The 40,480-nt window shown below is 72.1% G+C and carries 29 protein-coding genes and 2 pseudogenes (1 of these 31 running past the window's edge); 18 read left to right on the top strand and 13 right to left on the bottom strand.

Going from position 1 to position 40,480, the window contains the following annotated elements:
* Window positions 1–691 carry the 3' portion of a cation:proton antiporter gene (locus ACZ6S6_RS34380; protein WP_362963994.1) on the top strand. It extends 473 nt beyond the left edge of the window, so the window shows 691 of its 1,164 coding nt (coding positions 474–1,164); the start codon falls outside the window, past its left edge; the stop codon is at window positions 689–691.
* 50 nt (window positions 692–741) lie between these two features.
* On the opposite strand, the gene ACZ6S6_RS34385 is transcribed toward ACZ6S6_RS34380, so the two are convergent.
* Window positions 742–1,887, bottom strand: coding sequence for a PP2C family protein-serine/threonine phosphatase (locus tag ACZ6S6_RS34385; protein ID WP_362963996.1), 1,146 nt, complete (start codon window positions 1,885–1,887; stop codon window positions 742–744).
* A gap of 105 nt (window positions 1,888–1,992) precedes the next feature.
* Between ACZ6S6_RS34385 and ACZ6S6_RS34390 the strand changes: the two genes are divergently transcribed.
* Window positions 1,993–3,225, top strand: a complete 1,233-nt coding sequence (locus ACZ6S6_RS34390; RefSeq protein WP_469708898.1) for a GNAT family N-acetyltransferase — start codon at window positions 1,993–1,995, stop codon at window positions 3,223–3,225.
* Window positions 3,226–3,347: 122 nt separating this feature from the next.
* On the opposite strand, the gene ACZ6S6_RS34395 is transcribed toward ACZ6S6_RS34390, so the two are convergent.
* The gene (locus tag ACZ6S6_RS34395; protein ID WP_362964000.1) at window positions 3,348–4,157 is read right to left on the bottom strand and encodes an Fpg/Nei family DNA glycosylase; all 810 of its coding nucleotides are present in this window, start codon (window positions 4,155–4,157) and stop codon (window positions 3,348–3,350) included.
* 89 nt (window positions 4,158–4,246) lie between these two features.
* On the bottom strand, window positions 4,247–4,735 hold the full coding sequence (locus tag ACZ6S6_RS34400; protein ID WP_469708900.1) for a ribose-5-phosphate isomerase: 489 nt from the start codon (window positions 4,733–4,735) through the stop codon (window positions 4,247–4,249).
* A 228-nt stretch (window positions 4,736–4,963) separates the two neighbouring features.
* On the opposite strand from ACZ6S6_RS34400, the gene ACZ6S6_RS34405 reads away from it, so the two are divergent.
* Both ACZ6S6_RS34405 and ACZ6S6_RS34410 read left to right on the top strand, forming a co-directional pair.
* Window positions 4,964–6,424, top strand: coding sequence for an amino acid permease (locus tag ACZ6S6_RS34405; protein WP_469708902.1), 1,461 nt, complete (start codon window positions 4,964–4,966; stop codon window positions 6,422–6,424).
* A gap of 87 nt (window positions 6,425–6,511) precedes the next feature.
* Window positions 6,512–7,846: an FAD-binding oxidoreductase gene (locus tag ACZ6S6_RS34410; protein ID WP_469708903.1), complete on the top strand. Its 1,335-nt coding sequence runs from the start codon at window positions 6,512–6,514 to the stop codon at window positions 7,844–7,846.
* Here the strand turns inward: ACZ6S6_RS34410 and ACZ6S6_RS34415 are convergent.
* A complete protein-coding gene (locus ACZ6S6_RS34415; protein WP_469708905.1) occupies window positions 7,827–8,423 on the bottom strand; it encodes a biotin transporter BioY in 597 nt (198 codons plus the stop codon). The two genes, ACZ6S6_RS34410 and ACZ6S6_RS34415, sit on opposite strands and share 20 nt — an antisense overlap.
* A 412-nt stretch (window positions 8,424–8,835) precedes the next feature.
* Between ACZ6S6_RS34415 and ACZ6S6_RS34420 the strand changes: the two genes are divergently transcribed.
* Entirely contained in the window at window positions 8,836–10,269 is a 1,434-nt protein-coding gene (locus ACZ6S6_RS34420) for an amino acid permease (protein ID WP_362964008.1), read from the top strand.
* 216 nt (window positions 10,270–10,485) lie between these two features.
* Window positions 10,486–11,127: a superoxide dismutase gene (locus ACZ6S6_RS34425; protein WP_362964012.1), complete on the top strand. Its 642-nt coding sequence runs from the start codon at window positions 10,486–10,488 to the stop codon at window positions 11,125–11,127.
* 135 nt (window positions 11,128–11,262) lie between these two features.
* Here the strand turns inward: ACZ6S6_RS34425 and ACZ6S6_RS34430 are convergent, their stop codons facing one another.
* Window positions 11,263–11,931, bottom strand: a complete 669-nt coding sequence (locus ACZ6S6_RS34430; protein ID WP_362964014.1) for an O-methyltransferase — start codon at window positions 11,929–11,931, stop codon at window positions 11,263–11,265.
* A gap of 105 nt (window positions 11,932–12,036) precedes the next feature.
* On the opposite strand from ACZ6S6_RS34430, the gene ACZ6S6_RS34435 reads away from it, so the two are divergent.
* Together ACZ6S6_RS34435 and ACZ6S6_RS34440 are read left to right on the top strand one after the other, a co-directional pair.
* Window positions 12,037–12,876 carry an MOSC domain-containing protein gene (locus ACZ6S6_RS34435; protein ID WP_469708908.1) on the top strand — a complete coding sequence of 280 codons (840 nt, stop codon included), beginning with the start codon at window positions 12,037–12,039 and terminating at the stop codon, window positions 12,874–12,876.
* A gap of 129 nt (window positions 12,877–13,005) precedes the next feature.
* Window positions 13,006–13,971 carry an aldo/keto reductase gene (locus tag ACZ6S6_RS34440; RefSeq protein WP_362964030.1) on the top strand — a complete coding sequence of 322 codons (966 nt, stop codon included), beginning with the start codon at window positions 13,006–13,008 and terminating at the stop codon, window positions 13,969–13,971.
* Window positions 13,972–14,007: 36 nt separating this feature from the next.
* Here the strand turns inward: ACZ6S6_RS34440 and ACZ6S6_RS34445 are convergent.
* Window positions 14,008–15,444, bottom strand: a pseudogene (locus tag ACZ6S6_RS34445) (pyridoxal phosphate-dependent decarboxylase family protein); the annotation flags it as partial.
* 210 nt (window positions 15,445–15,654) lie between these two features.
* Window positions 15,655–16,101: pseudogene (locus tag ACZ6S6_RS34450) on the bottom strand (GNAT family N-acetyltransferase); the annotation flags it as partial.
* A 59-nt stretch (window positions 16,102–16,160) separates the two neighbouring features.
* Here ACZ6S6_RS34450 and ACZ6S6_RS34455 point away from each other — a divergent pair.
* On the top strand, window positions 16,161–16,694 hold the full coding sequence (locus tag ACZ6S6_RS34455) for a DUF4240 domain-containing protein (RefSeq protein WP_362964018.1): 534 nt from the start codon (window positions 16,161–16,163) through the stop codon (window positions 16,692–16,694).
* 67 nt (window positions 16,695–16,761) lie between these two features.
* Here the strand turns inward: ACZ6S6_RS34455 and ACZ6S6_RS34460 are convergent, their stop codons facing one another.
* On the bottom strand, window positions 16,762–17,412 hold the full coding sequence (locus tag ACZ6S6_RS34460; protein WP_362964020.1) for a mycothiol-dependent nitroreductase Rv2466c family protein: 651 nt from the start codon (window positions 17,410–17,412) through the stop codon (window positions 16,762–16,764).
* Between the two features lie 134 nt (window positions 17,413–17,546).
* Between ACZ6S6_RS34460 and pepN (ACZ6S6_RS34465) the strand changes: the two genes are divergently transcribed.
* The 5 genes from pepN (ACZ6S6_RS34465) to pepN (ACZ6S6_RS34485) all read left to right on the top strand — a co-directional run bounded on the left by pepN (ACZ6S6_RS34465) (window position 17,547) and on the right by pepN (ACZ6S6_RS34485) (window position 29,128).
* A complete protein-coding gene (gene pepN, locus ACZ6S6_RS34465) occupies window positions 17,547–20,144 on the top strand; it encodes an aminopeptidase N (RefSeq protein WP_469708910.1) in 2,598 nt (865 codons plus the stop codon).
* A 253-nt stretch (window positions 20,145–20,397) separates the two neighbouring features.
* Window positions 20,398–21,465, top strand: a complete 1,068-nt coding sequence (locus tag ACZ6S6_RS34470) for a hypothetical protein (protein ID WP_469708912.1) — start codon at window positions 20,398–20,400, stop codon at window positions 21,463–21,465.
* A 196-nt stretch (window positions 21,466–21,661) separates the two neighbouring features.
* On the top strand, window positions 21,662–24,973 hold the full coding sequence (locus ACZ6S6_RS34475) for a S8 family serine peptidase (RefSeq protein ID WP_469708913.1): 3,312 nt from the start codon (window positions 21,662–21,664) through the stop codon (window positions 24,971–24,973).
* Window positions 24,974–25,136: 163 nt separating this feature from the next.
* Window positions 25,137–26,165, top strand: coding sequence for an aspartate-semialdehyde dehydrogenase (locus ACZ6S6_RS34480; RefSeq protein ID WP_362962422.1), 1,029 nt, complete (start codon window positions 25,137–25,139; stop codon window positions 26,163–26,165).
* A gap of 386 nt (window positions 26,166–26,551) precedes the next feature.
* On the top strand, window positions 26,552–29,128 hold the full coding sequence (gene pepN, locus ACZ6S6_RS34485; RefSeq protein ID WP_362962424.1) for an aminopeptidase N: 2,577 nt from the start codon (window positions 26,552–26,554) through the stop codon (window positions 29,126–29,128).
* Window positions 29,129–29,215: 87 nt separating this feature from the next.
* Here the strand turns inward: pepN (ACZ6S6_RS34485) and alc are convergent, their stop codons facing one another.
* The 5 genes from alc to ACZ6S6_RS34510 all read right to left on the bottom strand — a co-directional run bounded on the left by alc (window position 29,216) and on the right by ACZ6S6_RS34510 (window position 34,293).
* Window positions 29,216–30,376 (bottom strand): allantoicase, encoded by a 1,161-nt coding sequence (alc, locus tag ACZ6S6_RS34490; RefSeq protein ID WP_469708916.1) that lies wholly within the window; start codon window positions 30,374–30,376, stop codon window positions 29,216–29,218.
* 65 nt (window positions 30,377–30,441) lie between these two features.
* Complete coding sequence (locus ACZ6S6_RS34495) at window positions 30,442–31,362, bottom strand: LysR substrate-binding domain-containing protein (protein WP_469708918.1); 921 nt, start codon at window positions 31,360–31,362, stop codon at window positions 30,442–30,444.
* Window positions 31,363–31,513: 151 nt separating this feature from the next.
* Window positions 31,514–31,744: a hypothetical protein gene (locus ACZ6S6_RS34500; RefSeq protein ID WP_362962430.1), complete on the bottom strand. Its 231-nt coding sequence runs from the start codon at window positions 31,742–31,744 to the stop codon at window positions 31,514–31,516.
* A gap of 20 nt (window positions 31,745–31,764) precedes the next feature.
* Entirely contained in the window at window positions 31,765–34,026 is a 2,262-nt protein-coding gene (gene malQ / locus ACZ6S6_RS34505; RefSeq protein ID WP_469708920.1) for a 4-alpha-glucanotransferase, read from the bottom strand.
* Window positions 34,027–34,293: a hypothetical protein gene (locus ACZ6S6_RS34510; protein WP_362962434.1), complete on the bottom strand. Its 267-nt coding sequence runs from the start codon at window positions 34,291–34,293 to the stop codon at window positions 34,027–34,029. It lies immediately after the preceding gene.
* A 310-nt stretch (window positions 34,294–34,603) separates the two neighbouring features.
* On the opposite strand from ACZ6S6_RS34510, the gene ACZ6S6_RS34515 reads away from it, so the two are divergent.
* The 4 genes from ACZ6S6_RS34515 (at window position 34,604) to ACZ6S6_RS34530 (ending at window position 40,350) form a co-directional block, all read left to right on the top strand.
* Entirely contained in the window at window positions 34,604–37,603 is a 3,000-nt protein-coding gene (locus ACZ6S6_RS34515; RefSeq protein WP_469708922.1) for a beta-N-acetylglucosaminidase domain-containing protein, read from the top strand.
* Between the two features lie 128 nt (window positions 37,604–37,731).
* On the top strand, window positions 37,732–38,289 hold the full coding sequence (locus ACZ6S6_RS34520) for a PadR family transcriptional regulator (protein ID WP_362962438.1): 558 nt from the start codon (window positions 37,732–37,734) through the stop codon (window positions 38,287–38,289).
* Window positions 38,286–39,023, top strand: coding sequence for an ABC transporter ATP-binding protein (locus tag ACZ6S6_RS34525; RefSeq protein WP_362962440.1), 738 nt, complete (start codon window positions 38,286–38,288; stop codon window positions 39,021–39,023). Before ACZ6S6_RS34520 ends, ACZ6S6_RS34525 begins: the two co-directional genes overlap by 4 nt.
* Window positions 39,013–40,350 (top strand): FtsX-like permease family protein, encoded by a 1,338-nt coding sequence (locus tag ACZ6S6_RS34530; RefSeq protein WP_469708925.1) that lies wholly within the window; start codon window positions 39,013–39,015, stop codon window positions 40,348–40,350. The genes ACZ6S6_RS34525 and ACZ6S6_RS34530 overlap by 11 nt, the downstream gene beginning before the upstream one ends.
* Window positions 40,351–40,480 lie beyond the last annotated feature (130 nt).

Consider the following 40,480-nt stretch of genomic DNA (forward strand, 5'->3'; position numbering starts at 1 on the left):
GGCCCTCCAGCCCATCCTCTCGGGCGCCGACAGCCTCGCGGCGGCGGCGGTCGACGGCGGCAAGGCCTTCGGCTTCCTGCTGGTGCTGGCCCTGGCCGCCCGGTTCGGCACCAAGTTCATCAGCAAGCTGATCAACACCCGGGACGACGAACTCCTCGTCATCTCCTTCCTCGGTGCCGCGGTCCTGGTGGCCGGCATCTCGGAGTGGTTCGGGGTCGCGGACGCCATCGGCGCCTTCATGGTGGGTCTGATGCTCGGCAGCACCACCTCGGGGGAACGCATCCTCAAGCTGGTCCACCCGCTGCGCGACGCCTTCGGCGCGATCTTCTTCTTCGCCTTCGGCCTCTCCATCAACCCCGGCGATCTGCCGGTCGTGCTGTGGGCGGTGCTGGCCGCCGTCGCGCTGACGTTCGCCATGAACGTCCTCTCCGGGATCATCACCGCCAAGCTGTACGGGTTCGGTCCGCAGGAGGCGGCGAACATCTCCACCACCCTGGTGGCGCGCGGCGAGTTCGCGCTCATCCTCGCCACGATGGCGGCGGGCGCGGGGCTCGACGAGCGGCTGGCGCCGTTCATCGCCGGATACGTACTCGTCCTCGCGGTTCTGGCGCCACTGATGGCCGGACGCTCGCACTGGCTGGCCCGGTTCCTTCCGGGCGGACGCGGCGCCACACCCGCCCCGATCCAGTGACGGGCCGAAAGGCGTTGACGTACGCCCGGTTCGGGCCGGTTACGTACGGTTCAGGATTTACGTGACAGAAGCAGCAGCGCCCGGTCGTCGTTGACGTCCTTGGCGCATGCCTCGATGAGGTGCCAGGCCGCACCCTCGAAGCCCGTCGAGACATAGCGGTCGGCCTCGCCGGTCAGCCGGTCGATGCCCTCCGCCATGTCCCGTTCGGACGTCTCCACCAGTCCGTCGGTGAACAGCATCAGCACGTCCCCTGGGGCCAGTGAGCCCTTCACGGCGTCGAACTCCGCCCCGTCGTACACCCCGAGCAGGGGGCCCTCCGCGGCCTTCTCCTCCCACCGGCCGCTGCCGGCGTGGAGTTGGAGGGCGGGCGGATGCCCCGCCGAGAGGAGTTCGTAGTCGCCCGATTCGAGGTCCAGGACCAGATGGATCGACGTGGCGAAGCCCTCGTCCCAGTCCTGGCGCAGCAGATAGCCGTTGGCGGCGGGCAGGAAGCCGTGCGGCGGCAGCGATCCGAGGAGCCCGCCGAAGGCGCCCGACAGCAGCAGGGCGCGGGAGCCCGCGTCCATGCCCTTGCCGGAGACATCGGTGAGCACGGCCTCCAGGGTGCGGCCGCCGTTGGTGCGGGCCGCGACGACGAAGTCGCCGGAGAAGGACTGCCCGCCCGCCGGGCGCAGCGACATCTCCCGGTGCCAGCCCTGCGGGAGCCGGGGCAGCGCGCTCTGGACCCGGATGCGTTCGCGCAGGTCGAAGAGCATGGTGCCGCCGCGCCGCCACGGCACGCCGACCCTGGCCCGGAACTGGGCGAGCACCAGCCCGAAGAAGCCGCAGGCCGCGACCGTCAGCACGGTTCCGGGGGTGACCCCAACCGTGCCGTCCTTGAACGGCCCGAGCCAGATGGACTCGACGATCAGGGCGGCGGCGGCCGCCGCGTACAGGCCGAGCAGGCTGGCCGGCCGCAGCAGCAGGCCGCCCGCGACGATCGGCAGGACGAGGGCGGTCGGTGAACACCACACGGGGTTCAGGAGGGTGCCGCAGGTGATGGCCGGGATGACCAGCAGCAGGGCGGCCAGGGCGATCCAGTCGGAGCCGTCACCGCGGAAGTAGTCGACCCCGGATCTGCGCAGCGTGCTGCGTACCCGGTGTGCCGATTTCCTCAATCGGGCCGGGTATGTCTCTGCTCCTGCGCGTCGGGCCATTGCGGGGACCTTATCGACCCGACGGCCTCCGGTGCAGGGGGACCCCTGTGACAATGCGTTCGAAATCGGGTCGCCTGTCCGCCGCGCCCCTGGTAGGCATGGCATATGACTACAGAGCTCCGCGTGTTGCGACCGTCGGAATGGAACGAATGGTTCGAATGCCTGGAGCTCGCCTTCGGAGGAGTCTCCGATCCGCCCGAGGAGCGTGAGCTGGTGGAGTCGCTGACCGAGCACGAGCGCTCGGTCGGGATCTGGGACGGCACCGATGTGGTCGCCACGGCAGGGGCGTTCAGCTTCCGGCTGGCCGTTCCGGGCGGGGCGCTGGTGCCGGCCGCGGGTGTGACGATGGTGAGTGTCGCGGCCACCCACCGCAGGCGTGGGCTGCTGACCTCGATGATGCGCCGCCAACTCGACGACGTGCGGGCACTGGGCGAGCCGATCGCCGTGCTCACGGCGTCGGAGCCGGTGATCTACGGCCGGTACGGGTACGGGGCGGCGACCCGCCAGATGTCCCTGGCGATCGACACGGACCGGGTGCGGCTGAACGTCCCCGAGGGCACGGACGCGATCCGGCTGCGGTACGCGAAGGAGGACGAGGCGGTCGCGGCCTGCGAGAGCGTGTACGCGCGCCTGGTGGCCGGCCGGCCCGGCACTCCGGCCCACGGTCCCGGCTGGGAGCGCAAGTCGCTCACCGATCCGGTGACTTCGCGGCAGGGCGGCTCGGCGTTGCAGTGTCTGCTGGCCGAGCGGGACGGCGAGGTGGTGGGTTACACGACATACCACATCAAACCGGACTGGGACGGGTCGGGGCCCAAGGGCCGGGTCACGGTGAGCGATCTGGGGGCGCTGGACCCGGCGGCGTACGCGGCGCTGTGGCGGTTCCTCTTCGGGATCGACCTGACGTCGACGGTCGAGGCGCGGAACCGGCCGGTGGACGACGCCGTGCTGCATCTGGTGTCGGACGTGCGGCGGTGCGATGTCCGGCTCCGGGATTCGCTGCATGTGCGGCTGGTGGACGTGGGCGCGGCGCTTGAGGCGCGGAGCTACCGGGCGCCGGTGGACGTGGTGTTCGAGGTCGAGGACGCGTTCTGCCCCTGGAACGCGGGGCGTTGGCGGCTGACGGCGGACGCGAAGGGCGGCGCGTCGTGCAAGCGCACGGATGACGCGGCGGATCTGGCGCTGTCGGTAAGGGAGTTGGGGACGGCGTACCTGGGCGGCGAGTCGCTGGGGTCGCTGGCCCTGGCCGGGCGGGTACGGGAGTTGCGGGCGGGGGCGGTGGCGGAGGTGTCGTCGGCGTTCCTGTCCGACGTCGCGCCGTGGTTGCCCCGGGGGTTCTAGGGCCTGGGTTCGTCCGGCGACAGGCCTTGTCCTCAATCGCCGGACGGGCTGGATTTTCAAGCCTGTCCGGCGATTGAGGACAATCAAGCCCGTCCGGCGATTGAGGACACGGGCTTGGTTTGTCAGCCGGGCTGGCATCCCGGGCACCAGAAGAGGTTGCGGGCGGACAACTCCGCCGTGCGGATCTCCGTGCCGCAGATGTGGCACGCCTGCCGGGCGCGCCGGTAGACGTACACCTCGCCCCCGTGGTCGTCCACCCGCGGCGGGCGCCCCATGGCCTCGGGCAGGTGCGCCGGGCGGACCGTGTCGATGCGGTTGTTGCGTACGCCCTCGCGCATCAGCTCGCCCAGGTCCGCCCAGATCGCGTCCCACTCGCTGCGGGTGAGGTCCCTGCCGGGCCGGTACGGGTCGATGCCGTGCCGGAACAGCACCTCCGCGCGGTACACGTTGCCCACGCCCGCGATGACCTTCTGGTCCAGCAGCAGGGCGGCCACGGTGATCCGGCTCCGGGAGATCCGCAGCCACGCGCGCTCGCCGTCCTCGTCGGAGCGCAGCGGGTCGGGGCCGAGGCGGTCGTGTATCGCCCGCTTCTCCGCGTCGGTGATCAGTGCGCAGGTGGTGGGGCCGCGCAGGTCCGCGTGGTGCTCGTCGGTCAGCAGGCGGAGCCGGACGGTGTCGGTGGGCGGCGGGGCCGGGGCCGTACCGAATCCGAGCTTGCCGAAGAGGCCGAGGTGGATATGGACCCAGCCGGTTCCCTCGAAGCCGAGGAAGAGGTGCTTGCCGTGCGCGTCCACCCCGCCGAGCACCCGGCCGTCGAGCAGGGCGGCGCTGTCGGAGAACTTGCCCTGCGGGCTGCTCACCCGCACCGGCCGTCCCGCGAACCTGTCCCGGTGGTCCGCCGCGAGGCGGTGGATCGTGTGTCCCTCGGGCACGGCGGCGGCTCTCCTGGTCGAGGCGGTGGGGTGCGGACATGGCTGTGCCGCCGGGGGCGCCGGCGGCACAGCGGGAGGTCGTGCGGCCGTCAGCCCTGCTGCGGGTGGTGGGCCGGGACCGGGGGGAGCTCGCCGGTGTTCTCGTACGCCGTGAGCATCGCGATGCGGCGGCTGTGCCGCTCCTCGCCGGAGTACGGGGTGGCGAGGAAGATCTCGACGAACTTCGTGCACTCCTCCTCGGTGTGCATCCGGCCGCCGATGGAGATCACGTTGGCGTCGTTGTGCTCGCGGCCCAGCGCGGCGGTCTGCTCGCTCCAGGCGAGTGCGGCGCGGACGCCCTTGACCTTGTTCGCGGCCATCTGCTCGCCGTTGCCGGAACCGCCGATGACGATCCCGAGGCTGTCCGGGTCCGCGGCCGTCTTCTCGGCGGCACGCAGGCAGAACGGCGGATAGTCGTCCTGGGCGTCGTAGATGTGGGGACCACAGTCGACGGCCTCGTGGCCTTGGGCCTTGAGCCACTCGATGAGGTGGTTCTTGAGTTCGTAACCGGCATGGTCGGAGCCGAGGTACACGCGCATGGGAGGAGTGTGACACGAGCTCCGCCGGGTAACCGACGACGGGGTGCGGTGTGGCCCTGATGTGCGGACCCTGTGTGCGCGAAGCCACTGAAGCGATGATCGTGTCAACGATGCGGATGCGGGGGTTCCGTTTTCAGGCTTCACCGGGCTTCAATGCAACGCTCGCCGTTCACCACCGTGCCGCGGCGGGCACGCACCGAGTGATCCGAAAACGTAAGGATTCGATCCATGACGTCGCAGACGACTCTGGCCGGACCGGGCCGGCAGCCCGAGGGGCCGGACGGTTCGGACCGCAAGGGGCCCGAGGACGGGCTCCAGGCCGGTCTCAAGAACCGTCACCTCTCGATGATCGCGATCGGCGGGGTGATCGGCGCCGGCCTCTTCGTGGGTTCGAGCGCGGGCATCGCCGCCGCCGGACCGGCCATCCTGCTGTCGTACGCGCTGGTCGGCCTGATGGTCGTCTTCGTGATGCGGATGCTCGGCGAGATGGCCGCCGCCCGTCCGGCGTCGGGCTCCTTCTCCGCCTACGCCGACCAGGCGCTGGGCCGCTGGGCCGGTTTCTCGATCGGCTGGCTCTACTGGTTCTTCTGGGTCGTGGTGCTCGCCGTCGAGGCCACGGCGGGTGCCAAGATCCTGGAGAACTGGGTGCCGGGCGTCCCGCAGTGGGCCTGGGCGCTGATCGTGATGCTGGTGCTGACCGCGACGAACCTGGTCTCGGTCGGCTCGTACGGAGAGTTCGAGTTCTGGTTCGCCGGGATCAAGGTCGTCGCGATCGGCGCCTTCGTGATCGTCGGACTGCTCGCCGTCTTCGGTGTGCTGCCGGGGTCGGACAACGCCGGCTCGGGGCTGGCCCATCTCACCGACACCGGAGGCTTCTTCCCCAAGGGTCCTGGCGCCGTCCTCACCGGGGTGCTGATGGTGGTCTTCTCCTTCATGGGCAGTGAGATCGTGACGCTGGCGGCCGGCGAGTCGGAGAACCCGCAGCGCGCCGTCCAGAAGGCCACCAACAGCGTGATCTGGCGGATCGCCGTCTTCTACCTGGGCTCGGTCTTCGTCGTGCTGACCCTGCTGCCGTGGAACGACGCCTCGATCATGGAGAAGGGCAGCTACGTCGCCGCGCTCGACTCGATCGGCATCCCGCACGCCGGCCAGGTGATGGACGTCATCGTGCTGACGGCCGTGCTGTCCTGTCTCAACTCCGGCCTCTACACGGCCTCCCGGATGGCCTTCTCGCTCGGCGGCCGCGGTGACGCCCCGAAGGCGTTCGCCCGGACCAACAAGCGGGGCGTGCCGCAGGCGGCCATCCTGTGCTCGGTCGTCTTCGGGTTCGTCGCCGTCTTCTTCAACTACCAGTGGCCGGACACCGTCTTCGCGTTCCTGCTGAACTCCTCCGGCGCGGTCGCCCTGTTCGTCTGGCTCGTCATCTGCTTCACCCAGCTGCGGATGCGCGGCATCATCCTGCGCGAGTCGCCCGAGAAGCTGGTCGTACGGATGTGGCTCTTTCCGTATCTGACCTGGGCGACCATCGCGATGATCTCGTTCGTGCTGGTCTACATGCTCACCGACGACGCGGCACGCGAGCAGGTGCTGCTCTCGCTGCTGGTCGCGGTCCTGGTGGTGGCCGTCTCGCTGGTGCGTGAGGCGCGCCGGCGCCGCGACGGCGCCCCGGCGGAGACCGTCGACAACTGATCACCCATACCTGACGGCCCCTGTCAGGTATACCGGGGAGGCTCTCCTTCGTCAGCCCATCGAGCGAGCGACTGGAGAGCCTCCCCCATGACTGCCGCCCCCGCCGGTTCCCCGTCCGGACCCCGCAGCGACTTCCGGCCCGGCTTCCAGACCGGCTTCACGATCCGCCCGGACCTCGTCGTCGAGGCCGCCGGGGCCGATGACGTACGTGACGCCGTGGCACGCGCCGCCGCCGGCGGGCTCCGGGTCGCCGTACACGCCACCGGGCACGGGCTGCCGGGCGCCGTCGAGGGCGGGGTCCTGATCAGTACCGCCCGGATGGACTCCGTACGGATCGACCCGGTGCGCCGCACCGCCACCGTCGGGGCGGGCACCACCTGGGGACAGGTGGTCGAGGCGGCGGCGCCGCACGGGCTCGCCCCGCTGAACGGCTCCGCCCCCGGGGTGGGCGCCGTCTCCTACACGCTGGGCGGCGGGCTGGGCATCCTGGCCCGGGAGTTCGGGTACGCCGCCGACCATGTGCGCTCACTCGACGTGGTGACGGGCGACGGGGTGCGGCGCCATGTCACCCCCGAGGACGAGCCCGAGCTGTTCTGGGGGCTGCGCGGCGGCGGGCACCGGCTGGGTGTGGTGACGGGGCTGGAGACCGGCCTCGTTCCGGTGGCCCGGCTGTACGGCGGCTCGCTCGCCTTCGACGGGGACGGCGAGGCCGGTGCGCGGGTGCTCCGGAGCTTCCTGGAGTGGACCCGGACCGTGCCCGACACGCTGACGTCGTCGGTCGCCGCGCTCGTGTACCCGGACGCGCCGCAGCTGCCGGAGGCGCTGCGGGGCCGGTACGTCGTCTCCGTACGCGTCGCGTACACCGGCAGCGCGGCCGAGGGCGAACGCCTCGTCGCGCCGCTGCGGGCGATCGGGCCCGCACTGGCGGACTCGCTGCGGGAGATGCCGTACACCGACAGCCACACCATTCACAGCGATCCGCCGTTCCCGCACGCGTACTACGGGGACGGGCTGATGCTGAGCGGGCTGGACCACGGACGCGCGGTGCGGGTGCTGGAGCTGACCGGCCGGAAGGCCCCGATGATGACCGTGGTCCAGCTCAACCACCTGGGCGGCGCACTGGCCACCGGCCCGGCGGCGAAGAACGCGGTGCCGTTCCGCGAGGCCGGATTCCTGCTGCGGCTGCTGTCACCGCTCGACGGTACGGACGTGGCCTCCGTCCGGGCCCTGTACGAGGAGGTGGGCGCCACCGTCGCGCCGCTCGCCGTGGGCCGTTCGCTGAACTTCTCCTTCGGCGGCGGGGACCGCACCGAGGGCTTCCACGACGCGCGGACACAGAAGAGGCTCGCCGCTCTGGTGTCGGAGTACGACCCGGCGAGCCTCTTCGGAGGGAGTTACGGCGTCAGCCGCGACGGCCGATGAGCTTCCAGGACGCGGGCAGCGCGCCCATCGCGAGCGCCGCCTTGAGCGCGTCGCCGAGCAGGAACGGCGTCAGGCCGGCCGCGATCGCGGCGCTCGCCGACATGCCGGTGGACAGCGCCAGATAGGGCACGCCGACCGCGTAGATGACCGCCGAACCGAGCACCATGGTGCCCGCCGTGCGCAGCACCGAGCGGTCGCCGCCGCGGCGGGCGAGGCCGCCGACCACGGTCGCGGCGAGCAGCATCCCGAGCACGTACCCGAACGAGGCGCCGCCCGCACCGGAGCTGCCGGCCGAGAACCACGGCATGCCCGCCATGCCGATGAGCGCGTACACGGCGAGGGCGAGGAAGCCGCGCCGGGCGCCGAGCGCGGTGCCGACCAGGAGCGCGGCGAAGGTCTGGCCGGTGACCGGGACCGGGGAGCCGGGGACCGGCACGGCGATCTGGGCGGCTATGCCGGTGAGCGCGGCGCCGCCGAGCACCAGGGCGGTGTCCACGGCGTAACGGTGCCGGGCGGCGGGCAGCAGGTCGGCGAGGACCGCTCCGGTGCGGACGGGGGCGGCGGCAGCAAGGCTCATCGGGACTCCGCGAGGTGAGGGCAGGTGGGGACAAGGGCTGAGCCCGACGCTATCCGAGGAGCAGCGCCCGATCACCATCAGCGGCCCACAAAGCGGCGGTTGAGGGATTGGTGGGATTCGCACAAAGAGCTGCACACAATCACCCCTGGACGTGATGCTCATCACGGAGGTGGGAGCGGACCGACTCCCTGTGGACCGGGAAGGGCAGCGGGAGCTGACTGTTGACTCCCTCCAAACGGCCGGACTGCCGTCGACTCCTGGCCGGCCGGCTCCGGAGCCCCGCTCCACGCGGCGTGGTGTGCGCCTTGTGTGAGCATGGTGCCCGTATAGCGGACGTCCGTTCCGCCTGAACGGTGCGCGCGTCCAGACTGGGATACGTCCCCCCGTCTCACCGAACGAACAGAGTTCGTCCATGCCTCGGACCTCCGTGCCTCCCCCCACCGGCACCCCGGCCACCACCTCCGACCAAGGGACCGACTCGGCCCTCACTCACGGACTCAAGCAGCGCCATCTCTCGATGATCGCCCTCGGCGGCGTCATCGGCGCCGGGCTGTTCGTCGGCTCCGGCGCGGGAATCGCCGCGGCCGGCCCCTCGATCGTCATCGCGTACGCCTGCTCCGGGCTGCTGGTCATGCTCGTGATGCGGATGCTCGGCGAGATGTCGGCGGCCAATCCGGCGTCCGGCTCCTTCTCCGTGCACGCCGAGCGGGCGATCGGGCCGTGGGCGGGGTTCACGGCGGGCTGGGCGTTCTGGGTGCTGCTCTGCGTCGCCGTCGGCCTCGAAGGGATCGGTGCGGCGAAGATCGTCACCGGCTGGCTGCCCGGAACTCCGGAGTGGGCCTGGGTAGCGCTGTTCATGGTGGTGTTCCTGGGGACGAACCTGGCCTCGGTGACGAAGTTCGGCGAGTTCGAGTTCTGGTTCGCCGCGCTCAAGGTCGTCGCGATCACGCTGTTCCTGGTGCTGGGCGTGCTGGCGATCCTCGGCGTGCTCCCGGACACGGACGCCCCCGGCACCGCCAACCTCGGCGGCGAGGGCGGCTTCATGCCGAACGGCTCCGAGGGGCTGGTCATCGGGCTGCTCGCCTCCGTCTTCGCGTACGGCGGTCTGGAGACCGTGACCATCGCCGCCGCCGAGTCCGAGAACCCGGTGCGGGGTGTCGCGAAGGCCGTGCGGACGGCGATGTGGCGGATCGCGCTCTTCTACGTCGGCTCGATGGCGGTCATCGTCACGCTGGTCCCGTGGGACGACCCGAAGGTGGTGGCGGTCGGCCCGTTCTACGCGGCCCTGGACCACCTCGGCATCAGCGGCGCCGCCGAGATCATGAACGTGGTCATCCTGGTAGCGCTGCTCTCCGCGATGAACGCCAACATCTACGGCGCCTCGCGGATGGCGTGCTCCCTGGTCGCCCGCGGCCAGGGCCCGAAGCGGCTCGGCAGGGTCTCGTCCGGCGTGCCGCGCCGCGCGGTCCTGGTCTCGTCCGTGTTCGGCTTCCTGTGCGTGCTGCTGAGCTACTGGCGGCCCGACGACGTCTTCCCCTGGCTGCTCAACATGACCGGCGCGGTGATCCTGGTCGTCTGGATCTTCATCGCCGTCTCCCAGCTGGTCCTGCGCGCCCGGCTGGAACGCGAGGAGCCGCAGAAGCTGGTGGTCCGGATGTGGCTGTTCCCGGGCCTGACGGTGGTGGCCCTGGCGGCCATGGCCGGCATCTTCTTCCTGATGCTCCGCCAGCCCGACACCCGCGACCAGCTGCTGGCGACGGGCGCGCTGACGGCGGCCCTGATCGCCATCGGCGTCGTGCGCCAGCGGCGCTCGGCGACGCCGCCCCCGGGTGCGGCTGACGCGTAACCCCGGCACACCGAACGCCGGGCGGGCCGGATCGCTCCGGGCCCGCCCGGCGTTTTCCGTGCGCCGAAGCGTGCCCCCAAGCGGGCGCCGGAAGCGTCCACGACAGGCCGGAGTCCTACGCCGAAGGACTGATCTCCCCTCAGTCACTGCTGCTGTTAGCCTGCTCTTGCATATAGGTTGCAATAACAACAGGACAGCAGCTGGAGGGTTCGAACCATGGCCACGTACACGCTCCCGGAACTCCCGTACGACTACGCGGCGCTCGAACCGGTCATCAATCCGCAGATCGTCGAGCTCCACCACGACAAGCACCACGCCGCGTACGTGAAGGGCGCGAACGACACCCTGGAGCAGCTGGAGGAGGCGCGCGACAAGGAGGCCTGGGGAGCGATCAACGGACTCCAGAAGAGCCTCGCGTTCCACCTCTCCGGCCACATCCTGCACTCGATCTACTGGCACAACATGACCGGTGACGGCGGCGGCGAGCCCCTCGCCGCGGACGGTGTCGGCGGCCTCGCGGACGCGATCACCGAGTCCTTCGGCTCCTTCGCGGGCTTCAAGTCCCAGCTGACGAAGGCCGCGGCCACCACGCAGGGCTCCGGCTGGGGCGTCCTCGCGTACGAGCCGGTCAGCGGCAAGCTGATCGTCGAGCAGGTCTACGACCACCAGGGCAACGTGGGCCAGGGCTCGGTCCCGGTCCTCGTCTTCGACGCCTGGGAGCACGCCTTCTACCTGCAGTACAAGAACCAGAAGGTCGACTTCATCGAGGCGATGTGGCGCGTCGTCAACTGGCAGGACGTGGCGAAGCGGTACGCGGCCGCCAAGGAGCGCGCCGACGTACTGCTGCTCGCCCCCTGACCGGGGAGCGCCGTGAACGTCCTGCCTCGTGATCGTCTTCTCAGCCTTCGCCGGGCAGGCGGATGAACGAAGGGCCCCCGCGAGGACATGACTCGCGGGGGCCCTTCCATGCCCGCACACCGGCCGGGCCGGCGGCTACTCGGTGACCAGGGCCATCAGCAGCCCGTCGTACCCCTTGCTGCCGACGGTCTGCAGAGCGGTCGCGGTCAGGGTCGGTTCGGCCGCGACGAGTTCGGTGAACCGGCGCACCCCCAGCACCTTCGGGTCCTCGCTCCCGGCGTCGGCCACCTCTCCGTCGCGCACGACGTTGTCGGCGACGATCAGGCTCCCTGGCCGGGTCAGCCTGAGCGACCAGGCCAGGTAGTCGGGGTTGCTCGGCTTGTCGGCGTCGATGAACACGACGTCGAACGGCCCGTACCCCTGCTCCGCGAGCCCCGGCAGCGTGTCGAGGGCCGGGCCGAGCCGGATCTCCACGACATCCGCCAGGCCGGCGCGCTCGATGTTCCGGCGCGCCACCTCGGCGCACTCCGGGTCGGCTTCGAGCGTGACGACCCTGCCGCCCTCGGGCAGCGCGCGGGCCAGCCAGATGGTGCTGTATCCGCCCAGGGTGCCGATCTCCAGAACCGTGCGCGCCCCCTGGAGCCGGGCCAGCAGATGGAGCAGCTTCCCCTGGTTGGCCGCGACCTGGATCGCCGGCAGCCCGGCCCTGTCGCCGGCCTCCACGGCCGCGTCCAGGGCATCGTCCGAGCCCACCAGCAGAGCGTTGAAGTAGTCGTCGACCTCGGCCCACCGCGCCTGCGTCATGGCATGTTCCCTTCTCGGCACCGATGTAAGTTCCTTAAAGGAACTTACATCGTACGAGGTGAGTGGGATGATGGCGGCCCCAGCGTATTTTCCGGAGAGGACATCATGACGATCACCGTGCGAGAGCTGGTGTACTACCCGGTCAAGGGCTGCGCGGGGACCTCTGCCGACTCCGCGCACGTCATCGGGACCGGCCTCGAACACGACCGGACCTTTATGGTGGTGGACGCCGCGGAGGGCGCCTTCCGCAGCCAGCGCACGCACCCTGCGATGGCCGCGGTCAAGGTCGGGGTCCTGCGGTCCGGGGCGGTGCTCGCGCTCTGCGCCGAGGGCGTCGAACCCCTGCGTCTGGACGTCGACCGGGACGGCCCGCGCCGCGACGTCAGCATGTTCGACCGCCCCCTCGGCGCGGCCGTCGATCAGGGGGACACGGCCGCCGCATGGTTCTCCGACGTGCTGGGAGCCAAGTCCCGCCTGGTGCGGGTGGCCCCCGGCTTCGACCGGGACGGCTGGGGCGACACCCCCGGCAAGGTCAACTTCGCCGACGCGCACGCGGTGCTGGTCACCTCGACGGCCTCCCTGGACGACCTGAACGCCCGGATCGCGGCGCGGGGCGACGCCGACGCCGTCCCGATGGACCGCTTCCGCCCCAACATCGTGCTGACCGGCAAGGACGAACCGCACTTCGAGGACCGGGTGCGCCGGATGACCCTGGGCTCCGTCGAGCTCGCCCACTCGGTACGGGCGACGCGGTGCAGCGTCCCGCTCGTCGACCAGCGCACCGGCCGCCGCCGGGGCCCGGAACCGGTGCGGACGCTGGCGACGTACCGGCGCGAGCCGGAGTACGGGAACCGGGTCAGTTTCGGCGTGAAGAACGCGGTGGTCTGCGAGGGCGTGGTGAGCGTCGGCGACCCGGTCACGGTCCACAGCCTGGTCGGCCCGTAAGCGCACCGGCCCCCGGCCGGCGCCCCGAAAATCACCTGCCTCCGACGCGCACGTCACCTATCGTCAACGTCATTTGCCGGTAAGGACCCCGGGGTCCGCCGGTACGGGACGATGACGTGGAGGATGATTGTGCGCTACCGCGAGCTGGGACGCAGTGGACCGCGGGTGTCCGAGATCGGCTACGGCGCGTGGGGCATCGGCGAGTCCAGCTGGGTGGGCGCGACGGAGGACGAGTCCGTGCGCGCCCTCCACCGGGCCGTCGACCTCGGCGTGAACTTCATCGACACGGCACGCGGCTACGGCGAGAGCGAGCGCATCGTCGGGCAGGTCGTGCGGGAGCGGACCGGGGACGAGGTACTGGTCGCGACCAAGGTGCCGCCGAAGAACGGGGTGTGGCCCCCGGCGGACGGCACGGACCCGGCGGCGGCGTTCCCGGGCGAGTACATCCGTACGAGCCTGGAGACCAGTCTGCGCGCGTCCGGCCTGGACCACTTCGACGTGCTGCAGTTCCACGTCTGGCACGACGAGTGGGTGGGGCGCGGGGACTGGCTGGAGACGGTCGCCGAGCTGAAGCGGGAGGGGAAGATCCGCCTGTTCGGGGTCTCGGTCAACGACCACCGGCCCGAGAGCGCGCTCGCGCTGGTCCGCAGCGGTGCGGTGGACAGCGTCCAGGTCATCTACAACGTGTTCGACCAGTCACCGGCCGACGAACTGCTGCCCGCCTGCGAGGAGCACGGTGTCGGGGTCATCGTCCGGGTGGCCCTGGACGAGGGCGGGCTGACCGGCCGGATCACCGCCGGCACGACGTTCCCCGAGGGCGACTGGCGCAACCGTTACTTCCGTGACGACCGCCCGGCCCAGGTCGAGCGGCGGGTGGCTGCGATCGTCGCGGACCTGGGCATCGAGCCGGACGCCGTCGCGGAGCACGCGCTGCGGTTCGTGCTGAGTTCGCCCGCGGTCTCCACCGTCATCCCCGGTATGCGCAGCGTGCGCAACGTGGAGCGGAACACCGCGCTGAGCGACGGGCGTCCGCTCACCGCGGACCAGCTCGGCGTGCTGGCCGGGCACCGGTGGCAGCGCGACTTCTACTCCTGAGCCGTCCGGCCGGGCCCGGCCTTCCGGATCCGGCCGTCAGATCCGGAAGACCGAGCCCACGAACTCCGCGAGCAGCCGCTCCTTCAGCGGTCCTGGCAGGGCGTCCAGCAGGATCAGGACCGGGGCCATCCGGGCGGGCAGGCCGCCGTCGCCGGTGAGGCCGGCGAAGGCCAGGACCGCTTCGATCTCGTCCGGCCCGAGCTTCGACGGGTCGAGCCCGGCGGCCAGTTCGGCGAGGGCGGGGTCCACCACGACCGGGGGCAGGGCGCGGGCCGCGCGCAGTGCCGTGTGGAGGTCGGTGAGCAGGGCGTCCACCTGGCCGACCGTGGCCGGGGTCAGGGTGAGGTGGAGGTTGGGCGGCAGCCCGTCGAAGGAGAGCTGCGGCTGGAGGTACCAGCCGCGCTCGCGCATCTCGTCCGCCAGGTGCAGCAGCAGGCTCAGTCCGGGCTCGCCTTCCGGGCCGTCCACTACGGTGAAGGCGACGAGCCCCGCCGAGGGGTCACCGAGCACCCGTACGTCCGTCATCGCGCGCAGCCCCGCGAGCAGCCGGCCCGATGCCTCGGCCACCCGGCCGGCCAGTGCGGTGTAGCCGTCCTCGCCGACGTACCGGAGCACCGCCCACGCCTGGGCCAGCAGCCCCGCCGACTTGGTGCCCTGGACGGTCGGGTTGACGACCGGGTAGCCGGGCCAGCCCGCGTGGGCGAAGTACTGGTGGCGGCGGAGTCCGGCGTCCCGGTAGAGCACCACGGAGGCGCCCTTGTCCGCGTAGCCGTACTTGTGCAGGTCCACGGAGAGCGAGGTGACGCCGGGGACGGAGAGGTCGAACTGCGGTATCTCCTGGCCCGCGCGCCGCAGATGGGGCAGCAGCCAGCCGCCGATGCAGGCGTCCACATGGCACAGGACGCCCCGCTCCGCGGCGGCCGCGGCGATCTCGGGGACGGGGTCGATCACCCCGTGGGCGTAGGAGGGTGCCGAGGCGACCACGAGGGCGGTGCGCGGGGTGATCGCGGCGGCCACGGCGGTGGCGTCGGCCCGGTACGTCGACCGGTCCACGGGCACCACGACCGGTTCCAGGCCCAGGTAGGCGGCGGCCTTGTGGAAGGCCGCGTGAGCGGTGGACGGCAGGACCAACTGGGGTTCGGTCACACCGCGTTCGGCCTTCGCGTGGTCGCGGGCGGTCTTCACCGCCAGCAGGATCGACTCCGTACCGCCGCTGGTGAACGTGCCCTGCGCGCCGGACCCGCCCAGCAGCGCGGCCGCCGCGCCCACCACGTCGTTCTCCAGCCGGGCGACGCTCGGGAAGACCGTGGGGTCCAGGCCGTTGACGGTCGCGTACGCCGAGTACGCGGCGGCCGCCAGCTCGTCGAGGCCCTCCAGCCCCGCGTCGTAGACGTAGGCGAAGGTCCGGCCGCCCCTGGTGGGGGCGTCGGCGCCGCGCAGGGCGCCGAGTTCGGCGAGTACGTCGGCGGCGGGGACGGCGGGTGCGGGGACGGCGGGTGCGGGGACGGCGGCGGGGACGGCGGGTGCGGGGACGGCGGGTGCGGGGACGGCGGCGGGGACGGCGGGTGCGGGGACGGCGGGTGCGGGGACGGCGGGTGCGGGGACGGCGGGTGCGGGGACGGCGGGTGCGGGGACGGCGGGTGCGGGGACGGCGGCGGGGACGGCGGCGGGATCGGCCGACGTGAGGGTGAACTCCAGCAGCGGCAGCTCGCGGCCCGGGACCGAGCCGGACGGTGTCACCCCGATGCGGACCGCGCCCATGCCGAGGTAGAACCCCTCGGCGTTCGGATCGGCGTCGATCGTGAAGCGAGCGAAGCCGAGCCGCCCGGCCTCCTCGACGACGTGCCCGAAGAGCAGGCGGCCCACCCCGCGCCCCAGCGCGTCCGGCTCGGCGAACATCATGCCGAGCACACCGGACGGCGGCTCCCCCTCCAGCGTGGTGAAGCCGAGGACCCGGCCGTCCTCCTCGACGACCGCGGTCCGGCGGGGTCCGATGCCGGCGGGGGCCATGGTCAGTTCCTCGCGGCAGGCGGCGATGAACGCCTCGTCGTAGCCCCAGTACGCCTTGGAGCGCAGGGCGAGCGCGGTCAGTTCCGCGGCTTCGGACGGGCGTCCGGGACGGATCCTCATACGGTTCTCCGTTCGCTCGGCCGGTGCACTGTCAGACCTCTCCGGCATGCTTCACCTCCATGGACACCAAGGACTTCTGGAAGCTGATCGACGACGCCCGCGCCCTGGTCACGGACCCGGCGGACGCGGAGGCCGTGGCCGACCGGATCTCGGATCTGCTCGCCGGACGGCCGGCGCACGACATCGTCGCCGCTCAGCAACTGCTGTGGGGTCTGATGGCCGCCTCCTACCGGGCCCCGCTCTGGGCCGCGGCATACACGATAAACGGCGGCTGCTCCGACGACGGGTTCGACTACTTCCGGGGCTGGCTGATCGGCCAGGGCCGTGAGGTGTTCGAACGGGTGGTCGCGGACCCGGACACGCTGGCGGAGCTGCCGTCGGTCAAGGAGGTCGCGGCCGATTTCGAGGAGCTGGAGTGCGAGCGGATGCTCGGGGTCGCGTGGGCCGCGTACCGCCGGGTGACGGGCGAGGAGCTGCCTCCCGGCTCGTTCACGGTGGAATTCCCCGCCCTGGACCCCGCGTGGGACTTCGACTTCGACGACGAGGAGGAGATGGCGGGGCGGCTGCCGAAGCTGGACGCGCTGTACGGATGAGGACGCGCCGTACGGGTGGGACAGCCGGGTGCGGGCTCCGTGACGGACGGTGCCCGCACCCTCGGGGTCAGCTGAAGTCGGGCCCGGCCGTCCGGGTCCGCTTGATCTCGTAGAAGCCGGGGATCGACGCGACCAGCAGCGTGCCGTCCCACAGCTTCGCGGCCTCCTCGCCCTTCGGGGCGGGGGTGACGACCGGGCCGAAGAAGGCGATCTGCTCGCCGTCCGGGCCGGGCACGGCGATGACCGGGGTGCCGACGTCCTGGCCGACCTTGTCGATGCCCTCCTTGTGGGAGGCGCGCAGCTCGGTGTCGTACGCGTCGGAGTCCGCGTACTCCGCGAGCTCGGCCGGCAGGCCGACCTCTTCCAGGGCGCCCACGATCGCCTCGCGGGTGGGGCCCTCGCCCTGGTTGTGGAAGCGGGTGCCGAGCGCCGTGTAGAGGGGGCCGACGATGTCGTCGCCGTGCTTCTGCTGGGCGGCGATCACCACGCGGACCGGGCCCCAGGCCTTGTTCTCCAGGAGGTCGCGGTACTCCTCGGGCAGCTCATCCAGCCGGTCCTCGTTGAGTACGGCCAGGCTCATCACGTGCCAGCGGACCTCGACGTCGCGGACCTTCTCCACTTCCAGCATCCAGCGGGAGGTCATCCAGGCCCAGGGGCAGAGCGGGTCGAACCAGAAATCGGCGGGGATCTTGCGGGTGGCCGTGCTGTTCTCAGACATGTCTCTCCTCAGGCGGACCGATCTCCATCTGTGCGCGAGAACACCGCGGGATGCTCCGGCCATTCCCGCATGCCGGGCCGGGAAGCGGCATGGGAGGATCAAAGTATTCGAACGTGACACAAAGGAGTGTGCTCGTGCCCGGTGAAAACCTGTCCCGCGACGAGGCCCGCGAGCGGGCCGAGCTGCTGACCGTCGACGGTTACGACGTCGAGCTCGACGTCCGGTCCGCCATCGGTGAGCCCGGCGGGGACGGCGGCCCGGACTCCGGACCGCGGACATTCCGCTCGGTGACCACGATCCGGTTCCGCACGGCGCGTGCCGGTGCCTCGACCTTCGCCGACCTGATCGCGCCGGCCGTGAACGCGGTGACGCTGAACGGCACCGCGCTGGACCCGGCGGCCGTCTTCGACGGGAACCGGGTGGCGCTGGCGGACCTGCCGGAGGGCGACCAGGTCCTGGTGGTGGACGCGCAGTGCGCGTACAGCCGGACCGGCGAGGGGATGCACCGCTTCGTCGACCCGGAGGACGGCGAGGTCTACCTCTACACGCAGTACGAGCCGGCGGACTCGCGGCGCGTCTTCGCCAACTTCGAGCAGCCCGACCTCAAGGCCCCCTTCCGCTTCCGGGTCACGGCACCCGAGGCGTGGACGGTCTGGAGCAACGGGGCCGAGGAGTCGCGGGAGGGCGGGGTCTGGCGGTTCGCCGAGACGGAGCCGATCTCCACGTACATCACGGCGGTCGTGGCCGGCCCGTACCACTACGTGACCGACTCCTACACCCGTACCTTCGACGACGGCACGAAGCTGGAGATCCCGCTCGGCGCGCTGTGCCGCAAGGGGCTCGCCCGGCACTTCGACGCCGACGACGTCTTCCTGATCACCAAGCAGGGCCTGGACTTCTTCCACGACAACTTCGACTACCCGTACCCGTTCGGGAAGTACGACCAGGCGTTCGTGCCCGAGTACAACCTCGGCGCGATGGAGAACCCGGGCTGTGTCACGTTCCGCGAGGAGTACATCTTCCGCGGGAAGGTGACGCAGGCGGCGTACGAGGGCCGGGCCAACGTCATCCTGCACGAGATGGCGCACATGTGGTTCGGCGACCTCGTCACCATGCAGTGGTGGGACGACCTGTGGCTCAAGGAGTCGTTCGCGGACTTCATGGGTGTCTTCGCCATGGTGGAGTCGACCCGGTTCAAGGACGGCTGGATCACCTTCGCCAACAACCGCAAGGCCTGGGCCTACCGCGCCGACCAGCTGCCGTCCACCCACCCGATCACGGCCGACATCCGTGACCTGGAGGACGCCAAGCTCAACTTCGACGGCATCACCTACGCCAAGGGCGCCTCGGTGCTCAAGCAGCTGGTGGCCTATGTCGGACGGGACGCGTTCCTGGAGGGCGCGCGGCGCTACTTCAAGAAGCACGCGTACGGCAACACCCGGCTGGGCGACCTGCTGTCGGTGCTGGCCGAGACGTCCGGGCGGGACATGACCGGCTGGTCGCGCTCCTGGCTGCAGACCGCGGGCGTCAACTCGCTGACGCCGCTGGTGACGTACGACGCCGCGGACCGGATCACCGAACTGGCCGTCCTCCAGGAGGCGGCCCCGTCCCACCCGGAGCTGCGCCCGCACCGCGTGGTGGTCGGTCTGTACCGGCGCGACACCGATGGCGCCCTGGTGCGTTACGCACGGGCCGAGGTGGACGTGGCGGGGCCGCGCACGGTGATCGGGGAGCTGGCCGGGGCCGAGCGGCCCGAGCTGATCCTCGTCAACGACGACGACCTGACGTACTGCAAGGTCCGCTTCGACGAGGTGTCGCTGACCACGCTCCGCTCGCACCTCGGTGACATCACGGACCCGCTCGCGCGGGCGCTGTGCTGGTCCGCGCTGTGGAACCTGACCCGGGACAGCCTGATGCCGGCCCGCGACTTCGTCTCGCTGGTGCTGGACTTCTCCGGCCGCGAGACGGACATCGGCGTCCTGCAGATGCTGCACGCCTGGACCCGGACCGCGCTGGTGCACTACGCGGCGCCCGAGTGGCGCGAGGAGGGCGGCACGGCGCTGGCCGAGGGCGCGCTGCGCGAGCTGCGGCTCGCGGTGCCCGGCAGTGAGCACCAGCTGGCCTGGGCGCGGTTCTTCGCGGCGGTCGCCGCGTCGGACACGGACTTCCAGCTGCTGTCCGGGCTGCTCGACGCGACGGCCCGGATCGACGGGCTCGACGTCGACCAGGAGCTCCGGTGGACGTTCCTGTCCCCGCTGGCCTCGCACGGACTGGCCGACGAGTCGGCGATCGGCGCCGAGCTGGCCCGCGACGACACGGCGTCCGGCAAGCGCCACCAGGTGCGCTGCCTGGCCTCGCGGCCGTCGGCCGCGGTCAAGGCGCAGGCGTGGGCGGGTGTCGTGGAGTCGGACGCGCTGTCCAACGCGCTGGTGGAGGCCACCATCGCGGGCTTCGCGCAGTCGTCGCAGCGGGAACTGCTGGCGCCTTACTCGGCCCGGTACTTCGAGGTGATCGAACGGGTGTGGGCCGAGCGGTCGATCCAGATCGGGATGGCCGTGGTGAAGGGCCTGTTCCCGGCCCTCCAGGGTGATGCCTCGACGCTGGCGGCGGCGGACGCGTGGCTGGCGGCGCACGCGGACGCGGCGCCGGCGCTGCGGCGGCTGGTACTGGAGGCGCGGGACGACCTCGACCGGGGGTTGCGCGCGCAGGCGTGCGACGCGGCCACGGTCTGACGGTTTCCCGGCCCGTCCGGAGTGAGGCCCTCGCCGGGGTGCCCGACACCTCGGCGAGGGTTCCGTCCTCAAACGCCGGACGGGCCGGATGCCGGTGCGGACGGGCCGGATGCCGGTGCGGACGGGCCGGGTGTGGCGCGGACGGGCCTTTTCGGCTGTCGGACGTCCGTACTTCTGGACGGCGTTGTCCTGGAATGTCGACGGGCCTGTAACAGGGGTTACGGCCCCGGCAGCGCGCGGGATACCCCGGAGCATGACCCAGAACACCCCGCTCCCTCCCTGCCATCTCCGTATCACCTCCGATGTGCGGCAACGCGTGCTGTCCGCCGCCCAGTTGAAGGCCCGCGGCGTCTCCGCCGCGCAGGCCGCCGGGCAGTGCGGGACCGGTGGCCCGTGGCAGCAGCCGCTGCCCGGTGTCTATGTGCTGCACCCGGGGCCGCTCAGCGGCCGGGAGCGGCTGCGGTCCGCCCTGCTCCACGCGGGACGCACGGCGGTCGCCGGCCGGCGCGCCGTGCCGAGGCGGAGCGCCGGCGCCGATCCCGCGTACGGCGAGGCGGTGGTCACCGGGCTCGCCGCGCTCTCGCTGCACGGGTTCGCCGCGGCGCCGCCCGCCGTCTCCCTGGACCGGATCGACGTGCTGGTGCCGCGGGTCCGGCGGCTGCGGTCGGTCCGGTACGTCCGCCTGATGCGGACGTCCGAGCTGCCGGAGCCCGAGCTGCTGGACGGGCTGCCGGTGGCCCCGGTGGCCCGCGCGCTGGCGGATGCGGTCGCCGGGCTCGCCGACGCCTTCGCCGTCCGCCGGCTGCTCACCGAGGCGGTCCGCGAGGGTCACTGCGAACCGGCCGTCGTGGTGGGTGAGCTGAACCGGGCCAAGGTCCTCGGCCGCCCCCAGGTGGTGAACGCGGTGGACTCGCTGCTGGCCGAGAGCCGGGCGTCGGCGGAGGACCGGCTGTACGACCTGGTGCGGGAGTACGGGCTCCCGGAACCGCTGTGGAACGTGGACCTGCGTCTGCCCGGCGGCCCGGATCTGGGCGGGGTCGATGCCTACTGGCCCGAGGAGGCGGTCGCCCTCGAACTGGACACCGGGGCCCCGCGGTACGGCCGGACCGGCTACGACCGCCGGCAGGAGGAGCACGAGGCGCGGTGGTCCGGGTACGCCGCCCGGCGCGAGCACCTGGAACGGCTCGGGGTCACCGTCGTCCACCTCTCCCCCGGGAAGCTGCGCGACGCCCTGGAGCAGCAGGCGGTCGTGGTGCGGACGGCGCTGATGGCGGCGGCCGCGCGCGAGCCGGCCGCGCACGTGGTGATCCTGCCCCGGTAGTCCGCCTCGGTGAGGTTCCCGGTGCGGGATCGCCACGTAACCACCGCTTCGTCCCACGTGGCGCTTCGGCACCGGTGGCGGAATTCCGCCATGTTCACAACTCCCGCACCACAACTCTCCACAAACCCCTGTCATTTACGAAAGGGTGAGCGGTCATCCGGTACCGATTTCCGGACTTTCACTTTCACATACAGGGATGCTGATGACCTCCGAATCCCCCGGTTACATACCCGGAGCGAGACGCGCGGCACGAGTCGCGGCCGCCGCCGGTCTGGTGGCCGCACTGGCCGCCACCGGTGTCGCCCCCGTCTTCGCCGCCGACGACCCGGCTACCGCCCCCGTCAAGGCCGCCGCCGGTAACGACACGGCGGACAAGCTCGGCACGGCCGACGCCGATGTGCTCGCCAAGGCGCGGGCCAAGGGCGAGAAGAACATCACGATGATGGTCGCCACCGCACCCGGTGCGACCGCGCAGGTCACCAAGCAACTGGACGCCGTCAAGGGCTCCGTGCTGGGGCGTGCGTACGACAAGCTCGGCTACGTACGGGCGACCGTGCCGACGTCGAGCGCCGAGGCCACCATCAAGGCGGCATCGAAGCTGACGTCCGTCCACGGCATCGATCTCAAGCAGGAGATCATGCTGGACGACCCGACCCCCGCGGCCGACCGGGCGACCGGCAGCAAGGCCAAGGCGAAGTCGACGGGCAGCTACGCGGCGCCGAACAAGAAGACTCCGGCGAAGAACCCGTACAACCCGTCGTTCGAGACGGGTGCGGTCGACTTCGTCAAGCAGCACCCGAAGGCCGACGGCCGTGGCATCACCATCGGTGTTCTGGACGCGGGCGTCGACCTCGGTCACCCGGCCCTCCAGAAGACCACCACCGGCGAGCGCAAGATCACCGACTGGGTGACGGCCACGGACCCGGTCAGTGACGGCGACGGCACCTGGCTGCGGATGACGGACGCCGTGTCCGGCCCGACGTTCACCTACAAGGGCCGCACCTACTCCGCGCCCAAGGGCTCGTACCGGATCAGCCTGTTCGCCGAGGCCGCCACCAAGGGCGGCGACATGGCGGGCGACCTGAACCGCGACGGTGACACCACCGACGTGTGGGCCGTGCTGTACGACCCGGTCACCGGCACCACCCGGGTGGACCTGAACGACAACGCCGACTTCACCGACGACGCCGTCCTGAAGCCGTACAAGGAGAAGCACCAGGTCTCCTACTTCGGCGAGGACGACCCGCGCACCGATGTCGTCGAGCGCATCCCGTTCGTCGTCGAGACCCGTAAGAGCGTCGTGTACAACGCCGCCGGGGCCACCTCCGACTACGTCAACATCGGTGTCATCGAGTCCGAGCACGGCACGCACGTCGCGGGCATCACCGCCGCGAACGGCCTGTTCGGCGGCAAGATGAACGGTGCCGCGCCCGGCGCGAAGATCGTCTCCTCGCGCGCCTGCACCTGGTCCGGCGGCTGCACCAACATCGCGCTCACCGAGGGCATGATCGACCTCGTCGTGAACCGCGGTGTCGATGTCGTCAACATGTCGATCGGCGGCCTGCCTTCGCTGAACGACGGCAACAACGCCCGCGCGGAGCTGTACAAGCGGCTCGTCGACATCTACGGCGTCCAGCTGGTCATCTCGGCCGGCAACGACGGTCCGGGCGTCAACACCATCGGTGACCCCGGTCTGGCCGACCACGTCATCTCGGTCGGCGCGTCCATCTCCAAGGAGACCTGGGCCGCCAACTACGGCTCCGCCGTCACCAAGAAGTACGACATGCTGCCGTTCTCCTCGCGCGGTCCGCGTGAGGACGGCGGCTTCACGCCGACGCTGACGGCGCCCGGTGCGTCGATCAACTCGACGCAGACCTGGATGCCCGGTTCGCCGGTCGCCGAGGCGGGCTACTCGCTTCCGGCCGGTTACTCCATGCTCCAGGGCACGTCGATGGCCTCGCCGCAGGCCGCCGGCGCGACGGCCCTGCTGCTGTCCGCCGCGGAGCAGAAGCACATCGAGCTGCCCCCGGCCGATCTGCGCACCGCGCTGACCAGCACCGCCACCCAGATCAAGGGAGTGCCCGCGCACGCCCAGGGTGCCGGTCTGATCAACATCATCGACGCCTGGAAGCAGATCAAGAAGCAGGGCGCCCCGGCGCACGAGTACACGGTCAAGGCCCCCGTCGACACCGCGATCGACTTCGCGCTGAAGACCCCGGGCTTCGGCACCGGTCTGTACGACCGCGAGGGCGGCCTCAAGGCCGGCCAGAAGAAGTCGTACGACGTCACGGTCACCCGGACCACGGGCCCGGACAAGAAGGTCAAGCACAAGCTGTCGTGGAAGTACAACGACGGCACCTTCAAGCTGACGAGCGGCAAGACCGTCTCGCTGCCGCTCGGCAAGCCGGTGACGGTCAAGGTCCAGGCGAAGCCGGGCAGCGCGGGCGTGCACAGCGCGATCCTCCAGGTCGACGACGCGAAGACCTCCGGGGTGGACCAGCAGATCCTCGCCACGGTCGTCGTCGCCAAGGACCTGGTGAAGCCGGGTTACGCGTTCAAGGCGTCCGGCTCGGTGCAGCGCAACGGCACCACGTCGTACTTCGTGAACGTGCCGGAGGGCGCCAAGACCCTTGAGGTCGCGATGAGCGCCCTGCGCTCGGGCAGCCAGACCCGCTTCATCTCCATCCACCCGTACGGGGTCGCGGTGGATGACAGCGGGACGCCGTACTGCTACCCGAACTACGAGAACCCGGCCAACACCTGCCGCCCCGACGTGCGCTCGTACGCCGACCCGCAGGCCGGTGTCTGGGAGATCGAGGTCGAGGCCCGGCGTACGTCGCCGCTGCTGGACAACCCGTACAAGCTGGACGTCTCGCTGCTCGGTGTGTCCTTCGACCCGGCCGTGCAGACCATCGCCGAGGCGAAGATCGGCACCCCGGCCGCGGTGGACTGGACCGTCACCAACAACGCGGGCGCCCTGGAGGCCACGCTCAAGGGCGGCTCGCTGGGCTCGGCCGCCGTCGAGCGTCCGTCGATCTCCACGGGTGGCGAGTACACCCAGGAGGTCACCATCGGTGAGGGCGTCGAGAAGCTGGACATCGCCATCGGCTCCACCGCGGACGCCAACGCCGACCTCGACCTGTACGTCTACAAGGGCACTGCCGAGGTGGGCGCCTCCACCACGGCCGGCTCCGAGGAGTCGGTCAGTCTGGTGAAGCCCTCGGCCGGTACGTACACGGTCGTCATCGACGGCTACGACGTCCCCGCCGGGACCACCGAGTTCGACTACCGCGACGTGTACTACGCGCCGTCGCTCGGCACGATCTCCGTCGACGAGTCGAAGGCCGTGAACCTGGCCGCCGGCGCGTCGGCGCAGGTCGGTGCCGAGGTCGCGGTCGCCGGTGCGGCCCCCGAGGGCCGGCAGTTCTTCGGTGAGGTCCACCTGGTGAACGCGCGGGGCACCGCCGCGGGCACCGGCAGCGTCGTGATCGAGAAGGTCGCGCCGTAACCGCATGTGATCCGTACGACAGTGGGGCGGGTGCTCACCGAGCGCCCGCCCCACTGCGCTGCGCGCGCTGTCCGCTCCCCGGACAATGGATTGGACAAGGAAGCCGTGGACATACGCATCATGGAGCGGCAACCGTGCCGTTCGTACGCTTGAAGGAGTTCCCGTGAAGGTCGGAATCGTCGGCGCCACCGGTCAGGTCGGCACAGTCATGCGCAGGATCCTGGCCGAGCGGAAGTTCCCGGCCGACGAGCTGCGGCTGTTCGCCTCCGCGCGCTCCGCGGGTTCCACGATCGAGTGGCAGGGCCGGAACATCACCGTGGAGGACGCCTCCGGGGCCGACTACAGCGGCCTGGACATCGTGCTGTTCTCGGCCGGTGGCGCGACGTCGAAGGCGCTCGCCGAGAAGGTCGCCGCCCAGGGTGCCGTCGTGATCGACAACTCCTCCGCCTGGCGCAAGGACCCCCTGGTCCCGCTGGTCGTCTCCGAGGTCAACCCGCACGCGATCGCGGACCGCCCCAAGGGCATCATCGCCAACCCGAACTGCACCACGATGGCCGCCATGCCGGTGCTGCGCCCGCTGCACGACGAGGCCGGCCTGGAGGCGCTGACCGTCGCCACGTACCAGGCGGTGTCCGGCTCGGGTCTGGCCGGCGTCGCCGAGCTGCACGGCCAGGTGTCCAAGGTCGTCACCGAGGCGGACAGGCTCACCCACGACGGCGGCGCCGTCGACTTCCCGGAGCCGGACGTCTACAAGCGTCCGATCGCCTTCAACGTGCTGCCGCTGGCCGGCGCGATCGTCGACGACGGCTCCTTCGAGACGGACGAGGAGCAGAAGCTCCGCAACGAGTCCCGCAAGATCCTGGAGATCCCGGAGCTGAAGGTGTCCGGCACCTGTGTCCGGGTCCCGGTCTTCTCCGGCCACTCCCTCCAGATCAACGCCCGGTTCGCGCGTCCGATCGGCGTGGAGCGCGCGTACGAGCTGCTGAAGGCCGCCCCGGGCGTCGAGATCTCGGAGATCCCCACCCCGCTCCAGGCCGCCGGGCAGGACGCGTCCTTCGTCGGGCGGATCAGGGCCGACGAGACCGTGGAGCACGGTCTGGCGCTCTTCGTCTCCAACGACAACCTGCGCAAGGGGGCTGCGCTGAACGCGGTGCAGATCGCGGAGCTGGTCGCGGCGGAGCTCGCGGGCTGACGCGGCGGGGGCGGGGTGCGGGTGCGGCGCCGCTGCGGTGCGGGTGCGGTGCGGGTGCGGTGCCGCTGCGCGGGGCTGTCCCCTACCCGCCCCTTCCCGAAACCGGGGGCGAGCCCCCGGGCCCCCCTTTGTCCTCAATCGCCGGACGGGCTTAATTCTCCGCGCGGGAAATCAAGCCCCTCCGGCGATTGAGGAGCGGGGTCCGGGGCGGAGCCCCGGGGGTGCTCAGGGGCGCCGGACCGTCCGCAGCGCACCCGCCCGCGAGAACGGGCAGCCGGTCCGGCCGGGCGCCCCACCCGCACGGTCCGGCGGAAAACGGACATCGCCCTGGGTGCGGGTCACGTGGAAGGATGACCGGAAACATCACATACCAAGGAGATGACCGCGTGCCTGGCACGAATCTGACCCGCGAAGAGGCACAGGAGCGGGCGCGCCTGCTGACCGTGGACGCGTACGAGATCGATCTCGACCTCTCCGGAGCGCAGGAGGGCGGGACCTACAGGTCCGTCACCACCGTGCGCTTCGACTCCGCCGAAGCCGGTGCGGAGACCTTCATCGACCTGGTCGCCCCGGCCGTGCACGAGGTCGAGCTGAACGGCAAGGCCCTGGATGTCGCGGCCGTGTTCCGCGATTCGCGGATCACCCTGCCGCATCTGGCGGCGGGCTCCAACGAGCTGCGGGTCGTCGCCGACTGCTCGTACACCAACACGGGTGAGGGGCTGCACCGGTTCGTCGACCCGGTCGACCAGCAGGCTTACCTCTACACCCAGTTCGAGGTTCCGGACGCGCGCCGGGTCTTCGCGAGCTTCGAACAGCCCGACCTGAAGGCGACGTTCCGGTTCACCGTGAAGGCCCCGTCGGGCTGGACCGTGGTCTCCAACTCCCCGACGCCGGAGCCCAGGGACGACGTCTGGTCCTTCGAGCCGACGCCGCGGGTCTCCACGTACATCACCGCGCTGATCGCCGGCCCGTACCACTCGGTGCACAGCAGCTACGAGAAGGACGGCCAGTCCGTCCCGCTGGGCATCTACTGCCGCCCGTCGCTCGCGGAGTACCTCGACGCCGACGCGATCTTCGACGTGACCCGGATGGGCTTCGACTGGTTCCAGGAGAAGTTCGACTACGCGTACCCCTTCGCCAAGTACGACCAGCTGTTCGTCCCGGAGTTCAACGCGGGCGCGATGGAGAACGCGGGCGCGGTCACCATCCGCGACCAGTACGTGTTCCGCTCCAAGGTGACGGACGCGGCGTACGAGACGCGGGCCGAGACGATCCTGCACGAGCTGGCCCACATGTGGTTCGGCGACCTCGTCACCATGGAGTGGTGGAACGACCTGTGGCTGAACGAGTCGTTCGCCACCTACACCTCGATCGCCTGCCTGGCGTACGCCGAGGGCTCCCCGTGGCCGCACTCCTGGACCACGTTCGCCAACACCATGAAGACCTGGGCGTACCGGCAGGACCAGCTGCCCTCGACGCACCCGATCATGGCCGACATCCGTGACCTGGACGACGTCCTGGTCAACTTCGACGGCATCACGTACGCCAAGGGCGCCTCGGTCCTGAAGCAGCTGGTGGCGTACGTCGGCCAGGACGAGTTCTTCAAGGGCGTCCAGGCCTACTTCAAGGCGCACGCCTTCGGCAACACCCAGCTCTCCGACCTGCTGGGCGCGCTGGAGAAGACCTCCGGCCGCGATCTGCGGGCCTGGTCCACGGCGTGGCTGGAGACGGCCGGCATCAACATCCTGCGCCCGGAGATCGAGACGGACGGCGACGGCCGTGTCACCTCGTTCACCGTGCTCCAGGAGGCGCCCGCCCTGCCCGCCGGGGCGAAGGGCGAGCCGACGCTGCGCCCGCACCGGATCGCCATCGGGTGCTACGACCTCGACAAGGCCGGGAACCTGGTCCGGACGGACCGGATCGAGCTGGACGTGGACGGGGAGCGCACCACCGTGCCGTTCCCGGCCGGCGCCGCCCGTCCCGCCGTGGTCCTGCTCAACGACGACGACCTGTCGTACGCGAAGGTCCGGCTCGACGAGGAGTCGCTGCGGGTCGTCACGGAGCATCTGGGCGACTTCACCGAGTCCCTGCCGCGCGCCCTGTGCTGGGCCTCCGCCTGGGACATGACCCGGGACGGCGAGCTGGCGACCCGGGACTACCTGTCGCTCGTGCTGTCCGGTGTCGGCAAGGAGTCGGACATCGGCGTCGTCCAGTCGCTGCACCGCCAGGCGAAGATGGCGCTCGACCTGTACTCGGCGCCGGAGTGGCGCGAGGCGGGGCTGACCCAGTGGACCGAGGCGACGCTCGCGCACCTGCGCGCGGCGGAGCCGGGCAGCGACCACCAGCTGGCCTGGGCCCGTGCCTTCGCGGCCACGGCCCGCAACCCCCAGCAGCTCGATCTGCTCCAGTCGCTTCTTGACGGCACCGAGGCGATCGAGGGCCTGGCCGTCGACACCGAGCTGCGCTGGGCCTTCGTCCAGCGGCTGGCCGCGACGGGGCTGCTGGACGAGGACGAGATCGCCGCCGAGTACGAGCGCGACCGGACGGCGGCGGGCGAGCGCCATGCGGCGTCCGCGCGTGCGGCGCGCCCGTCCGAGGAGGCGAAGGCGCAGGCGTGGGCCTCGGTCGTCGAGTCGGACAAGCTGCCGAACTCCCTCCAGGAGGCGGCCATCAGCGGCTTCGTCCAGACCGACCAGCACGAGCTGCTGGCCCCGTACACGGAGAGGTTCTTCACCGCGGTGAAGGACGTCTGGGGCTCGCGCAGCCACGAGATGGCCCAGCAGGTCGCGGTGGGTCTGTACCCGTCGCTCCAGGTCTCGCAGGAGACCCTGGACGCCACGGACGCCTGGCTGGCCTCGGCCGAGCCGAGCGCGGCCCTGCGCCGGCTGGTGTCGGAGTCCCGTTCGGGTGTGGAGCGGGCGCTGAAGGCCCGTGCGGCGGACGCGGCGGCGGCGACCGCGTAGTTCCCGCACCAGGTGGAGACCGCCCGGCGGGCAGGCGCAGTTGCGCAGCTGTCCGCCGGGCGGGAGCAGGGGGTGCCGGGGCCTGGGTTACGCGCCCGACTCCTCGTAGCGGGTGGCCAGTTCGGCCGCACCGGCCTCCGTCAGCGAGCCGTGCAGGCGCATCCGCGCCACGCCGCCGTCGGGGAAGGCGTCCAGTCGGACGTGGGTGACCACGGCCGGGGCGCGGAGCGGGAAGCGGTGCGGGGTGTCGGGCTGGAGCCGGGTGCGGGGGATGATCTCGAACCACTCGCCCGTCTCGCCGTCGCGCCCCTGGAGGGCGATCCAGCCGGCCGCGTTCCCCTTGAGGTAGGCCGTGTCGATCTCGATCGCGCGGACCGCGCCCTGGGCGGGCAGCCGGAAGCGCACCCAGTCGTTGGTGTCGCGGACCCGGCGGCGGCGGTTCTCCCAGCCGTCGTCCATCTTGCGGGAGGTGCCGGGCAGGATGATCTGGGTCGGCGAGGAGTAGAAGCGGTCGGAGGCGTCCTCGTAGCTGCCGCCGTTCAGGACCGAGATCAGGTCGAACGTGCCGAGTGCCGCGAGCCAGGACGGGTCCGGGACGACCTCGCCGTGCACGCGGAGGCGGGCGATGCCGCCGTCGGGGTGCTGGCAGAGGCGGATGTGGGTGTAGCGGCGGCCGCCGGTGATCTCGAAGCCGTTGGCGGCGTGGCCGCGTACGGGGGTCGGCGGGACGATCTCGTCCCACTTGACGTCGTCGGCGAGGAGCTCTTCGGGGCCGGGCGAGCCCTGGACCGAGGTCGCCTGGACCGAGACGCGCTGCGGGTAGTTGCCGCGGAAGTGGGCGGTGTCGACGACGAGGCCGCGGATGATGCCGGGGGCACCGAGGCGGATCAGGGCCCAGTCGTGCTCGTCGGGGGCCGGGAAGGGACGGTCGGCGTCCGCGCCGCGGCGGCGGCGGGTCTCCCAACCGTCCATGATCTTGCCCTTGTGGCCGAAGTGCTCGGGGTCGAAGACCGCGCGTTCCCTGATCAGGAGGTTCTCGCGCTGGGCGAAGAACTCGTCGTTGGCGGCGATCACGCCCGCGCCGAGGCGCCGGTCGGCGAGGTCGACCAGCTCGGTGAAGGGGAGGTCGGTGGCGCGGTAGTCGGCGTACGGGTCACCGCCGCCGTACGGGGACGCGTCGTTGGCATGCGGGTCGTGGGCATGGGGGTCGTTGTCCAGGGCGGGGGTCTCGCTCGCGTCGAAGGTCATGTGCCCCACTGTCGTACAGACTCATGCATCAGGTCCATCGAAAGTTTTCGCACATTCCATTCAGCTCAGCTGAACGATTCCTCGCGTGCGGCGCTGACCTCCTTGAGCGCGGCCAGCACTCGGGCCACCGCCGGGCCCGCCTCGGCCCCCTGCCGCACCGCCGCCACCACATGGCGCCGGGGCAGGTCGGCGTCGAGGACGCGCAGCACCACACCCTTGCGGCGCTCCGCCGACGCCATCCGGGGGATCAGCGCGACGCCCATGCCGGCCTCCACCATGGCCAGGATCGCGGTCCATCCGGAGGCGCTGTGGGCCTGCTCGGGGACGAACCCGGCGGCCTCGCAGGCGGCGGTGGTGATCTGCGACCACGGTCCCGAGCCGCCGAAGATCCAGGGCTCGGCGGCGAGGTCGGCCAGCCGGAGTCCGGGGGCGTCGGCCAGCCGGTGCCCGACAGGGAGGGCGACGTCGAGAGGGTCGGCGAGCAGCGGCAGCAGGGCGAACCGGGTGTCGCGGGCCGTCGGGGCGTGCGCGGCGAGCGAGAGCGCGAGGTCGACGTCGCCGGCCGCGAGGAGTTCGTACGCCTCAGCGGCCTCCGCCTCCCGTACCCGCACCTCGGGCCCCGGCCGGCCGGCCGCGCGCAGCAGTTGGACCGCCGGTACGACGAGGGCGGGCACGGCGGTCGAGAACGCCCCGACCCGCACCTCCCCCGCCTCACCGCGCAGATAGCCGGTCAACTCGGCCTCGGCGCGTTCGAGCTGGGCGAAGACCACTTCCGCGTGGCGGAGCACGAGGTACGCGGCGTCGGTGAGCCTGACCCGCCTGCCCTGCGCCTCCAGCAGCGGCACACCGAGCTGCCGGCCCAGGTTCGACAGCTGCTGGGACACCGCGGAGGGGGTCATCAGCAGCGCCTCGGCCGTCGCCGTGACGGTCCCGCGCTCGCTCAGCACCCGCAGGATCCGGAGCTTCTTGATGTCCCACTCGGTCATGTCCGCACATTAGCCGCCGTCCGCCCCGGACCCGGCCCGTCTCCTGCGCCACTCCCGACGCGGACAGGGCGCCCCGATGCGCTCGCGCACATCGGGACGCCCTGGGACGGACTGGGGAGCCACGCGGACCGGTACGCCGCGCAGCCGGGTGTCAGGCCTGCTTCTTGGACTTGTCGAGGACCATGACGAGGCCGGCGATGACCCCGAACAGCACCAGCGGGGCCACGACGAACAGGCCGACCGTGTCGATCACGCTCAGGCCCGTCCCCGGGTCGTCGCCGTCGTCGCGGGTGAGCGCGAGCGCGGGGGACGTCATGAGCAGCATCATCAGCGTCGTTCCGGCGGCGACCGCGCCGGCGCGCATAGCGTTCTTCTTGTCCACGGTGCAAACGTAGCGAACGGCTACGGGGGCCGCGCGCCCGGGGGTGCCGTACGGGGCTGCGGAGACTTTTGGCGGGGGTCGAGGACCTCCATCAGCCTGTGCAGCCGGGGCGAGGCTGCGAGCTCCTCCAGGGTGACCGGGCGGCCCTCGGCATCGGCGATGGGCAGCCGCCAGTTGGGGTACTCGTCCCAGGTGCCCGGCAGGTTCTGCGGGCGGCGGTCACCGATCGTGTCGGGCAGCCAGACCCCGGCCAGCCGGGCGGGGGTGCGCAGCAGGAAGCGGTGGACGGCGCGGACGGCCGCCTCCTCGTCACCGCCGCCCTCGGGGAGCAGGCCGAGCCGGGAGAGCAGGCCGAGCCACTCCGCGGTGCCGGCGCCGTCCTCGGTCCGCTCCTGGTCCAGCGGGCGGGTCAGCAGGCCGAGGCGGTGGCGCAGCGTCACATGGTCACCGGTCAGCCGGGCCGCGGTGGAGGGCAGATCGTGGGTGGTGGCGGTCGCCAGGCAGCCCTCGCGCCACTCCTCGGGGGCCAGCGGGCGGCCGGTGCCCGACCAGTCCCGCTCGAACCAGAGCACGGAGGTGCCGAGGACGCCGCGGCGGGCGAGCGCCTCACGGACGCCGGGTTCGACGGTGCCGAGGTCCTCCCCCACGACGGCGGCGCCCGCGCGGTGGGCCTCCAGGACGAGGACGGCGAGCATCGCCTCGGCGTCCTGGCTGACATAGGTGCCCTCGGTGGGCGGGCGCCCCTCGGGCACCCACCAGAGCCGGAACAGGCCCATGACGTGGTCGATGCGCAGGGCACCGGCCCGGCCGAGGATCCCGCGCAGCAGACCGCGGAACGGGGCGTAGCCGGACGCGGCGAGGGCGTCGGGGCGCCAGGGCGGCAGCCCCCAGTCCTGGCCGCGTGCGTTGAAGGCGTCCGGGGGCGCGCCGACGGACATGCCGTGCGCGAAGGCGTCCTGCTGGGCCCAGGTGTCGGCGCCGCCGGGGTGCACGCCGACCGCGAGGTCGTGGACGATCCCTACGGCCATCCCGGCGTCCCGGGCGGCCCGCTGGGCGTCGGCGAGCTGAGTGTCGGTCAGCCAGGCGAGCCGGCAGTGGAAGTCGACCCGGTCGAGCAGTTCGCCGCGGGCGCGGGCGGTCTCCCTGGAGCGGGGGTCGCGCAGGCCCGCCGGCCAGGTGTGCCAGTCGGAGCCGTGCACCTCCGCGAGGGCGCACCACAGGGCGTGGTCCTCCAGGGCCTGTCCCTGTTCCGCGAGGAAGTCGCAGTAGGCGGCGCGGCGGCCGGGCGTGAGGGGTACGTCGACGAGGACGGCGAGGGCCTGCCGCTTGAGCTCCCAGACGGCGTCGCGGTCGATGAGCGCGCCCTTGTTCAGGACTCCGTCGCTGAGCTCCGCGGCCCGGCGGCGCAGATCGTCCAGCGCGGCCCGGTCGGGCGCGTGCCCGTACTCCGGGACGGACTCGACGCGCAGGTGCACGGGGTCGGGGAAGCGCCGCGAGGACGGGCGGTAGGGCGACGGGTCGGTGGGGCTGCCCAGGACCGCCGCGTGCAACGGGTTGACCTGGACGAAGCCGGCGCCGAGGCACCGCCCGGACCAGGAGGCGAGATCCGCGAGGTCACCGAGGTCGCCCATGCCCCAGGAGCGGGCGGAGAGCAGCGAGTAGAGCTGCACCAGGAAGCCGTGGCCGCGGGCCGGCGGCTGCGGGACGCGGGCCGGGGCGACGACGAGCGTGCAGGACTCGGCCGGCCGCTCCGGCGCCCGGACGGTCAGCCGGTGCACGCCGAGCGGTGGTTCCGCCCACCAGCCGGGCGCGGGCGCGGGACCGGGGCTCACCGCGCCGGGTACTGGGCCGGGCGCTGAGCTGGGCGCTGCGCCTGGCGCTGAGCTGGGCGCTGCGCCTGGCGCTGAGCCAGACCCTGAGCCGGGCGCTGAGCCGGAAACGGCCGGATCCGTATCCCCGTCGGGGGTCCTCATCGGGGCCGGCGGGGCCGAACCGGACTCCTCGGGCCGGACGGTCAGCTCCGTGCCGGGCGGCAGCGCGGCCAGGGCCACGGGCAGTGGCTCCCCGGTCCACACGACCACTGTGGGCGGGAGCAGCCGGGAGCCGGCCGCGGACTCGGCGGCGGCGAGCGCCTCCCGTACCGCCTCCGGCGTGGCGGCGTCGACACCGAGCGCGGCGAGCACCGCGACGACCGTGCCGTCGGGGACGGACACCGTGGCGTCGGCGGACGGGGAGTAGGAGGTGGCGACGCCGTGCAGTGCGGCGAGCCGGGACAAGCCCATTCAGACTCCTGGGGACTCCATGCCCCAAGCGCTGCCGGAGGAGGCCGGCTCGCTGGTCAGCGGGGCGAGAACGGCGAGCGGGGGCTCGCTGGTCAGAGGTGTGGCGTCAGCGAGCGGGGGCTCACTGGTGAGGGGTATGGCGTCGGCCAGCGGCGCTTCGCTGGTGAGCGGGCCGGTGGCGGTGGCGGGGCACGCGCTGATCAGCGGGGCGGGCCCCGGTACCTGTTTGGTCAGGGCGGAGAGCAGGAGCTGCGCGGCAGCGGGCATGGTGGCCTCCTGGCCGTGGAGAGCAGGACACAGCAGGCCTACCCAGCGGACGCGTCCGCAGACGTAGGCGTTATGACAACGAGTTCAACGTGCTCTGGGTCACAATCCTTTCTCCGGAGGCCGATTCCCCGTAAGACGTCCGCCGTTTTCGGCCATTCGGCGTCATCTTTCGCGTGACACGACGTCAGGCACACCCGTTCCACCTCGTCCGCCGCATCGGGCATTTGCACCACAACGACCACGCACATTGACACCCTCGCGCGCGGGTGGTGGGCTCGGAGCCCACTGGTGGGAGCGAGGGAGAACGGGCATGCAGCTCAGGCGCAGGAAGCAGGCGGCAGCGGTCGCCGTGGCCGTGCTCGGCGGACTGCTCTCCGCGGGAGCCCCGGCCGCCTTCGCCGCCCCCCAGGTGCCCGGCACGCCCGCCGCCAGCACCCCCGACCGCACGGACGACGGCGCGCTGCCCACCGTGTGGCCCCGGCCGCAGAGCATCAAGGCGTCCGGCACCCCGGTCCCCCTCTCCGGCGAGGTCACGCTCCTCGTCGGCGCGCAGGCCGACCCGTACGCCGTCACCGCGCTCCGCGAGGTCCTGCGCGACGCGGGCGTGCGGACCGTCCACGAAGCCCTGCCGGGCCGCGGACCCGTCATCCGGCTCGGCGGCGACGGGGCCCAGGACGCGCTGCGCACGCTGCGCGCGCCCGACCGTGCCGATCTGCCGGCCGGCGGCTACCGGATCGCGGCCGGCCCGGTCGCGGGCCGGGACACCGTCGCCGTGGACGGCCTCGGTGACGACGGGCTGTTCCACGCGGTGCAGACCCTGCGTCAGCTGATCCGGGGCGGCAGTGTCGCCGGGGTCACCGTCCGGGACTGGCCGTCCAGCGCCGTGCGCGGGATGACCGAGGGGTTCTACGGGCAGCCCTGGACGCAGGAGGAACGGCTCTCCCAGCTCGGCTTCATGGGGCGCACCAAGCAGAACCGGTATCTGTACGCGGCGGGCGACGACCCCTACCGGCAGGCCCGCTGGCGCGACCCGTACCCGGCCGAGCGGCGTGCCGACTTCCGCGCGCTGGCCGAGCGGGCCGCCGCCGAGCACGTGACGCTCGGCTGGGCCGTGGCACCCGGCCAGTCGATGTGCCTGTCCTCGGACCGCGACGTGAAGGCGCTGACGAAGAAGATCGACGCGATGTGGGCGCTGGGGGTGCGGGTCTTCCAGGTGCAGTTCCAGGACGTCAGCTACAGCGAATGGCACTGCTCGGCCGACGCCGACACCTTCGGTGACGGTCCGGAGGCGGCGGCCAGGGCGCAGGCCCGCGTCGTGAGCGGCGTGGCCGAGCACCTCGCGGACCGCCACCCGGACGCGCAGCCGCTGTCGATGATGCCGACCGAGTTCTACCAGGACGGGGCGACCGCCTACCGCACGGCGCTCGCCAGGGAGCTGGACGACCGGGTGCAGGTCGCCTGGACCGGCGTCGGGGTCGTGCCGAGGACCATCACCGGCGGCGAGCTGGCCGGTGCGCGCGACACGTTCCGCCATCCGCTGGTCACGATGGACAACTACCCGGTCAACGACTACGCGCAGGACCGGATCTTCCTCGGTCCTTACACCGGCCGCGATCCTGCGGTCGCCATCGGTTCGGCGGCGCTGCTGGCCAACGCGATGGAGCAGCCGTCCGCCTCCAGGATCCCGCTGTTCACCGCCGCCGACTTCGCCTGGAACCCGAAGGGGTACCAGCCGCAGGAGTCCTGGCAGGCGGCCATCGACGACCTCGCGGGCCAGGACACCGGCAGCCGGGACGCACTGCGCGCCCTGGCCGGCAACAGCGCGGCCTCCGTGCTGGGCGGTGACGAATCGGCGTATCTGCGACCGTTGCTCGACGCGTTCTGGAAGTCCCGGGCGGGGACGGACGCCGTGGCCCGCGACAAGGCGGCGGACCGGCTGCGCTCCGCGTTCACCGTGATGCGCGAGACCCCGCAGCGGCTGGCCGGACTGGCGGACGGGCGGCTCGACGACGAAGTGCGCCCGTGGACCGAGCAGTTGTCCCGGTACGGCAGGGCGGGTGAGCTGGCCGTCGATCTGCTCCAGGCCCAGGCGCGCGGCGACGGGCCGGCCGCCTGGCAGGCGTCGCTGGCCCTGGAGCCGGTGAGCAGGTCCGTGAAGGCGGGCGGCGCGACGGTCGGCAAGGGGGTGCTCGGCCCGTTCCTGGACCGGGCGCGCAAGGAGGCCGACGCCTGGACCGGGACGGACCGCGACAACGGCACGGTGACCGAGGCGCAGGGCAGCTATACGGTGCGGCTGGGCCGGGCGCGTCCGCTGGAGGCCGTCACCGCGACGGCCGTGCCGGGCGGCGGCGCCACGCCGGCGCAGGCGACGGTCCAGGCCCATGTGCCCGGTGAGGGCTGGCACAGCCTCGGCGCCCTGTCGGCGAGCGGCTGGACCCAGACGGAAGGGCGGGGCCTGCGGGCCGACGCGGTCCGGATCAGCTGGCCGACCGTCACCCCGTCGGTCACCGGTGCGCCGCCCCTGATCATCCCGCCGCTCGCGGGCGCGGCCCCGTCCACCGGAACGGCGCCCCGGGTGCGCTCGCTGGTGCCGTGGTTCGTCGACGAGCCCGCCGCCCGGCTCGATCTCGCGCACGGGGAGACGGACGCCGAGATCGGCGGCAAGCCGCAGCGCGTCGAGGCACGGCTCTCCGCGGGCCGCCCGGCCGAGGTGCGGGGCGCGCTCACCGCGAAGGCCCCCAAGGGCATCAAGGTGCGGGTGCCCAAGCAGACGACCGTCCAGCGCGGCTCCCGTACCGACGTGCCCGTGGAGATCACCGTCCCCGCGGACACCCCGGCGGGCGAGTACGAGGTGCCGTTCGCCTTCGGCGCCGAGGAGACCACCCTCACCGTCCGGGCCTTCCCGCGCACCGCGGGCCCCGATCTGCTGCGCACGGCCACCGCGTCCTCGTCGGGCGACGAGACGGCGGACTTCCCCGCGGCCGCCGCGTCGGACGGCGACCCGGAGACCCGCTGGTCCTCACCGGCCGAGGACGGCGCCTGGTGGCAGGCCGAGCTGCCCGCCCCGGTCCGGCTCGGGCAGGTGGTCCTGGACTGGCAGGACGCGTACGCCTCCCGCTACCGCGTCCAGGTCTCCGCGGACGGCCGCACCTGGCGCACGGCGGCCACCGTCCAGGAGGGCAGGGGCGGCCACGAGTCGGTCCGGATGGACGCGAAGGACACCCGGTTCATCAGGGTCCAGGGCGACGGGCGGGCCACCGAGTACGGCTACTCGCTCTGGTCGGTCCAGGCGTACGCCGTGGCGGAGTAGCGGCGCCGGCCCGGCGCCGCTCCCGAAGCCCCCCGAAAGGGGGCAGTTCACCCTTTCCGCACCCTCCCCCACGACTTCCCGCCCCTCGCTATTCACTCAGTACATATACCGAGTATATAGTCGCCGCCATGAGCATCCGTCACGTCCTCCTCGGGCTGCTTGCCGGGGGTTCCAACCATGGTTACGAACTGAAACGGCGGTACGACGAACTCTTCCCGCAGGCCCGCCCCCTGGCGTACGGCCAGGTCTACACGACCCTGCAACGCCTGGTGCGGGACGGCCTGGCCGCGGTCGAGGGCACCGATTCCGACGGCGGTCCCGAGCGCACCCTCTACCGCTCCACGGACGAAGGCGCACGCGAGCTCGCCCGATGGGCCGGCGAGACCGCGCCACCCGCGCCCTTCGTGACGAACGAGATCTTCGCCAAGGTCGTCACCTCGATCCTCGTCGCGGCGGCCGCCGGCGGTGACCGCACCACGGACGCGGCCGCCTACCTCCAGGCCCAGCGCGCCGCGCACATGGCGCGGATGCACGAACTGACCCAGCTCAAGACCACGCCCGGGGCCGGCCTCAGCACGGTCCTCTCGGCCGACTACGCCCTGAACCATCTGGACGCCGACGTGCGGTGGATGGCCACCACGGCGACCCGCCTCGCCACCCTGACCACGGAGGTCCAGCCGACATGAGCACCCAAGCCGACCGGCCCACGACGTCGGCGCCACTCATCACCGCTACCGGCCTGACGAAACGGTACGGGCGGACGGAGGCGCTGCGCGGCGCCTCGGTCGAACTCCGCGCCGGTGAGATCCTCGCCGTCACCGGTGCCAGCGGCAGCGGGAAGTCCACACTGCTGCACTGCCTCGCGGGCATCGTCCGCCCCGACGAGGGCTCGGTCACCTACGGAGACGAGCAGCTCGGCCTGCTGCCCGAGGCGCGCCTCAGCGAGCTGCGGCGTACCGACTTCGGCGTGGTGTTCCAGTTCGGGCAGCTGATCCCCGAACTCACCGCGCTCGACAACGTGGCCCTGCCCCTCCTGCTCGCGGGAACCGGCCGCGCAGAGGCACAGCGCCGCGCGGACTCCTGGCTGGAGCGCTTCGGCGTACGGGGGCAGGCCGACCTGCGGCCCGGCGAGCTGAGTGGCGGACAGAGCCAACGGATCGCACTGGCACGGGCCCTGATCACCGGTCCGAAGGCCGTCTTCGCGGACGAGCCGACCGGCGCCCTCGACTCCCTCGCCGGCGAACAGGTGATGACCGCTCTGGTGCACGCCTCCCGCGAGTCCGGCACCGCGGTGCTGCTCATCACGCACGACGCCCAGATCGCGGCGTACGCGGACCGGGAGGTGTGGCTGCGCGACGGGGCCCTCCACTCCGGCGCGACGCGGTTCACCGTCCAGGAGGCGGCCTGCCATGAGGACTGACGCACACATCGCCTGGACCCTGATCCGCGGTTCGGACCGCCGTGAGTGGTGGCGGATCGCGCTCACCGCGACCGGCGCACTGCTCGCCACCGGCCTGGCCCTCGCGGCGGTCACGGTCTCCGCGGTCTCGGGGCAGGCGTCCATCGGGTTCGGACACGGCCTGCTGAACCAGCCCGGCCAGCGCACCGGTGTGGTGGCCACGCTCCTGCTCCTGCTCGTCCCCGTGTTCGGCTTCCTGGGCCAGTGCGCCCGGATCGGCGCCGTCCACCGGGACCGGCGGACGGCGGCGCTGCGGCTCGCCGGGGCGTCACCCCGGCAGGTGCGGCGCATCGCCGCTCTGGAGTCCGGGGCGGCGTGCCTGGTGGGTGCGGTCGCCGGCCTCGCCGTGTTCGCCGCGGTCCTCGCCGGCTCCGGCCGCACACCGCCGGCCCAGGCCTGGGCCGGCTTCGCGCTGGTCGTGCTCGGCGTACCGGTGGTCGCCGCGCTGGTGAGCGGGTTCGCGCTGCGCCGGGTGATCGCCGCACCGCTCGGCCGGTTGCGCCGGGTACGGTCGGAGCCCGAACGGCGGACGGTGTTCGCGCTCCTGCTTCCGGGGATCGTGGTCGCCGCGGCGGCCCTCCTTCTCTCGGACAACGGTTCCGGCGCCGGCCCGTTCGCGGCGCTGGTGATCGCCCTGGTGCTCCTCTTCTCGGCGGGCGCGCTCTGGGTGGCCGGGGCCTCGGCCGCCTTCATGGGCCGCCGCCTGACGGCCGGCGCGAGGAGCCCCGCGGTGCTGATCGCCGCCGGCCGCCTGCGGGAGGACCCGTGGGCCGCCGCGCGTACCCACGCCGCGTTGCTGCTGGTGACCGTCGTCGGAACGGGCTTCGTGGGAGTACGGGAGGTCATGCTCGCCGCTCTGCGCGTGCGGGGCGGCCACACACCGGTGGACCCGGACTTCTACACCACCGGACTCGACCTCACCGGGGCAGCCGTCCTGGTGGCCCTCTCCGTCGGCCTCTGCGGTCTGGCCGTGGGCGCCGCGGAGTCCCTCGCCACCCGCCGCCGGGGGCTCGCCGCCCAGGCCGCTGCCGGAGTGCCGCGCGCGGTGCTGACCAGGGCGCTGCTCCTGGAGACCGCGCTCCCGCTGGCCCCGGCGACGCTGCTGGCGGGTATCGGCGGCATGACGGTGCACCTCGCGTACGCCGTCCTCGTCGCCCCGGGCAGCTTCCCGTCGATGCTCCCGCTCCTGGTGCCCGTGGGGGTGTACGCCGCCTGCCTGCTGGCCGCCGCGACGTCACTGCCACTCCTGCGGCGCATGGCGCACCCCGCGGAGCTGCGCTTCACCTAAGGGCTGTCCCGCAATTCCTGGCGGGCGCGCGGCGTCAGCTACGGCACCTCGCTGCGTTGTCGGGACGCCCGAATACATCCAGTATTCGGGCGTCCCTCCGCCTTGCGATGCACCGCATCTGACGCCGCGC

The organism is Streptomyces sp. NPDC048671, from assembly GCF_055587045.1.

Excerpts from the sequence above, each read along its gene's own strand:
- ACZ6S6_RS34385 (WP_362963996.1), bottom strand. The coding sequence starts at position 1,887 with ATGGCCCGACGCGCAGGAGCAGAGACATACCCGGCCCGATTGAGGAAA.
- ACZ6S6_RS34390 (WP_469708898.1), top strand. The coding sequence starts at position 1,993 with ATGACTACAGAGCTCCGCGTGTTGCGACCGTCGGAATGGAACGAATGG.
- ACZ6S6_RS34400 (WP_469708900.1), bottom strand. The coding sequence starts at position 4,735 with ATGCGCGTGTACCTCGGCTCCGACCATGCCGGTTACGAACTCAAGAAC.
- ACZ6S6_RS34405 (WP_469708902.1), top strand. The coding sequence starts at position 4,964 with ATGACGTCGCAGACGACTCTGGCCGGACCGGGCCGGCAGCCCGAGGGG.
- ACZ6S6_RS34410 (WP_469708903.1), top strand. The coding sequence starts at position 6,512 with ATGACTGCCGCCCCCGCCGGTTCCCCGTCCGGACCCCGCAGCGACTTC.
- ACZ6S6_RS34415 (WP_469708905.1), bottom strand. The coding sequence starts at position 8,423 with ATGAGCCTTGCTGCCGCCGCCCCCGTCCGCACCGGAGCGGTCCTCGCC.
- ACZ6S6_RS34420 (WP_362964008.1), top strand. The coding sequence starts at position 8,836 with ATGCCTCGGACCTCCGTGCCTCCCCCCACCGGCACCCCGGCCACCACC.
- ACZ6S6_RS34425 (WP_362964012.1), top strand. The coding sequence starts at position 10,486 with ATGGCCACGTACACGCTCCCGGAACTCCCGTACGACTACGCGGCGCTC.
- ACZ6S6_RS34430 (WP_362964014.1), bottom strand. The coding sequence starts at position 11,931 with ATGACGCAGGCGCGGTGGGCCGAGGTCGACGACTACTTCAACGCTCTG.
- ACZ6S6_RS34435 (WP_469708908.1), top strand. The coding sequence starts at position 12,037 with ATGACGATCACCGTGCGAGAGCTGGTGTACTACCCGGTCAAGGGCTGC.
- ACZ6S6_RS34455 (WP_362964018.1), top strand. The coding sequence starts at position 16,161 with ATGGACACCAAGGACTTCTGGAAGCTGATCGACGACGCCCGCGCCCTG.
- ACZ6S6_RS34460 (WP_362964020.1), bottom strand. The coding sequence starts at position 17,412 with ATGTCTGAGAACAGCACGGCCACCCGCAAGATCCCCGCCGATTTCTGG.
- ACZ6S6_RS34470 (WP_469708912.1), top strand. The coding sequence starts at position 20,398 with ATGACCCAGAACACCCCGCTCCCTCCCTGCCATCTCCGTATCACCTCC.
- ACZ6S6_RS34475 (WP_469708913.1), top strand. The coding sequence starts at position 21,662 with ATGCTGATGACCTCCGAATCCCCCGGTTACATACCCGGAGCGAGACGC.
- alc (WP_469708916.1), bottom strand. The coding sequence starts at position 30,376 with ATGACCTTCGACGCGAGCGAGACCCCCGCCCTGGACAACGACCCCCAT.
- ACZ6S6_RS34495 (WP_469708918.1), bottom strand. The coding sequence starts at position 31,362 with ATGACCGAGTGGGACATCAAGAAGCTCCGGATCCTGCGGGTGCTGAGC.
- malQ (WP_469708920.1), bottom strand. The coding sequence starts at position 34,026 with ATGGGCTTGTCCCGGCTCGCCGCACTGCACGGCGTCGCCACCTCCTAC.
- ACZ6S6_RS34510 (WP_362962434.1), bottom strand. The coding sequence starts at position 34,293 with ATGCCCGCTGCCGCGCAGCTCCTGCTCTCCGCCCTGACCAAACAGGTA.
- ACZ6S6_RS34515 (WP_469708922.1), top strand. The coding sequence starts at position 34,604 with ATGCAGCTCAGGCGCAGGAAGCAGGCGGCAGCGGTCGCCGTGGCCGTG.
- ACZ6S6_RS34520 (WP_362962438.1), top strand. The coding sequence starts at position 37,732 with ATGAGCATCCGTCACGTCCTCCTCGGGCTGCTTGCCGGGGGTTCCAAC.
- ACZ6S6_RS34525 (WP_362962440.1), top strand. The coding sequence starts at position 38,286 with ATGAGCACCCAAGCCGACCGGCCCACGACGTCGGCGCCACTCATCACC.
- ACZ6S6_RS34530 (WP_469708925.1), top strand. The coding sequence starts at position 39,013 with ATGAGGACTGACGCACACATCGCCTGGACCCTGATCCGCGGTTCGGAC.